Below are 57,671 nucleotides of genomic sequence, written 5' to 3'. Positions count from 1 at the left end.
TATTGTTATAGATATTGGAGGAGGTTCAACAGAGTTTATTATAGGTGATTCAGATGGAATTAAATTTAATAAAAGTGAAAATGTAGGAGCTCTTAGAATGACAGAGAAATTTTTGAAACACGATATTATTGAAAATGAAGAGTTTGAAGCTATGAGTTCATTTATATATAATGAAATTAGTGAGACTTTAAATTACATAAAAGAAAAGGGATTAAAAACTCTTATAGGTATAGGAGGTACAATCACATCATTGTCAGCAATGAATCAAGAATTAGAAATTTACTCTATGGAAAAAATACATAACAGTAAAATATGCAAAAAAGAAATAGAAGAAATTCTACAAAAATTAATAAAGATGACATTAAGTGATAAAAAGAACTTAAAAGGGCTACAAGAAAAACGTGCGGATATTATAACTGCTGGTGTAAAAATATTGAATATAATAATGGAAAAATTAGAAATAGAAGAAATAACCGTAAGTGAATACGATAATTTGGAAGGCCTAATATGTCAAAAGTCAAAAAAAATGTATTAATATTTTTTGATATTTGGAACCGATTATGACAAAAAAAATTACTCCTCTTTGTTACAATTCTTAATATAAACAAAAGAGGAGGTTTTTTTATGCAAAGAAGTGTAGCAGTTGTAAAGAACAAAACTGTAAAACCAAATGTCATAAAATTAATAAGCGGATATATTGATTTTACTACGGCGGCATTCGCTGTAATGGGATTTTTACTTAGTAGGTCTATTATAGTAGACTCTGTAGCTCCTTTAGGAATTGCCTTTTTTATATGTGCATCAAAGATTGATAAGTATAAGATACCTGTATTTATATCAACATTAATAGGAATATTGTTATCATTCAATGATTTTGGAAATGTAGCAAAATATGCTGTGTGCCTTACAATATTTATGGCATTAAATAAGAAACTAAAACTATTAGATTCAATTGCCAAAATGGCGTTTATAGGTGCAATAGTATTACTTCCAATTTCCATGGGACAAGCTTTCTTTTCAGATAGGTGTGTATATAATTTGCTTGTTGCAGGTGTAGAAGCAATAATAATGTTTATATCTATATATGTATTTTCTTATGGTATAGGTTTAATGGCCAATGTCAACAATAGGATGTCTGTACGGACAGAAGAAGCCATATCAATAAGTTTACTGCTAACCTTTAGTATAATGGGGATAGGAGATATATCTTTGTTTGGAATATCGATAAGGACCATTTTGTCAACTGTATTGATATTACTGACCTCAATAGTAGGTGGAGCTACTATGGGAGCATCTAGTGGTGTAATTATTGGTGTGGCATCTATTTTAAATAATATGACATCAGCTATTTATATGGGTATATATTCTTTTTCAGGATTAATAAGTGGTGCATTTAATAAGATAAACAAATATTTCTGTATATTAGGATATATTCTAAGTTGGACAATAATATACCTATATACTTCTGGTATTACTTCAAACATGATGCAACTAAGAGATATATTGTTAGGGTGTTTGATAGTGCTTGTGTTGCCAGAAAGATTATTCAATAAGATTGAAAAATTAATAAAAAGTAATGTAGCTTCAAATGAAATTGTATACGATTATATTATGAGAAGCAAAAACTTAACGAATAGTCGATTAAATAGTATATATAAAACTTATGATGACCTTGCAGATACATTTGATAAGATAAGAGAAAAGGATAAAGTGTTAGACCAAAGAGACATAGCGAATGTAATAGATATGATTCATAATGATGAATGTAAAAGTTGTAGTATGAGAAGAATGTGTTGGGAATCAAGATTTAATCATACATACACTATGATATATAATATTCTTGAAAAAATTGAAGAGAAAGGAGAATTAAGTGTAAACGATATACCTAAAAATTTTAGAAAGGAATGTATGAAGCCAGAATCAATAGTGAAAATATCAAATCACTATTACAAAATGTTTGTATTAGATTATGATTGGAGTGTGAAGTTTTCAGAAAGTAGAAAATTAATAGCAAACCAGATAAGAAGTATTTCAAAATCAATTAAATCGCTGTCTCAGGACTTAGAGGGCGATATAATGTTGGATATAGAGAAAGAAAAAAATATATATGAACAATTAGAGAGATATGATATAACTGTTGATAAAGTAAGTTACTTAACAAAGAGTAACAGCGAATTTGAAATATCAATAGAAAAGAAGACTTGTAACGATGGTTGCATGTGTGAAAATAAAATTGTAGATATAATTTCAGACCTAGTAGGAGAGAATATGTCTGTTAGAAAAATAGGATGTCACTGTTTAGGAGGTAAATGTAAAGCAACATTTGTTAAGTCTCAAAAATATAAGGCTGTTACAGAAGTTTCAGCAATGTCTAGGGATGGACATATCCTTTGTGGAGATAATTACACATATATGGAGATAAATGATGGCAAATATATGATGGCTATAAGCGATGGTATGGGAAAGGGTAAAAAAGCTTATGAAGAGTCTTCTGCTACTATTGATATACTAGAAAAAATGATAGATGCAAAGATTAAAGATGAAATAGTCATAGATACTATAAATAATATGTTGTTATTAAAGTCTTCAGAAGAAATGTTTTCAACTCTCGATTTAGGTATTTTAGATTTAAAACGAGGTTGTTTAGAAACTATAAAGATGGGAGCATGTTCTACCTATATAAAAAGAGAGGATGGAGAAGTTGATTTAATATCATCATCATCTTTACCTGTTGGTATATTATCAGATGTAAAGATTGATAGAAAAAATGTAAAAGTTAAGGAAGGGGACTATGTTATAATGGTTTCTGATGGAATTGTAGATGCAGGAAGAAATAACAATTTAGGCGATAATTGGTTAATATATTTCTTAAAAAATATAGAAACTACTAATCCAAAGGAAATTTCAAATTTAATATTAGATAGAGCATTGGAGTTACAAGCGTTACAAATCGAAGATGACATGACTGTTCTAGTTACAAAAATATGTACAAAATAAAATTTATAAATTTCTGTGTATAATATGTGGATAACTTGTGTATAATATGTTAATAGACTTTTGAAAAAAGTAAAGTTATTAACAAAAAAAACGTATAAATCAACAAAATTTGTTGATAAGTATGGCATAAATGTTAATAAAATGTAAAAAAAGAAAAAATGAAAGCTATTATCAAAAGAGATTCATGTTGAAATAACTAAATTTCTAAGCAAGTAAAGCCTGTGAATATGTTGATTATTATGTGGATAACTATTAATTCGATATTTATTTATATAGTATGAATAATTGAATAATATATCTAAAAAAAGCCATCCTATTATTAAGTAAACTTATTGAAAGGATGGCTTTTTATGAATAGGAAATTGTGCAAAGCAATAATACCTTTATTTATCTCTATTTTTTGCATGTTAATAATAAGTATAAAAGCTGACCAAGGATATCAAAAAAATAATGATAGAGCAATTACTGTCATGAATAATGATACTGAAGATGATGCTGAAAAAAAACAAGAAATAGATTATGAAAAAACATGTTGGAATTTACAGTCTCTATTTAAAAGTGATGACCAATGGAAAAAAGAACTTAAGAGTTTTAATAAAGATACAAAAGAACTTAAAAATTACATAGGTAAAGTTACAAAGTCACCAACGCATTTGTCTTTTGCGTTAGATATCAAAGAGAAACTTGATATAAGATTAAATAAACTTTCTGCCTATGTAAAATTAAAACAAGATACTAATAAAAATTCATATAAATATTTAGATATGAGTGATAGTATGGGTAAATCTTATGGAGACTATATGGGGATTTGCTCAGATTTAGAGTTAGAGATATTAAAATTATCAAATAGAGATTATAAGAAGATTATTTCAAATAAAAATATAAATAGAAAATATGGTGTATATTTAAGAGATATAAGAAGAAATAAAGTACATTATTTGGATGATAAATCAGAAGATATTCTAAGTAAAGTGTCTTCAATAAGTAGTCTTCCAAGTCAAGTATATGAATTATTTAGAAATATGGATAGAAAAACTAATTTGACACCAGCTCAATATGCAAGTGAATTGGAATCTCCAGATAGAGAAAATAGAAAAAAAGCTTATCAAGATGAACTCATTACTTATAATGATAATATAAATACAATTGCGGGCTTGATTACTGGCCAAGTTAAAAAGAATATATTTTATTCTCAGGAAAGAGGTTATGAGTCGTCTTTAGAAATGTATTTAGAATCTGATAATGTAGATGAAAAAGTATACAATAATTTAATAAGAACTGTAAACAGTAATATGGATAGTTTACACAAATATATAGACTTAAGAAAAAAAGTCTTAAAGTTGGATAAGGTTCACTCATATGATATGTCTGTACCTATAGTTAAAGCTGTTGATAGTAATATCAACTATGAAAAAGCACAAAGTATAGTATATTCAGCATTATCACCTTTGGGAAAAGAATACAATGATGTGGTATACAAAGCGTTTAATGAAAAATGGATAGATGTTTATTCACATGAAAATAAAGTAAGTGGTGGATATTGCTTATCTGTCTATGAAAATCATCCATATATACTTTTAAATTATAATAATTCATTAGGCTCAGTTTCAACTTTATCACATGAATTAGGTCATGCTGTATATGAATATTTAAGTTCTAAGAATCAAAATTATTTTAATTCAAATCCATCTATATTTACTCATGAAGTTGCGTCTACTACTAATGAGGCATTACTTTATGAGATGCTTATAAGAGAATCTAAAAGTAATGGAGAGAAAGCCTATTATATAACACAATATCTAGACTTAATAAAGGATACTCTTTATACACAAACTATGTATGCTGAATTTGAAAAAACTATACATGAATTAGTAGAAAAAGGAAAAAGTGTAAATGCATTAGTGTTAAACGATGCTTGGGGACAACTTCTTAAGAAGTATTATGGGCAAAACTATGAATTAGACCAATTATCTAAGGTCGGATGGGCAAGAATCCCACATTTTTATAATAGTTTTTATGTCTATAAATATGCTACAGGTTGTAGTGCAGGAGTGAGTTTCGCCCAAGATATACTAAAAAATGGCTCAGATAATTATATAAATTTTCTTAAAAAAGGAAGCTCAGATTATCCAATAGACTTATTAAAAGGAAGTGGGATAAATTTAACTAATACAAAACCTATAGAAAATACAATAAAAAAATTTGACAGCTTAGTAGCAGAACTTGAAAAGCTATTATAAAAGATTTATTATAATCCACATGGAAAATATATCGAATTAATGTTAAAATATACTAAAAGTTTAAAGTCCTATTATATAATAGGACTTTTTATCTATTAATTAGTGGGAGATGATTCTATGCAAGTTAAAGTTAAAAAAGCTGTAATACCAGCAGCAGGTTTAGGTACTAGATTTTTGCCAGCGACAAAGGCACAACCAAAAGAAATGTTACCAATAGTTGATAAACCAACTCTACAATACATAATAGAAGAGGCTGTAGCTTCAGGAATAGAGGAAATACTAATAATAACAGGCAGAAATAAAAAATCTATTGAAGACCACTTTGATAAATCTGTAGAATTAGAACTTGATTTAGAAAAAAAAGGTAAAAAAGAGTTGTTAGAAATAGTACAAAACATATCTAACATGATTAATATACATTATATAAGACAGAAAGAACCAAAAGGACTGGGAGATGCGATTTATTGTGCTAGACACTTTATAGGTGATGAGCCTTTTGCTGTAATGCTAGGAGATGACATTGTAGACAATGATGTGCCTTGTTTAAAACAATTAACAGACGCATATGAAGAGTATAGAACTACAATATTAGGTGTGCAAAAAGTGAATCCAGAAGATACTAATAAATATGGTATAATAGAAGCTAAAAATATAGAGGGCAGGGTTTATAAAGTAAAAGATATGGTAGAAAAACCAGAATCAGGGAAGGCACCTTCAAATATAGCTATTTTAGGTAGGTATATAATAACTCCCGAAATATTTGATATCCTTAAGGATTTACCTCCAGGCAAAGGTGGAGAAGTACAACTTACAGATGCTTTAAAAGTATTATCTAAAAAGGAAGCCATGTATGCATATAACTTTGAGGGTAAGAGATATGATGTTGGTGATAAATTAGGATTTTTAGAAGCGACTGTCGATTTTGCTCTAAAGAAAGAAGACCTTAAGGAAGATTTTATTAAGTATCTAAGACATGTTTGTAATGAATTTGATAAAGATGTCAATGTGTTATACAATAATACAAATGAAGAAATAGATTCAGATAAGATTTGCGAAATTAAGGAGCTCGAAATTCAAAAATAATTAGGAAAGGTGATGTAGTGTGGCAAAATCAGGTCAAAAAAAGATTAATAGAATAATAGCTGTTGGGATTGTGGGTGTTCTTGTATTAACAAGTATAACAGCTGTTTTAAGTATGATTGCAGCTATGTTATAGAAATAAATAACTACTGTGGTATACATAAATATAAAAACCATATATAACTTGATGTAGTCAAAAATTTACAGAATTCTAGTTATATATGGTTTTTAGAATTTATAAAGATAAAAAATAATTTTTATAACAGTTGCATATTTTAAGGGAAAATATTATTATAAGATATAAATATAGTGATAAATTTATAGAAGCGTGCTAAGATTGGACTTGAGATATAATAAATATAATGGACAATAATGTTTTAAATTTTATTTATTGACCATAATGTATAAATAGTGATATTATTAGACTTAACTGTTTGAATAAAACTTTTCTTTTTCATGCCTTCAATTTCCAAAAAAAGTATATATATAAATGAATATATAGATGAGGAGGATTTTTTTGATTTTAGATGATAAAGTATTAGAAGGATTGGGTAGTAAAACATTAGTTGAACTACGAGAAATAGCAAAAGAATTAAAAATAAAATCAATTACTACATATAAGAAAAATGAGCTAATTGAGATTATAAATTCTAAGAGCAAGAATGAAGTAAAAACAAATGAGATAAAAGCAAATGAAGAAATTAAAGATAAAGATAAAAATGAAAATATAAAAGAAGACATGAAAAATAGAAAAGAAAATATAGAGAACGAAAGCATAGAAAAAGAAGTTGAATATAAGAGCCCTGCCAAATCATATAACAAAAAAGAAATAGATAATCAGAATATTTCCCAAAGCCAAGATAACAGAAACCAAAAAAATGATTATAATAAGACATCAAGTACAAATGATTACAATAAGGCATCAAATACATGTAATAGAATGGTCAGAAATAATAATAAAAACTATTATATGCCTAAACAAGTAGATGAATCTAAGATAGTAGATGAATTTAACACATCAAAGGAAGATGAAGTAGTCGGTGTACTTGAGATTTTACCAGATGGATTTGGTTTTTTAAGAGGCTCAAATTATTTATCTACTGAAGGAGATGTATATGTTTCACCATCTCAAATAAGAAGATTTAATATGAAAACAGGAGATAAGATTAAGGGTATAACTAGACATCCAAAAAGTGGAGAAAAGTTTAGAGCACTTTTATATGTTCAAAAGATAAATGATGAGAACCCTGATACAGCTATACAAAGAAATGCATTTGAGACATTGACACCAATCTTTCCAGAAGAACGACTTACACTGGAGACAAATAGAAATGAGATAGCCACAAGAATTATAGATTTAATTTCTCCTATAGGTAAAGGACAAAGAGGATTGATAGTTGCACCTCCAAAAGCTGGGAAAACAATTCTTTTAAAAAGTGTCGCAAACAGTATAGCTAAAAACCATCCAAATGTTGAACTTATAGTCCTTCTTATAGATGAAAGACCAGAGGAAGTTACTGATATGAAGGAGTCTATTGAAGGAGATGTTATATATTCTACTTTTGACCAAGTATCAAGTCATCATGTTAAGGTTGCAGAAATGGTATTAAATAGAGCTCAAAGACTAGTTGAACACGGTAAAGATGTAGTAATCTTACTAGACAGTATAACTAGACTTGCAAGAGCATATAACCTTACAATATCTCCTACAGGTAGAACTTTATCTGGAGGTATTGACCCTGGTGCACTTCATGGACCTAAAAAATTCTTTGGAGCTGCTAGAAATATAAGACAAGGTGGTTCTTTGACAATACTAGGAACAGCACTAGTTGAAACTGGCTCTAGAATGGATGATGTAATTTTCGAGGAATTTAAAGGTACAGGAAATATGGAATTACATTTAGATAGAAAATTAGCTGAAAAAAGGATATTCCCTGCAATTGATATTTATAAGTCTGGGACAAGAAGAGATGACTTATTGCTTGATGATGAAGAAAAAACAGCTCTTTGGAGATTAAGAAGAGAAATGAGTAATAATTCAGTGATGGAAATTACAGATAAAGTCATTGAACTTATAAAAAGAACTAAAGACAATAAAGAATTTGTAAAATCGATAAAGAGTTTGTAAAATCAAGGAATAATTGTAAAAATAGATTATATAAAGTAATAGAAAAATCACTTGAATGGCATAATAAGTTGTGCTATAATAATGTAGTTGATAATGTAAAAAGAAAGTTAATATAATTAATTTTTTTAAATAAAGAGAAGAGGTGACTATAATGCAAAAGGAAATACAACCAAAATACAATCCAGTTGAAGTGCGTTGTGCTTGTGGGAACACATTTGTTGCTGGTTCAACTAAGGACGAAATAAAAGTTGAAATATGTTCAGAGTGCCATCCATTCTATACAGGAAAACAAAAGAACATAGAAAAAGGTGGAAGAATCGACAAATTCAAAAAAAGATTCAAAATGGACTAATTTTTATAAAAATGGAGTTGGAGGAAGCCAACTCCTATTTTATTACAAAAAAAGATTCATATTCTACTTTAAATTGTCTTTTTGTATTATAATAATAAATATGTTAAATCAAGTATTTAAAATGCAATTGAATGAGGTGAGTGGATGGGAAAACAATCTGTAGGTGGTCAAGCTGTTATTGAAGGCGTAATGATGCAATCAAAAGATAAAAGAGCTGTAGCTGTTAGAAAAAGTGACGGAGAAATAGCCTTAAAAGAAGATAGAATAAAAAGTTGGGTAAGAGATAAGAATATAGATAAGATACCTTTTATTAGAGGTTCTTTTGTTATGATAGATACAATGATTCAAGGAATAAAGAGTTTGAACTTTTCTTCAGAGTTCTTTATGGAAGAAGCTGAAGAGGACAAATTTGATTTATTTATGAAGAAGATTTTTAAAGACAAGGCAAATGATATACTTATAGTCTTTTCCTTGGTTATAGCGATGATACTTTCTGCTGGTTTATTTATTTTTATACCTACACTAGTAGGAGGGGCTTTTTCTAAGGTAATACCTAGTGATTTTATGCTCAATTTAATAGAAGGTATTATAAGGATAGTTATATTATTTGCATATATAGTATTAATTTCTAGAAGTAAGGATATAGAAAGAGTATTTCAATATCATGGTGCAGAGCATAAATCTATATATTGTTATGAAAATAATTTGGAACTTACAGTAGAAAATGCTAGAAAATTTAAAAGGCTTCATCCTAGATGTGGTACAAATTTTTTATTTATAGTTATGGCTGTATCAATAATATTGTTTGCATTTTTTGGTTGGCCAAATCCAATACTTAGGATATTTATGAGAATCATATGTGTTCCTATAGTAGCAGGATTATCTTATGAAGTAATTAGAATTCTTGGAAGATATGACAATAGATTCACTAAGATTATTGCATATCCAGGTATGATGTTGCAATACTTTACAACTAAAGAGCCTGATGATGAGCAGTTAGAAGTAGCTTTAGAAGCATTAAAGGCAGTAGTAGATTAAAGAAAAGGGTATTTATTATGACGATAAAAGATATAATTATTAAATATTCAGAGGAATTTAAAGATATAAGTGATACTCCAAGACTAGATACAGAATTGTTATTACAAAAAGCATTAGGTGATGTTGATAGATTGTATATTCACTTAAATCTAAATAAGGAATTAGCTGAAGAACAGAAAACAAAATTTATAGGTTTTGCAGAAGAAAGAATAAATGGAAGACCAATAGCATATATAGTTGAAAAGAGAGAGTTTATGGGGCTAGATTTCTTTGTTAAGGAAGGAGTATTAATCCCAAGACCAGATACAGAAACTTTAGTAGAAGAAATAATTGAAATATGTAAAGATGGAAAAAATGTAAGCATACTAGATATAGGTACTGGTTCAGGTGCTATTACAGTCAGTTTAGCAAAATACATTGAAAATTCCAATGTGACATCTTTTGATATATCAGAAATAGCTCTAGAAATAGGAAAGAAAAATGCTATTATAAATGAAGTTGATGAAAAAATAGAGTACATCAAATCAGATTTATTTACAGCATTAAATGATAGTAATATAAAATTTGATATTATAGTTTCAAATCCACCATATATAAAAAAGCAAGATATAGAAACATTACACACACAAGTTAAGGATTATGAGCCATATAATGCGCTTGAGGGTGGAGAAGATGGATTGGATTTTTATAGAAAAATAACAGAACAAGGAAAGAAATATTTAAATGAATGTGGAATATTAGCATATGAAGTTGGTCATAATCAAGCTGAAGATGTAATTAATATTATGAAAAGTAATGGATATAAACAAATATATACAAAGAAGGATATACAAGGCATTGATAGAGTTGTTATAGGCTACAATATATGATATAATCAACAATTGATATGTTACATTTAATCGAGGTGAAAGTATGTTAAAAAAATTAGAGGTATTGGAAGATACATATAAAGACTTAAGTGAAAAAATAGGTGATCCTGATGTAATAAATGATCAAAAAGTTTGGCAAAAGTATATAAAAGAACATGCTGACTTAGAGCCTATTGTCATGAAATACAGAGAGTATAAAAGTGTTTTAGATAGTATAAAGGAATCAAAAGAAATTTTACAAGAAGAGTCAGACGAAGAGTTAAGAGAATTAGCAAAAATGGAGTTATCTGAAATGGAAGAAAAAGTAACTCCAATAGAAGAAGAAATAAAAATACTACTATTACCTAAAGACCCTAACGATGATAAGAACGTTATAGTTGAAATTAGAGGTGGAGCTGGAGGAGATGAAGCAGCTCTATTTGCAGGTGATTTATTTAGAATGTATTCGAGATATGCTGAGAGAAGAAGATGGAAAATAGAATTATTAAGTGCTAGTGATACTGGAGTGGGTGGATATAAAGAAGTATCTTTTATGATAAAAGGTAAAGGAGCTTACTCAAGATTAAAGTATGAATCTGGAGTTCATAGAGTTCAAAGGATACCATCAACTGAATCTGGTGGAAGAATACACACATCAACTTCTACTGTTGCAGTATTACCAGAAGTTGAAGATGTAGAAGTTGACATAAATCCAAATGACTTAAGAATAGACGTTTTCCGTTCTTCAGGTAATGGAGGGCAAAGTGTCAATACTACTGACTCTGCTGTTAGGGTAACACACATACCTACAGGTGAAGTAGTATCTTGCCAAGATGGAAAATCACAATTAAAAAATAAAGAGCAAGCTTTAAAAATATTAAAAGCTAGACTTTACGATAAAGCATTGGCAGAACAACACAAAGATATAGCAGCAGAAAGAAAAAGCCAAGTCGGAACTGGTGACAGATCAGAAAGAATAAGAACATATAATTTCCCTCAAGGTAGAATAAGTGACCATAGAATAAATTTAACTTTATATAAGCTAGATGCATTCTTAGATGGGGATATAGATGAAATGATAGACGCTTTAATTACTGTTGACCAAACAGAAAAAATGACTGCAATATAAGGAATGTTTTAAAAGAGCTGTTTCTTTCTAGAAATTATTTTCTATTTTGAAACAGCTATTTTGCATTTTAGGTCATGTTATCATATTCTACTGTATATAATTGTTATATACAAGTACAGGAGGGTTATATGATACTAAAAGTAACGATGATTGGACTTTTGGCAGGTGTTATAGGGACAGGATTAGGGGGAGTCATATCAGCTATCTTCAAAAGAGAAGTTGATAAATACCTAAATTTCTTTATGGGATTATCTGGCGGAATAATGTTGGCTGTAGTAGTATTTGATTTGATGAAAGAATCTATGGATAAAATGGGAGTAATCAATACAGTTATATTTACATTTGTTGGAGCTCTCATAACTATGTACATAAAAACAAGATTGGATGTATCTGGAAGCATGGCATCTGGATATCTTATATTCATAAGTATATTACTACATAATTTACCAGAAGGATTAGCTATTGGTTCTTCTTTTATGTCAACTGAAAGTTTAGGTATCACTCTTGCTATAGTAATAGGTCTACATAATATACCAGAAGGGTTAGCTATGGCATTGGGTCTGGTATGTAATAAAATGAGGATGAGTAAAGTTATTTTATTTACAATAATAGCTGGATTACCTATGGGTCTAGGAAGTTTTTTAGGTGTTTATTTTGGAGGAGTGTTTACTTCTCTTATAGGTGTATTTCTTGCTACAGCAGGAGGTACAATGATGTATGTTGTATTGGAAGAAATTTTTCCACATTCAAAAAGTGTGTATTGTATAGTTGGTTTTTTGTTAGGTACAATAATTGTAAACTATATCTAAAATTAAAATGAAAGCAGGCATACGAAAGATGAAGACTATTATAAGTAATATTGATATAAATAATATTGATTATGAGGAAATAAAAATACAAGCAAAACTTCTTAGAGAAGGTAAAACGGTTATTTTTCCAACTGAGACAGTGTATGGATTAGGTGCAAATGCATTAGATGAAAGTGCAGTAAAGAAGATTTATGAAGCTAAAGGAAGACCTAGTGATAATCCGCTTATAGTCCATATTTATGAAAAAGAAGAAGTTTGTGATTTAGCTAAAGATATAAGTAATAAAGCTAAGCTTGTTATGGAAAAGCTTTGGCCAGGGCCTATAACCATAATACTAAATAAAAAAGATATAATTCCATATAGAACTAGTGGAGGGCTTGATACAGTTGCAATAAGAATGCCTTCTCATATTATTGCCAGGGCAATAATAAAAGAAGCAGGTGTACCTATTGCAGCTCCTTCTGCAAATATATCAGGGAGACCATCTCCAACAAAAGCGAAACATGTATATGAAGAAATGAATGGAAGAGTTGATGGAATAGTTTTAGGAGGAGATAGTAACTTTGGATTGGAATCGACTGTATTAGACCTTACAAGTGAGATTCCTATGATATTAAGACCTGGAAGTATAACTAAAGAAGTTTTAGAAGAACTTCTTGGCGAAGTAAGGCTTGACCCATCATTAAGTAAAAAAGAAGATAATCAAAAAGCCAAGGCTCCAGGAATGAAATACAAGCATTATTCACCAAATGCAGATGTATATATTATATCTGGAAAAAGAGAAAATGTAGCAACAAAGATTAATGATATGATAAAATCTAATAAAGAAAAAGGTCTAAAAACAGGTGTAATGTGTATTAGTAGAAATAAAGAGTTTTATAATGGAGAAGTAATAGATTTGGGAAGTACTCTTGAGGAAGTAGCAAGTAATTTGTTTGATGCTCTAATAGAAATGGATAAAAAAGGTATAGATGTCATATATTCAGAGGAATTTCCTAAGAGTGGTGTTGGACAAGCAATTATGAATAGATTACTTAAGTCAGCAGGATATAAAGTAATAAAAGCTTAAAAGGGAGTTGTGAAATATGAATATACTTATTGTATGCACAGGAAATACTTGTAGAAGTCCCATGGCTGAAGTTATATTAAAGAAAGTTATTGAAGAGTCTGGAAAAAATATTGAAGAATATTGTATATCTTCAGCAGGTATATCTACAGTGAATGGTATGGATGCTTCTAAAAACTCTATAGAAGCTTTAAAAGAACTTGGAATAGATTTATCAAAGCATAAAAGTAGAGTAATCACTAAAGATTTAATAGATAAATCAGATATTATACTAACAATGACTAAATCTCATAAAGAAATTTTAGTCCAAGCAGTTCCAAAATGCAAAGAAAAAGTGTATACTTTTAAAGGGTTCGCAAATCAGGATGAGTCAGATATATCTGACCCATTTGGTGGAAGTTTGGATACTTATAGAGATACTATGAAAGAAATAATATATTCTGTCAACAAAATAGTAAAAAATATATAAAATGGAGGATAAAGAAATGAAAATAGGATTAGGCTGTGACCATGGAGGATATAATTTAAAAAAAGAGATAATAAACTATTTAGAAAGAAAAGGTATTGAATGTGTAGATTATGGAACTAATAATGCTACAGATTCTGTTGATTATCCTGCTTATGGAGAAATAGTTGCAAATGCAGTTATAGATAAAGAGGTAGATTATGGAATATTATGCTGTGGTACAGGGATAGGTATATCTCTAGCTGCCAATAAAGTTCCTGGAATAAGATGTGCAGTTGTGTCAGATGTATTTTCTGCAAAAATGTCAAAAGCACATAATGATGCAAATATGTTGTCATTAGGTGAAAGAGTTTTAGGTAAAGGTTTAGCACTTGAAATAGTTGAGGCTTGGATTAGCACAGATTTTGAAGGTGATAGACATGCTAGAAGAGTAAATATGATTAAAGCAATAGAAGAAAAACACAATAAATAATAAAAATTACAGTTTTATCAGGAGGAATTATCAAAATGAGTAAAGTGGTAGAGACAAACCATCCATTAATACAACATAAATTAACTTTAATGAGAGATAAAAATACTGGTTCTAAGGATTTCAGAGAACTTTTAACTGAAATTGCAATGTTAATGGGATACGAAATAACAAAAGATATACCATTAAAAGATATAGAAATAGAGACGCCTATTCAAAAAACATCATCTAAAGTTGTTGCAGGTAAAAAATTAGCTATAATTCCAATTTTAAGAGCAGGGCTTGGAATGGTAGATGGATTAGTAAGTTTAATGCCAGCAGCAAAAGTTGGTCATGTAGGATTATATAGAGACCCAGAAACATTAAAACCAGTTGAATATTATTGTAAACTTCCTCAAGACATAGGAGAAAGAGATATAATAGTAGTTGACCCTATGCTTGCTACAGGAGGTTCTGCTGTTGCAGCAATAGATTTACTTAAATCTAAAGGAGCTAAAAGTATAAAATTAGCTAATTTAGTAGCTGCTCCAGAAGGAATACAAGAAGTACAAAAATATCATGATGATGTTGATATATATGTTGCATCAATTGATGAAAAATTAAATGAACATGGATATATAATTCCTGGTCTTGGTGATGCTGGAGACAGATTATTTGGAACTAAATAAAAATTAATAACTATAAATATTTATTGGGAACTTTCTTATATAGTAAAAATTATTTAATATAAGGAAGTTCCTTTTTATATGTATTTTCTCAGAATAAGAATTCTTGAATTGATAAATTTCTCGAATTGAGAATAAAAAGCTTTTACCAATTAAAAAAGAATGGCTATTTTACACGAGTTTATAACTTATTAATAACTTAAAATATGGCATGTTAGTTGCTTACGATTAAATTGATATGTATTAATTGAGTTTAAATTAAAATATTAATGATATTATTGGGAGTGATAATACATGACAAATTGTATAGTAGTAAGAGGAGCTGGAGATTTAGCAACAGCAGTTATATATAAATTACACAATAGTGGTTTTAAAGTGGTTGCATTAGAAATAGAAGAGCCTTTAGCTATACGAAGACAGGTTTCTTTTTGTGAGGCTGTCTATGAAAAAGAAGTTACTATTGAAGGTGTAGAGTGTAAACTTTGTAAAAACGAAGACGAAATCGAAAAAACGTTATCTCAAGATAAAGTAGCACTTATTGTAGACCCAAAAGGGGAAAAATTATCTAAGATAAATCCAGTTGTTTTGATTGACGGAATATTAGCCAAAAAAAATTTGGGTACAACTAAAGATATGGCTCCACTTACAATAGCTTTAGGGCCTGGATTTTGTGCAGGAGAAGATGTTGATGTGGTCATAGAGACAATGAGAGGTCATAATCTAGGAAGAATAATAACTAGTGGTAGAGCTGAAAAAAATACAGGAATACCAGGTGCAATAAAAGGGATTTCCAAAGAAAGAGTAATGCACTCAGAACATAGTGGAATAATGGAAAATGTATGTAAGATAGGCGATATAGTTGAAAAGGGTGATTTACTTTGTTATATTAATGATTATGGAAAAAAATATGAAATTAGAGCAACAATATCTGGAGTTCTTAGAGGATTACTAAAAGATGGAGCGAAAGTAAATAAAAATTTAAAAATATTAGACATAGACCCTAGAAAAGAGGAAGTCAAGAATGCTTTTACGATATCAGATAAAGCTAGATGTATAGCTGGAGGAGTTTTAGAAGCCATATTAAAAAATGGAATCTATCCAATAAATTAATTTATAATAAATAAGACTATTAATATTTCATTAAGGTGATATAATAAATTTAATAGATTAAGGAGAGCATATAACGGGTATTTAAAATTTAAATGGTAAAAATGCTCTTTTTTTATTGGACATTCAATTGACATGTGTATATAATATAAAAATAAGTATTTATTTAGGAAGAAATCTAATAAATATATATGAGACCAGTACATAAACAAAGAGGAGAAAAGTAAATTATGAGACCATCATGGGATGAATACTTTATGGAAATTGCAGAAGTGGTAAAAAAGCGTTCAACTTGTATTAGGAGACAAGTCGGAGCTGTTATTGTAAGAGATAAACAAATTCTAACAACTGGATATAATGGTTCTCCAAGAAATCTTGAACATTGTGAAAATATTGGGTGTAAAAGACAGGAACTAAATATTCCTTCAGGAGAAAGACATGAACTGTGTAGGGCATTGCATGCTGAGCAAAATGCTATAATACAAGCTGCTCATAATGGTATTAGTGTGGCTGGAGCAACTTTATATGTTACTACAAGACCTTGTGTTTTGTGTGCAAAAATGTGCATAAATGCAGGGATATTGAAAATTGTTTATGAAGGTGATTATCCAGATGATATGTCTACAGAATTGTTAAAAGAAGCAGGAATAGAACTTATAAAATTCTAGTAGATAAATTTTTTAGTGAATAATTTTAGGGTGACAATAAATGATAAAATTTGACACTGAAATACATGCTCATGAAATGATTAAAAGAAAGTGTTTGAAAAATAATCAGATTAGTAGTAAGATATATTTTATAATTAAATAAATTTATTATATAGATTAATTACATGTTATTTATTTTGTAATAATGAGGGATACTATTTATGAGTAAAAAAAATACACATATGGAAATTGCAAAGCTGTTTAGTTTAATAAGTCAAATAGGATTGATGATTGTAATATCAATATTAGGATGTACTTTCTTAGGAAAATTTTTAGATAGTAAATTAAATACAAGTCCAGTTCTAACAATAATATTTTTACTGTTAGGGGTTGGAGGTGCTTTTAGTGGTGTTTATAAAACTCTAATAGTATATACACGAAGGAAGTGATATATTGGATATAAAATTACTTAACCAAGTAAGGTCAGTAACAAAGGGTATAGTAATATTTGATGTAATTTTAATTGTGCTAATGTTGATAACATCAACATTAAGTAAGCCAGTATTTTTAGGACTTATATTTGGCTCTATAATAGCTATGTTAAATTTTAGATTATTAGCAATATCACTAGAAAAAACAGTGTCATTGCCAGCTGGAAAAGCACAAGCTTATGCATCAGCACAATATACCATTAGGCTATTTATAATGGCAGTTGTTCTATTTGCTTCAGCTAAGGTTCCACATTTAAATATAATCGGAACAGCACTAGGATTATTGAGTACAAAGTTTGTCATATTATCAAAAAACTTTATAAATAAATTAAAGAGGAAGGAGGCGTAAGTATGAGTCAAGCGCATTATTATCTCATAGGAAACTTTAAAATTAGTGAAACAATACTAGTGAGTTGGGGAATAATGGCCTTTTTAGCGATAGCATCTTATTTTTTAACTAGAAATTTGAAAAAAGTTCCAACTAGTAAAGTTCAAATATTTTTGGAATTTGCAATAGGTGGTCTTGCTAAAATGGTTACAAATGTTATGGGTAAAAACACAGTAAAAAGAATGCCATATATGATACCATACATAGGAAGTTTGTTTTTATTTTTCGCGTGCTCAAATTTAAGCCCATTACTTGGATTAAGATCACCAACAACCGACCTAGATACAACTGCTGCATGGGCAATGATTACATTTTTTATGATTTATTTTGCAGGAGTTAAATTTAAAGGAGTATCATACTTTAAAGAATTGGCTCAACCACTTGCCATAATGTTACCAATTAATATTATAGGTGAGTTAGCTAGACCAATATCATTAAGTTTCCGTCCATTTGGAAATATTTTAGGTGGAACAATTATAATGGGTCTATTTTATCAACTTTTAGGTTTTATATCTAGTCTAATACCAGGATTATCAATACCGATTGGACAGATATTAATACCAGTTCCATTACACTTGTACTTCGATTTATTTGCAGGATTGTTACAAGCATATATATTCATAATGCTAACAATGGTGTTTATATCAAGTGCAGGGGAATTAGATTAAGAAATCAACTTATATTAAGATAAAAAATAAAAAACAATTTAAATTTTTAAATTTTAAGGAGGAAATAATTATGGAAACAGCAATAGTAGCGGCAGCATCAGCAATAGGAGCAGGAATAGCAGTTGCAACAGGTATAGGTGCAGGAATTGGTCAAGGTGTAGCAGCAGGTAAGGCAGCAGAAGCAGTAGGAAATCAACCAGAAGCTAAAGGTGATATAACTTCAACTTTATTACTAGGTGTTGCTATAGCAGAGTCTTCAGCAATATATGGCTTGGTTGTATCAATAATACTTCTATTCGTAAATCCATTCTTCAAATACTTAGGAATGTAGATTTAGTCCTTAAATATTTTGAGATAGGTTTTATAGATAAATCATCTCAAACTTATAATCATGAGATGAATTTTATCATCTCGTGATTATAAGTAGTTATGATTTATGGAAAGGAGGATAATTATGGAAAAAGCACTAGTAGGTATAACATGGGAATTTGTATTCCAAATTGTTAATACTTTTATAATATTTTTACTTCTAAGAAAGCTTTTATTTAAGCCAGTTTTAAATATAATCCAATCAAGAGAAAATGATATTAAAAATGACTTAGCAGAAGGCGAAAAAGCAAAAACTGAAGGATTGGCGCTAAAAAAAGAATATGAGTCAAAAATCAATTTTGCTAAAGATGAAGGTCAAGAAATCATAAAACAAGCAACTATAAGAGCAGAGAAAAAATCAGATGACATAATAAGTACTGCAAAACAAGATGCTCTTGATATAAAAGATAAAGCAAGCAAAGATATAGAACAAGAAAAACAAAAGGTTATGAATGAAATTAAAAGTGATATATCAAATATAGCACTACTTGCGGCATCTAAAGTTATTGAAAAAGATTTAGATAAATCTAAACATGAAGAATTGATAGAAAACTTTATAAAAGAGGTAGGGGAGGCTAAATGATAAACGTAGTAGCAAATAGATATGCCGAAGCCCTATTTCAATTAGGAGAAGAAGAAAATTCAACTGATATATTATTTAAAGAATTAGAAAAAGTAGTAGATATGATGACTAAAGTTAGCAAAGATTTCTACAAAGTTTTAAAATCACCATTAGTTTCAAAATCAGAAAAGAAAAACTTGGTAGAAATCATTTTTGATAAGGAAGTAAGTTCTAACATAAAAAACTTCTTAAAAGTTTTAGTAGATAAAGACAGAATAGCGTTTTTGGAAGACATAGAGTTAGCTTATAAAGACTTATTAAATAAGAAAAATAATATAACTGATGGTGTTGCAATAAGTGCGATTCCAATGAGTGAAACAGATATTAAAGAACTTGAAGTTAAACTTTCAAACAAATACAACAAAAATGTTACTATAGAAAATGTAGTTGACAAGACTATACTAGGGGGAGTTCTAGTTAGAATTGGAAATGAGCAAATAGATGGCACTGTAAAAACTCGTCTAGATAAGATGAAAGAAAAGCTATCTGAAGTAATATCTTAAGAATGGCGGTGAACCCATGAACTTAAAACCTGAAGAAATAAGTTCTATAATTAAACAGCAAATAAAGAATTATGAGAATAAAGTTGAATTGACAGATACAGGTAGTGTTTTAACAGTTGGGGATGGTATAGCTAGTGTATATGGATTAGAGAAAGCTATGTCTGGTGAGTTACTAGAGTTCCCAGGTGAAGTATATGGTATGGCACTTAACTTAGAAGAAGAAGTAGTTGGAGCTGTTATACTTGGAGATGACAGTGGAATAAAAGAAGGCGATATAGTTAAGAGAACTGGAAGAATAGTTGAAGTTCCAGTTGGAGAAGCTTTAATAGGTAGAGTTGTAAACTCTCTAGGTCAGCCAATAGATGGAAAAGGACCTATAGCTTGTACAAAAACTAGACCAGTTGAATCTGAAGCACCTGGTATAATAGATAGAAGATCTGTTTATGAGCCATTACAAACAGGTATAAAATCAATAGATTCAATGATACCAATTGGTAGAGGTCAGAGAGAGTTAATAATAGGTGACAGACAAACTGGTAAAACATCTATAGTTGTTGACACTATATTAAATCAAAAAGGAAAAGATGTTATCTGTATATATGTAGCAATTGGGCAAAAACGTTCTACTATAGCTCAATTAGTTAGTTCATTAGAAAAAGGTGGAGCTTTAGACTATACAATAATAGTTTCAGCAACAGCATCTGAATCAGCACCACTTCAATATATAGCACCATACGCTGGAGCAGCTATGGGTGAAGAATTTATGTACAATGGAAAACATGTGCTTATAGTATATGATGATTTAAGTAAACAAGCCGTTGCATATAGAGAAATGTCATTATTACTTAGAAGACCACCAGGACGTGAGGCATATCCTGGAGATGTATTCTACTTACATTCAAGATTACTTGAAAGAGCAGCTAAGTTATCTGATGAATTAGGGGGAGGCTCAATGACTGCCTTACCTATAATAGAAACTCAAGCTGGAGACGTTTCTGCATATATACCAACAAATGTTATATCTATAACAGATGGTCAAATATACTTACAACCAGAATTATTCTATTCAGGTGTAAGACCAGCAGTTGACCCTGGTATATCAGTATCAAGGGTTGGTGGTTCTGCGCAAATTAAGGCAATGAAAAAAGTTGCAGGTACATTAAAACTTGCATATTCACAATATAGAGAGCTTGCAGCATTCTCACAATTTGGTTCTGACTTAGATGAAGATACTAAAAAGAGACTTGCTCAAGGTGAAAGAATCGTTGAGATATTAAAACAAGGTGAGCATCAACCAATAAAAGTTGAAAATCAAGTTATGATAATATATGCTGTTATAAATAATCATTTGGAAGATATTCCAATAGATAATATAGCTAGATTTGAATCAGAATTGTATGCATTTGTAGATAATAATTATCCAGAAATATCAAGAAAAATATTAGATGGAGAAGACTTCACTCATGATTTAACAGATGCAATAAATGAATTTAAAGAAAAGTTTGTTGTTGAAGTATAATCCTTTTTAAAAAAGGAGGTAAATTAATTGGCAGGAGCTGGAATTAAAGCGATTAAAACACGTATGGGGAGTGTTGAAAGTACAAAACAAATAACTAAAGCAATGGAACTTGTTGCATCTTCTAAGCTTAGAAAAGCAAAAGAAAAAGCTGAAGATTCAAGGGAATACTTTAATACTTTGTACGATACAGTAAAGGATATTGCCCAAACAACACGTGGAGTTAGAAATGAATTTTTAAAAGTAAGAGAAGTAAAAAATAAATGCTATATAGTAGTGGCTGGAGATAGAGGTCTTGCAGGTGGATACAATTCCAATGTATTAAAGGAATCTGTATCTCACATGGAAGGAAAAAAAGAAACAGTTATCACAGTAGGAAAGAAGGCTCACGAGTTTTTTTCTAAGAGAAATTACAATATAGCAAAAGATATAAATAGTGTTGAAGCTTGTGGATATGAAGAAGCGATAGAAATTTCACAAACTGTTATTGACCTGTATAAAAAAGGTGAAGTAGATGAAGTTTATATAGCTTATACAAAATTTAAATCAGCTTTATTACAAGAAGTTGAAGTTTTAAAATTGCTTCCATTGGTGTTTGAAAAAGATACAGATGACCAAGCCATTGTAATAAAAGAAGAAAAACAAAATAAATCGAAAGTACAATATATACCATCAGCAGAAGCAGTCTTAAGTTATATTGTGCCTCAGTTTGTATCAGGTACAATATATGGTGGGATTTTAGAATCTTTTGCATCAGAGCAAGGAGCTAGAAGAACTGCGATGGAATCAGCCACAGATAATGCGAATGAAATGCTATCTAATTTAGAGTTAAGTTATAACAGAGCAAGACAGTCAGCTGTAACTCAAGAAATAACAGAGATAGTTGGTGGAGTTGAAGCTCTAAAATAGGGAGGTTAGGAAATGGCAAATGTAGGTGAAATAGTACAGATTGTAGGAGCTGTACTAGATGTTAAGTTTGATAATGAACAAAGCCTACCTAACTTATTAAATGCGTTAGTAATAAAGTTAGGAGATAAAGAAATAGTTGCAGAAGTTGCTCAACATATAGGTGATGATACAGTAAGATGTATCTCTATGAGTGCAACAGATGGACTTGTAAGAGGTATGGAAGTTGTAGATACAGGAGGACCAATAAGTGTTCCTGTTGGAGATGAAACTCTAGGTAGAATATTCAATGTTCTTGGAAAACCAGTTGATGGAAAGCCAGCTCCAAAGTCTGCGCCTAAGTTACCTATACATAGACCAGCACCAGCATATGACGAACTAGAAACTACAGCTGAAATACTAGAAACAGGTATTAAGGTAGTTGACTTGCTAGCACCATATCTAAAAGGTGGAAAAATAGGTCTATTTGGAGGAGCAGGAGTAGGAAAAACAGTTTTAATACAAGAACTTATAAACAATATTGCCAAGCAACATGGTGGTATTTCTGTATTCTCAGGTGTAGGAGAAAGAACAAGAGAAGGTAATGACCTTTATGGAGAAATGAGTGAGTCTGGAGTTATAAACAAGACAGCTCTAGTATTTGGTCAGATGAACGAGCCACCTGGAGCAAGAATGAGAGTTGCTTTAACTGGACTTACAATGGCAGAACATTTTAGAGATGAGCAAGGACAAGACGTCTTACTTTTCGTTGATAATATATTCCGTTTCACACAAGCTGGTTCAGAAGTTTCAGCACTTCTAGGACGTATGCCATCAGCCGTTGGTTACCAACCAACATTAGCTACTGAAATGGGTGCACTTCAAGAGAGAATAACATCAACTAAGAAAGGTTCAATAACATCTGTTCAAGCAGTATATGTACCAGCAGATGACTTAACTGACCCAGCACCAGCTACAACATTCTCTCACTTAGATGCAAAAACAGTTTTATCTAGACAAATATCATCACTTGGTATATACCCAGCGGTTGACCCTCTTGAATCTACATCAAGAATTCTTGACCCTAGTATAGTAGGAAAAGAACATTATGAAATAGCCAGAGGAGTTCAATCAATACTTCAAAGATATAAAGAACTACAAGATATAATTGCCATACTTGGTATGGATGAATTATCTGATGAAGATAAGTTAATAGTTGCACGTGCTAGAAAAATACAAAGATTCTTATCTCAATCATTTACAGTTGCAGAGCAATTTACAGGAAACCCAGGTCAATATGTTCCTGTTAAAGAAACTGTAAGAGGATTCAAAGAGATACTTGAAGGTAAACATGATGACTTACCAGAGTCAGCATTCCTGTTTGTAGGTACAATAGAAGATGCTGTTAAAAAAGCGAAGGGAAGTATGTAGTCATGGCTAGTGAATTTTCATTGAAAGTTGTAACTCCAAATGATACGTTTTATGATGGAGAAGTTGAAATGATAGTAGTTAGAACTACAAAGGGAGACAAAGGGGTATTGAAAGGTCATATACCGTTTGTTTCAGGCATACCTGTAGGAACTTTGAAGATAAAAAAAGATGGAAATTTTAAAGAAGCAAAAATATCAGAAGGATTTGTTAATGTAGACCAAAATAAAACTGTCATATTGACAGAATCTGCTGAATGGATTTAATAATTTAATATAAAACATGAAAAGTCATTTTTACTAAAATTATTTTTGGTCAAAATGACTTTTTTTATAATTTTGGTGTTAATAAAATAACAAAAAATAAAGTATAAAATATAGTGGAAGTGTAGTGATAGTAAATTCACAAAGTGTTTAAATTTACTGCAAAATTATGTTGCAATTAATAAGATAAAGAAGGTTTAGATAGATTATATAGAAGTGAAAAAATATTCATATAAGAAATCTATATAAAATTTTTATAAAATTTAAAAAATTTGCTTAGTTGTGTAGTATAATAAATAATATAATAGATTTACATAGATTATTTATTATAAATAATTTTAAAAGTTACAATTCTATTATAATGATTATTAAATTGGGATAAGTAACATAAACTAAACAATAATAGGTATTATCAATAGTAAATTTATAAATTCATTATTAAATGAAAAGAGCTATTATAAATTTTCTGGAGGAAAAATGGATATATTTGATATTGGAGTAGACATAGTTGAAATTGACAGAATAAAAAAAGCTGTAGAAAAAAATAATCGGTTTTTAAAGAAAATATTTACAGATAAAGAAATTGAATATTTTAATTCTAAAAATTTTAAGGCAGAAAGTATAGCTGGTAATTTTGCGGCTAAGGAAGCTATAAGTAAATCTATGGGTACAGGAATCAGAATGTTTAACTTTAAAGATATAGAGGTTCTCAGAAATGAAATGGGAAAACCAATAGTAAAAACTTATAATAATCTGGCAAAAATGTGCATAGATTATAATGTTTTAGAAATAAAAGTTTCAATATCACATTCAAAAGATTATGCTATAGCAAATGCGATAACTATAATTAAGGACTAAGGAGTGATTACATTATGATGGATAAAACAGCAAAAGAAATAATGACAACAGATGTAATAGTAGCAAAACAAGATGATAGTATAGCAGATGTAGCTAATATGCTAATTGCGGAGAAAATAGGAGGATTGCCAGTTGTAGATTCAGAAAATAAAGTTGTTGGAATAATTTCTGAAACAGACATTCTTAAAAAAGAAAAGTATATAGAAGCACCTCTATATATAAATTTATTACAAGGGCTGATTTTTTTAGATGATTTAAAAAAGGTAGAAAAAGACATAAAGCAAGTAGCAGCTTATAAAGTCGGAGAACTGATGTCTAAGGACATAATAAAAGTTCATGAAGATGATAAGTTTGACGATGTGGCTAATATAATGATTAAAAAATCAATAAACAGAGTTCCTGTAGTAGATGATGACAATAAACTTAAAGGTATAATTTGTAGATATGATATAATAAAAGCTTTATATAATGAATAGACTAAAGTAGGAGGTGTGATGTGAGAAAAAAGTGGACTATAGTATGTATTATGTTCTTGGCACTGGTTATAATTGTAATAGGATGCCAAAAACGACAGTCCACAAAAGAAGAAGTATACAAAGATTTTCAAAAGCAGATTTCTGATATGAATTCTTACAGTTGTAAAGCTGAAGTAGAAGTAGTTGGAAATAAGAGCCCACACAATTATGTTTTAATTCATACTTATAAAAAAACTGATAACTATAAATTAGAAGTAATTTCCCCAAAACACTTAAAGGGGAAAAGTATAGAGTATCAAGGTGATAAAATATTAGTTAAAAATCCAAATATCAGTGATATAGTGGAATTGCCTAATACAGGAAAAAATAATCAATATCTTTTTATAGGAGACTTTATAAAAAATTATCTTCAAAACGAAGAGATGAAAATAAAGTTATCCAAAGGAAACTTGGTTTTAGAGACTTTTATTCCTGGGGATAATAAATATTTTAATAAGCAAGTATTATATGTAAATACTGACACAAAGAACCCTGAAAAGATGGAAGTATTAGATAATGAAGGAGTGCCAAGATTTACAGTAAAATACAGAGATTTTGAATACAGAAACTAAGGGGGACTAAAGAAATGCAAAAAATAACAGTGCCTACATGGGCAGAGATAAATCTAGATAACTTAAGATTTAACTTAAAAAATATTAAAAATTTATTAGAAGAAGATATTAAAGTTTGTGGAGTAATAAAAGCTGATGCATATGGACATGGTGCAGTAGAAGTTGCAAAATTATTACAAAAGGAAAAAGTAGATTATTTAGCAGTAGCAAGAACTGCTGAAGGAATTGAGCTTAGACAAAATGGTATAACACTTCCTATTTTGAACTTAGGATATACTCCAGATGAAGCTTTTGAAGATTCTATAAAAAATAAAATAACTATGACAGTTTATTCTTTAGAAACAGCACAAAAGATAAACGAAATTGCAAAATCTTTAGGAGAAAAAGCCTGTGTTCACATTAAAATAGACTCAGGAATGACTAGAATAGGTTTCCAACCTAATGAAGAGTCAGTACAGGATATAGTAAAATTAAATAAATTAGAATATATAAATTTAGAAGGTATGTTTACTCATTTTGCTACAGCTGATGAAGTAAGTAAAGAGTACACTTATAAACAAGCTAATAATTATAAATTTATGTCTGATAAGTTAGATGAAGCTGGTGTAGAAATAGCTATAAAGCATGTATCAAATAGTGCAGCTATTATGGATTGCCCTGATTTAAGATTAAGTATGGTAAGAGCAGGAATAATATTATATGGTCATTATCCATCTGATGATGTATTTAAAGAAAGACTAGAACTAAAACCAGCCATGAAATTAAAATCAAAAATCGGACATATAAAACAAGTTGAACCAGGTGTAGGAATAAGTTATGGACTAAAATATACAACTACTAGTATGGAAACAATAGCTACAATTCCAATAGGATATGCGGATGGATTCACTAGAATTCAAAAGAATCCAAAAGTTCTTATTAAAGGAGAAGTATTTGATGTAGTTGGTAGAATTTGTATGGATCAAATAATGGTTAGAATTGACAAAGATATAGACATAAAAGTTGGAGATGAGGTTATACTATTTGGAGAAGGTGAAGTTACAGCTGAACGTATAGCCAAAGACTTAGGAACTATAAACTATGAAGTGTTATGCATGATATCAAGAAGAGTTGACCGTGTTTATATGGAAAATAATGAGCTTGTACAAATAAACAGTTATTTGCTAAAATAAAACCATGATATTATAATCTGGGAGGCGATTTTGTGTACGATAAGAGTAAAGAAAAAATAGAAGTTACTTTACCAGACTCTCTGATTTCTGAAGTTGATAGTATTGTTCAGATGGAGAACAGTAACAGAGAAGATTTTGCAAAAGCTGCTTTTCAGTTCTATATAACTCAGAAAAAGAGAATTCATATTAAAGAATCTATGAAAACGGGTTATAGAGAAATGGGTCAAATTAATCTGTCATTAGCTGAACTAGGCATGACAGTTGACGAAGTATCTTCTGATGATAAAAATGAAGGGAAGATTGCCCAAGGTGAGTACTAATTGTGAAATAAAGCGTGGTGATTTATATTACGCTGATTTAAGTCCAGTTGTTGGTTCAGAACAGGGAGGAGTTAGGCCTGTTCTGATAATACAAAATGATGTAGGTAATAAATATAGTCCTACAGTTATAGTATCAGCTATAACATCTCAGATTAATAAAGCCAAATTACCTACTCATGTAGAGATAAGTTCCAATGAATATGGGCTTAATAAAGACTCAGTGATTCTTTTAGAACAAATCAGAACTATTGATAAAAAGAGACTGAGGGAAAAAATTGGTTGTCTAGATGAAAATATGATGATAAAAGTAGATGATGGGCTTCAAATAAGTTTAGGATTGTTTACTTTTTAAAGAGGGGTTTGTCTTTTGTTAGACAATCCCTTTTTTCTTTAAAAATATTTCATAGAGTTTAATTTTAGTGGCCTAAGCTAATAAAATCAAAAATAACGCAAAAAAATAGCATAAAAGTGATATAATAAGATGGAATTGATATAAAATTACAAACTCAAGGGAGGTAATTACATGAGAGACCATAAAGGATTAAATGAGATTGCGCGTATCATAAGAAGAGATATAGTCTCTATGATACATAGAGCCAAATCTGGACATCCAGGAGGGTCATTATCAGTAGTTGAAATACTTACTGCGTTATACTTTGATGAAATGAATGTGGATTCTTCAAAACCTAAAATGGAGGATAGAGATAGATTTGTATTATCAAAAGGACATGCTGCACCAGCATTATATGCAATATTGGCTGAAAAAGGTTATTTTGATAAGGAAGAATTAAATGGACTGAGGAAAATAGGAAGAATGTTACAAGGACATCCAGATATGAAAGGAACACCTGGCGTGGAGATATCCACAGGTTCTTTAGGGCAAGGTTTTTCGGCTGCATGTGGGATGGCTATGGCATCAAAATTAGATAATGCACCATGGAATGTATACACTTTACTTGGTGATGGAGAAGTTCAAGAAGGTATAGTTTGGGAAGCTGCTATGAGTGCTGCACATTATAAGCTTGATAATTTAATTGCTTTTTTAGACAATAATGGACTTCAGATAGATGGAAACATAGAAAGTGTAATGAACCTAGGTTCAATCGTTGATAAATTTAAGGCTTTTGGATGGAATGTAATTGAAATAGATGGTCATGATTTTGACCAAATATTTGCTGCTCTTGATATAGCTAAATCAACAGTTAAAAAGCCTACAATGATAATTGCAAAGACTATAAAAGGTAAAGGAATATCTTTTATGGAAAATCAAGCAGGATGGCATGGGACAGCTCCAAATGATGCAGAACTAGAACAAGCCTTACTTGAATTAGGAGGTGCTGACAATGAATAAAATGGCAACAAGAGAAGCATATGGTAAAGCTTTAGTAAAATTAGGTCAAATAAATGACAATGTTGTAGTGTTAGATGCAGATTTATCAAAGTCTACAAAGACACATGATTTTTATGAAGCATTTCCAGATAGATTTTTTAATATGGGTATAGCCGAACAAAATCTAATAGGTGCTGCTTGCGGATTATCAACTGCTGGAAAAATACCTTTTGCTAGTACTTTTGCTATGTTCGCTACAGGGAGAGCCTTTGAGATTATAAGAAATTCAGTTTGTTATCCAAAGTTAAATGTAAAAATTTGTGCTACTCATGCAGGACTTACTGTTGGAGAAGATGGAGCATCTCATGAAAGTGTAGAGGATATTGCAATAATGAGAGCTATACCAAATATGACAGTTCTTGTTCCAGCTGATGGAGTAGAGACAGAAAAGATGATTTTTGAAATAGCTAAATACAATGGACCTGTTTATGTTAGATTAGGAAGAAGTTCAGTTCCAGTTTTATTTGATGAGGATTATCATTTTGAAATAGGAAAAGGTATAGTACTAAGAGATGGCAATGATGTCACAATTATAGCTTGTGGGATTATGGTGAATGATGCTATACTGGCACAAGAAAAATTGCAAGAAGAAGGCATTAGTGCCAGAGTCATAAATATGTCCACAATAAAACCTATAGATAAGGATTTAATATTAAAAGCAGCAAAAGAAACTAATGCTATTGTAACTGTAGAAGAACATAGTATAATTGGAGGTTTAGGTTCTGCTGTGAGTGAGACAGTTGGAGAATCTTATCCAACTATTGTAAAAAAAGTTGGGATTAAAGATTCATTTGGAGAATCTGGTGCTCCAAATGAATTGTTAAAAAAATATGAATTAACTTGTGATGATATAGTAAAAGCTGTAAAAGAAGCTATTCTTGCAAAAAGAATGTAAGAAATATAAATTATGCATGTTTGTTAATAATATAATATGTGTATAAGAGAGATATAAAGCATTATATGAATTTATATCTCTCTTTTTTATACACTATATCAATTTATCAAAAACCTAACCAAATATTCAAATTTTTACAAAAATAGAGAAAATATTCAAATATATATTGACTATTCAGAAAAATATGACTAATATATAGTTTATAGGGAAATTAATTTTATACATATAATAACTACTTAAACAAAAATAATTTAAAGAATTGTATGAAGGGAGGTATACTGTATAAAAAGTATATTATAAGTTTTAAGTTATTATACAAAAAGTTTTAAAACAGTTATCATGGATTTTATGTTAAAGGAAATTGTAAGTAGTTTATAGAAGTAATTAAGCAGATGAAAAAATTTCACGTGGGGAGGTAACTGAGATATGTCAGAAAAAGTAAATGTTAAAACAGTCATCAGTTTCGCAGGAGCTTATGTAGCAACAGTAATCGGTTCTGGATTTGCAACAGGACAAGAAATAATGCAATTCTTCACTTTTTATGGGTTTGCAGGTATTATTGGTGGGATAATTTCAATGGTATTATTCTCATGGATGGGTGCTTCAGTAATGTCAAAAGGTAAAGAACTTCAACTTAAAGAACCTATCAAAATTTATCGTGTTTATTGTGGTAAGTATTTAGGAATATTCTTTGAGTGGTTTGGACCTTTATTCTTATTTGGTGTTTTCGTAGTAATGATTTCAGGAGCGGGAGCAACTTTAACTGAATACTATGGATTAAATCCATTTGTAGGTAGAATAGGTATGGCAGTAGTAGCATTATTAACTGTTTCATTAGGTCTTGATAAATTATCAAAGATACTAGGTGGAATAGGACCTGTAATAATAATATTTACACTTTTAGTTGGAGCTATAAGTTTAAGCAGTAATATAGGTAATTTATCTCAAGCAGGAGAGATTCTTAAAACTGTAGAGGTATCTAGACCAGTTCCAAACGCATATCTATCTGGTGTAATATACACTACTTATAATACAATCGTTGTCATGGCGTTCTTAACAGGATTAGGAGCAAGTGCTGCTAATAAAAAAGAAGCTGTTTGCGGTGGTATACTAGGTGGGGTAGCACTTATGGCAGCAGCTATAATGATGAACTTAGCAATGCTTTCTGATGTAGGAAACTTATATTCAAAAGCAATACCTTCATTATTCTTAGCTGATAAGATTTCACCAGTAGTTGGAGTTTTATTCTCAGTAGTTCTTATATTAGGAATATATACAACAGCTGTACCTTTATTATGGTCAGTAACTAATAGATTTGTAGATGATAATCATCCTAAATTTAAATTAATAACAGTAATAACAGCTATATTAGGTCTTATAGGTGGATTCTTACCATTTGATAAGCTGGTTGGTATCTTATATCCATATACCGGATATATGGGCGTCATAATACTGGTTTGTGTTCTTTATAGACAGATTACAAAAACATCTGGCTATCAAGAAGGAGTTAATGGTAAATAAATAATTTAGAACTGTAAAATAGAGAGTTATATAAAAACAATTAAATTGTTTTTATATAACTCTTTTTTATTTTATAATTTATTTGTCATAAAATCCTTTTTTTATTATTTCATATTTAAGGGTAACTATAATAAACACTTTATTATTGATAATTTAAAGTCTAAGACAAAATTATAAATCATATATTTAAATAGATGGAAGGAGTGATAAAATTGGATGTAAAGTTTAATATTAAAGGTATAATTTATGGAGTTATAGCTCTTATATTTGTGATAGGAGGGTTTATATTCATACCAAGTATGTTTATAGAAAAAACTAAGCCAATAGATTATACAGTATTGCAAAGGAATTCAATACCAGAAAAGATACTAGATGTTATGGACAAATACACAAATGAAGAAAGAGCATTAGCAGCTAAAATTGATAATAAAATATACATCATAGTAACTAGGGGAAATAATAAATATGGTATTGAGATGGATAACATAGAAAGTGTAAGTGAAGAAGGAAAAGAAGTTTTGAGAGTTAAGATAAAGTATAAGGATAAGGAGGATTCTCTTCCATACATAGTGGTTGAAACAAATATAAGTGAACTTCCAGATAGAATAGAGTTAAATTCTACTAAATAAAAGCATATTTTGTGATTAAATAACTATTTATTTGTATAGTAAAATAAAGTCATGGTTTTTATTAATGTAAATAAATCATGTCGAGGCTTTATTGATGTAAAAGCCATGACTTAAAATATTCATTGAATAATATAAAAATTAAATATTAAACAGAGTGTTATATTAATAGTATTGAGAGTGTTAATTATTTGGTGTAAGAATTCTGGTTTCAGTAACTATATAGTTTAATTGTGCATCATGAGTTTCTTTTGGAATAGAATCAAATACCTGAAAGTCAAATGCTATTCCTATAGTTATTGCGTCTTTTCTTAAGTTCTCTAAAAATCTATCATAAAATCCTCCACCATATCCTAATCTATAGCAATGTATGTCATATGCAACAGCTGGAACAATTACAACATCTAAAGATTTAATATCAATTGTAGGTGATTTTTCGTTAGGTTCCCTTATTCCATATGCACCAATTTTTAGTCCATTATCTAAATCTGTTATTTGAGTAGGAATTAATGTATGATTTTCTTTTATTGTAATAGGGCTTGAGACTATTTTCTTTAGAGATAAAAGCTTTTTGATTAAATTATCTGTGTTAACTTCATTATTAAAATCTAGATAAAGCATTATATTAGTTGCGTTTTTTATATCCTCCATTTGAAGTAATTTTTCTGTTATCAAATTTGAATTATTTAGTACAAACTCAGCACTTTTATTTTTTCTATGTTCAATAACTTTTTTTCTAAATTCTTTTTTCATAAAATATTCCTCCTTTAATATGTTATAATGTGAACAGAATTTGTATTCTAATATAAATTTTAGTATAGTTTATTGTAATAAGGCAATATATTTGGGTAAATGTAATAAAAATAACAGCTAGTCATATAATATATAATAGTTTATGTAAAAGGAGATGTATCTTGTGATTTCAAAAAAGAAAGCTATTTTTTTAGGGGTGATTTTAGTAATTATAACAGCTATGGCCACATCAGCGTTTCAACTTACATTAGGGAACAAAGTTGTAGTATCAAAAGAACTCTATGAAGGCTATAAAAAATATGATAAGTTGTTAGGATTAGAATCTATTATAAAACAAGATTTTTATAAAAAAGTCTCTGATAAAGATTTAGTGGATGGAGCATCAAAGGGGTTATTTCTAGGAACAAATGACAAATATTCTGGTTATTACACTAAAGATGAAATGGAAAAGCTAATAGAAGATAGTGAGGGCTCTTATGTTGGTGTAGGAATGTATATAGGAGCATCAAAAGATGGAGGACTAGTAGTAGTTCCTATGAAAGATTCTCCAGCAGAAAAAGCAGGAGTAAAAGCAGGAGATAAATTAATAAAAGTCAACGGAAAATCTGTATCATATAAAAATTCGGATGAAGCTGTGAGTATGATGAAAGGTAAAAAAGGTAAAAAAGTAGAGCTAGTAGTATTGAGAGAAGATAAACAACTAAGCTTTGAGTTGAAAACAGAACAGATAGTTGAGAAAAGTATAGAAAGTAAAGTAATTGATAATGATTTAGGATATATAGAAATTACCCAATTTATATCAAGTACATATACTGATTTTGACAAAGCTTTAAAAGAATTGAAAGAAAAAAATATTAAGGGATTAGTAATAGACCTTAGAAACAATCCTGGAGGTATGTTGGATATATGTAAAGAAGTTGCTGATGAATTAATTGGTGAAGGAACTATAGTATATACTAAAGACAATAAAGGAAATACAGAATACTTAAAATCTGATAAAGAAAAATTGGGACTTCCAATAGTAGTTTTAACCAATGGAGAAAGTGCCTCTGCTGCTGAGATATTAACAGCTGCAATTGTTGATAATAAAGAAGGTATTTCTGTAGGGACTACGACTTATGGTAAAGGGCTGGTACAGTCAGTTGTAAGGTTGAAAGATGGAACAGGATATAAATTAACTACTGCTCAATACTTTACACCTAATGGAGATTATATCAATGAAAAAGGGATAAAACCTACAATTGAAGAAAAAGATGAGAAAAAACAATTGGATGTAGCAACTGAATGGCTTAGAGAGCAGATTAATAAATAGAATTTAAAGTTTGTAGATGTAATAGAAAATAAAAAAATTGTTATAAGTAAAAATATAGAGTGGATAAAACTAACTTTTGGTATTGTTTCAACATTTTACTATATAGTTTTATTGTTAAAAGTTTTAACTTAGCTTTTAAAATATGGGTAATTAAACATTTTAAAATACATGTAAAAATATTACTGGAAATTTAGCAGTCCAGTAATATTTTTTTGATTTAAGGAATATTAATATTAATAATTCTATTTTCTAATACTATACCTACTCTTATTTAAAAGTACTATCATTTCAGCACTATAGAAACTTATTTGTTTTATACTGATTATATGAATATTTAGGGTATTTTCTATTTTGAGCTACATTAATATTTTGTAAAAACACAAACATGTAAATTAAATTTTTTATCTAATGTATGTCTATACTATAAGAAGCTGTAAAAACTTTTCCTTTACCTAATTTGTTTATAAATTTCTTATCTGTGTAAATTTTATTAGAATGTATACTATCAGCAAGACCGTACCATGGTTCTATACATAAAAATGGAGCAGTAGAATTAGTTTCGCTATAATAAGGAGTCCAAATGCCAACTAGAGGAAAATTCTTCATAGATATAGTTAGGCATTCACTATCTTTATCATTATATATAGATACTTCGTCTATGTTAGTGTATATTAAAGCATCATTTTTAAATAATTCTGGATTTAATTGTAACCTTTTTAAGTCTCCAATAAATTTTGTATCATCAGTAAAGGACCCATTTAAATTAATTTTTTCCACATTATTTCTTCCTTTAAACTCAAGATAGTACTTAGAAAAGTCATCTTGTTCATAAAAAGGAAGATTAAATGCAGGATGTCCTCCTATAGAAAAGAATATATCTTTAGAGTCAGTATTTTTTACAATCCATTCTATATTTATGCTATCATCATTTAATGTATAATTTATAAGTAGCTCAAAATAGTAGGGATATTTTTTTAGAGTAGATTCATTGGATGTTAAACTATAAGATATGAATGCATCTCCTTTATTTGCAATTTCAAAATCCATATCTCTAGCAAATCCATGTTGAGTCATATTATATAAATTTTCTTCTATTATGGTTTCATTATCAAGAAGTTTACCAACTATAGGGAATAATATAGGTGATTGTCTACCCCAATGTTTTTTATTACCATCCCAAAGAATATTTCTGTTATGTTTTTTAGAAAATATCCTAGTAAGTTCAGCACCAGAGCTACTTGATTCAATAATTAAGTTTTCATTTTGTAATATATTCATTTAAAATCTCCTTTATTATACTTTATTAGTATATTATACTATAAAGTATAACAAGTATTAAATCGTATTTGATATTATATTTGAAAGGTAGATTTTAGTATATTTTGAAAATTTTGTTTTGAAAATTTGGGATTATTTAAGAAATTTTGTATTATAAATAGAAGGAAATAGATAAATTGTATAGAATTAAATATATTAAGATAAGTTAATAATGTTAAATGGGAAGTGAGTTTATGGAAAAACCAAATACAAAAGTTGTTAACTTTCAAGAGTATAAAGACAGAAAAAAACAAAGAGAAGTAAACCGAGACGAACTTTTAAAGCTTATTAAAAAAATTGTGACTTCAAAATAGGGAGTTGTTAAACTCCCTATTTTAATGGGTTCCCAAAGAATTAAGACATTCTAAGTCCATCTATATAATCTTTAAATTGTGAAAAATCTGATTCACTACTTAACTCTACAGTTTCTGTACCTTCCGTATAAAAATTCTTAAGATAGATAGTATAATTATTATCAACACAATTATGATAAATACATCTATATCCATCTTCATATAAATTTTTTAATTTAGAAAAATCATCCACAATATCAACTCCTTAAAGTTCTTTTAATTATATTTTTACAAAAAGTATGTGATTGTATGCAAATTAGAAATGTAAAATAAAGGAAATTAAGATAAAATGTAGAATAATCTTTATATGTATGTAAAAATAAAAAGAAAAAGTTGAAATTTTTAGAAAATAAGAGTATTTTTTATCTAAAAAGATAATTAAAAAAAAATAATATTGGGAGGATAGAAAATGAGTTTATTAGAAAGTATATCAAGGAATATATATTCTCTAGATAAGTCTTCTATTGAAAAAGCAAAACAGAGGTTGGACAGGCTTATACATCCAACTGGAAGCTTAGGAAAGATAGAAGATATTTGCATGCAATTAGCAGGGATATTTGGTAATGAAAATTTTGATACAACTAAAAAAGTTATAATTGCTTTTGCTGGAGATCATGGAGTATATGAAGAAGGAGTTGCGCCTGACCCTCAGGACATAACAAAGTTACAATTTCCAAATTTCTCAAAAGGGCTATGTGGCGTTGGAGTAATAAGTAAATTTGTAGGAGCAGATGTTGTAGCTGTAGATGTAGGAATAAATTGTGATGAAAAACTAGATGGAGTATTAGATTATAAGATAAGAAAAGGTACTTCAAATATGGCAAAGGGACCAGCCATGAGCAAACAAGAGGCTATAAGATGCTTAGAAATAGGAATTGAAATAGCAGAGCAATGTATAGAAAGAGATTATAAAGTAATTGGTATTGGAGAGATGGGTATAGCAAATACTACTCCAAGTACTGCAATAATATCTGTAATTTCAGGATGTGACCCATCAGAAGTGACAGGTATAGGTGCAGGTCTTAAAAAAGAAAGATTAAAACATAAAGCTGATGTAATTAGAAAAGCTATTGAAATTAACAATCCAAATCCAACTGATGGTGTAGATATTTTATCTAAAGTAGGTGGATTTGAAATAGGTTCAATGGCAGGTGTTATATTAGGATGTAGTGCTAATAGAATTCCAGTTGTTATAGATGGATTTATTTCTTATGCTGCTGCTTTAATTGCTTATAAAATAAATCCAAAAACTAGAGAATATATGATAGCATCACATTTATCAGCAGAATCAGGAACTAAAAGAGCATTAGATATATTGAAATTAGACCCTATACTAAATATGGATATGAGATTAGGTGAAGGAAGTGGAGCTGCTTTGGCATTTAATATAGTGGAAGCTTCAAATTATACTTACAAAAATATGGCGACTTTTGATGAGATAGATATGGGTCGATAAAAAATTTAATATATTTAGGAGTGTTTTGATGAGTCAAATTATTCTGGTAACAGGAGGAGCTAGGTCAGGAAAGAGTAATTTTGCAGAAAAATTATGTTTAGATAGGAATAATAACACAGCTTACATAGCGACATCTATTCCATTTGATGATGAGATGAAAGATAGAGTAAGGAAGCATCAAGAGAGTAGACCTAAAAGTTGGAAGACATATGAAATATATGAAGACATATATTCTATAATTAAAAATATATATGAAGAACATGAAACTGTTATACTAGACTGTGTAACACTATTAGTAAATAATTTAATGTTTTCACATAATTTAAACATAGAAGAATCTACTCAAGAAGAAATAAATAAATTGGAAGAGTACATAAAAGAACAAATTAGTAAACTTATTAAAGAAATAGAAAAAACAAATCTATATTTTGTATTTGTGACAAATGAATTAGGTATGGGAATTGTTCCTGGAAATAAACTTAGTAGAATATATACTGATATTGTAGGTCGTATAAATCAATATATAGCATCAAAAAGCAATGAAGTTTATTTTGTAGTTAGTGGCATACCTATGAAAATAAAGGAGTAGTATGTGACTATGAAAAGATTTATTTTGATACTACAGTTTTTGACAAGAATACCTATAAAATTAGATGTAGGGTTTGATGATGAATTTTACAAATCTATAGTATATTTTCCGCTTGTAGGTCTTGTTATTGGTATATTAACTTACTTAATAGGATGGGTTTCTATACTTTTGTTTCAGCCATTTATATGTGCGATTATAATAACACTTGCTGGTGTTTTGATTACTGGAGGGCTTCATATAGATGGATTAGGGGATACATTTGATGCAATATACAGTTATAGAGATAAAGAGAAAATGCTTGAAATAATGAAAGATTCTCGATTAGGTACAAATTCGCTTTTAGCAATTATGTTTGTACTTTTATTAAAGATTGGATTTGTATATAGTATTATAAGTAATAATTCACTATGGGTTATAATATTCATGCCAATGATTGCAAGGTTAGGAGTAATGTTATTGACATATAAAACAGTAACACCAAGAGCAAAAGGAATGGGGAATTTATTTATAGGAAAATTGACTACAAGTATGTTAATAACAGCTATAATATACACATTATTGATAGTTAGTATTATTGCTAAATTAATATTTTTAGTGCCTAATATAGTATTGATTAAAGTATTATGTTCAGCTATAGTAGTTTTTATATTTATAATATTGTTTAAAAATCATATTTACAAAAAAATTGATGGAGTAACAGGAGATATATTGGGTTGTGGAATAGAACTTTCAGAACTTGTATATTTGATTTATATATATTTGTTAATTTTTATGTTTATTTAAAACTAAAAAGTGGTGATAATGTGATAAGATTAATATTAATAAGACATGCTTTGACAACTGATAATGAAAAAGGAAGATTATCAGGTCATATAAATAGTTATATTAGTGAAGAAGGTAAATTACAAATAAATAAAATTACAAAATATATGAGTAGTGAAAGTATAGATAAGATTTACACAACTCCATCTTCACGTACTAAAGATACAATAGAGAAAATATCAAAGCTGAAATCAATAGAAATAGAAGAAAGAGAAAATCTAAGAGAAATTAGCTTTGGAGACTTTGAAGGAATAACTTTTGAAGAGATAAAAGTTAAATATCCAAAAGAATTTGAAAAAATGATAGAAGAAGGTAGCAATTATAGATACCCAAATGGGGAAAGCTTGATAGATTCATATGAAAGAATAGCAAAAGAGATTGACAATATAATTTTAGAAAATGATGATTATTTAAATAGAAAAACAATACTTATATGTTCTCATGCAGGTACAATAAGAAATATAATAACATATTTGATTTCTGGTGGTTATAAATATCATTGGAACTTTAAAATTGATAATGCATCTATTACAATTTTGGAAGTTGATAATGGATTTACTGTAATAAATAAAATGAATTTTACTGAATTTATATAATTCAATATAAATTAAATATTAAATATTAAACGATATGTGCTTATAAAATTACTAACAAAAATAGAATACTAGATTAAAATTAGGTTCTCAATGAGATGTAAAAAGGGAAAAAGGTTAGATGCCTTTGCAGCCCCCGCTACTGTGAAACCAACGAAACTATAAATACCACTGTCAATTTGATGGGAAGGTTATGGAAGTAGGATGAAGTTAAGCCAGGATACCTGCCTAATTTAATTTAAAACATGAGGTCTTCGGGGTGAAAGATTTTTAATTAATATATATAAAAGTCCTAGCTTTAGAAGCACTAGGACTTTTTTTAGTTTATTTATAGGTAAAATTTAACTTTAAGGAGGGGAGAAAGTGGGTAAAAAAGTAATGCTACAGGGAACTGCATCAAATGTAGGTAAGAGTATTTTATCAGCAGGATTGTGTAGAATATTTAAACAAGATGGTTATACTGTTGCTCCTTTTAAGTCACAAAATATGGCTTTAAATTCTTTTATAACTAAAGAAGGATTAGAAATGGGAAGAGCACAAGTATTTCAAGCAGAAGCTGCAAAAATAGAGCCGATAGCAGATATGAATCCAGTTTTATTAAAACCTTCTGGAAATCATAAAAGTCAAGTGATTGTAAGAGGAAAAGTTGTAGGAGAGATGCCTTCATCTGAATATCATGATTATAAGCTAGAATTGGTAGATGTATTAAAAGAAACCTTTAATAATTTAAGTTCAATGTATGACATTGTGGTTATGGAAGGTGCAGGGAGTACTGCGGAGATAAATTTAAAAGATAGAGATATATCCAATATGGGTATGGCAAAAATAGCAGATGCACCAGTAATAATAGTTGGGGATATTGATAGAGGAGGAGTATTTGCATCATTAGCAGGTACAATGCTTTTATTAGATGATGATGAGAGAAAAAGAGTCAAAGGAGTAATAATCAATAAATTTAGAGGAAAAAAGGAACTCCTACAAGATGGTTTAAAGATGCTTGAAGATATTATAAAAGTACCTGTTTTAGGTGTGGTTCCTTATATGGATATAAAAATAGAAGATGAAGATAGTGTAACAACTAGATTTAAGAAAAAAATGGATAAAAATGATATACATATAGAAATAATTAGAACTCCACATATGTCAAATTTTACAGATTTTAATATATTTGAAACACAAGAAGATGTAAGCCTTAGATATGTAGACTATGGAGAAGCTATAGGAAATCCAGATATATTGATAATACCTGGAACTAAAAGTACTATAGATGATTTAAAGTACATAAGAGAAAGTGGTCTTGAGTCACAAATTAAAAACTTACATAGTCAGGGTAAATTGATATTTGGAATATGTGGTGGGTATCAAATGTTAGGTAAAAAATTAAAAGACCCTTATCATGTTGAAAGTGAAATTGAAGAATTAGATGGAATTGGTCTTTTAGATACAGAAACAATATTTGAAGAGGAAAAGACTACAACTCAAGTAGAAGCTACCATTATTGAATGTGCTGGTGAATATATGAACGACCTTAAAGGTAAGAAAGTAAAAGGTTATGAAATACATATGGGAATTACAAATCGTAGTAATAAAGTAAGTAGTTTAGATTTGATAACAAAAAAACTAGATAAAGAAGTCAATTATACTGAAGGAAGTGTAAATAAAGAAGGTAATGTAATTGGTACTTATCTTCATGGAATATTTGATGAAATAGATTTTACAAGAGCAATTTTAAATAATATAAGGAAGAAAAAGGGATTAAAAGTATTAGAAAGTACTGTAAGTTCTTTTGATGAGTTTAAAGATAAAGAGTATGATAAATTGGCAGATTTCTTAAGAGAACATTTAGACATAGAGAAGATATATGAAATTATGAAATAAGAATGACTTTATATTTATACTTTAGGTAGGAGGTGTATTATGAAAAAGATTTTGATTGCAGGTACTAGCAGTGGAGTTGGGAAAACTACAATATCATTAGGAATAATGCAGGCTTTAGTTAAGAGAAATATGAAAGTACAGCCGTATAAAGTAGGGCCAGACTATATAGACCCTTCATATCACACATTTATAACTGGAAGACATTCTAGAAATCTGGATTCTTATATGTTAGATGATGAAAAGATAAAGTATATAGTAAATAAATCTTCAAAGGATGCAGATATTTCAGTAGTAGAAGGAGTTATGGGATTATATGATGGTTTTGGGATAGATTTAGATAACTGCACAAGTTCACATACTTCTAAGGTATTAAAAGCTCCAGTTATACTAGTTATAAATGGAAAATCTATGGCAGCATCTAGTGCAGCTATGGTACTAGGATATAGGGAACTAGATAAAGATGTGGATATAAAAGGTGTTATAGTAAATAATGTAAAAACTAAGAGCCATTATCAAATAATTAAGAGCTCTATAGAGAAATATTGTAATATCGAAGTGTTGGGATATTTTCCTCCAAATAATAAATTTTCATTGGAATCTAGACATCTAGGTCTAATTCCTAGTGTGGAGATGAAATCTTTAAGAGAAAAGTTTTATACTTTAGCTGATGAGATTGAAAACTACATAGATATTGATAGAATAATCGAAATCTCAGAAAGTGATGAATTTGAGAGTAGTTTTGATTTTCAAAATTTAATAGAAAATAATAAGATAAAAGAACAGATTAAGGATAAATCAATAGCCATAGCATATGATAAGGCATTCAATTTTTATTATAGGGAAAACATAGAACTTTTAGAGGAACTTGGATTAGAAGTAAACTATTTTAGTCCTCTTGAAGATACATCAGTACCAAATTCAGATTATATTTATATTGGAGGAGGTTTTCCAGAGATATTTGGGAAAGAACTAGAAGCAAATGAATCAATGAGAGCCTCTATATTAGAAGCACATAATAATAATATTCCTATTTATGCAGAATGTGGTGGATTAATGTACTTAGGTGAGAAGTTACTTAATCAAGAAGAACAAGAATTTAATATGGTTGGTATATTTAATGGAACTAGTAAGATGACAGCTTCTCTAAAGAGGTTTGGATATTGCCTTGGTGTAGCTAAAGAAAATACAATTTTATCTAAAGCAGGAGAAATTATTAAAGGGCATGAGTTTCATCATTCAATATTTGAAAGTGATGAAAAATGTGCATATTCAATGAAAAAAGAAAGAGATGGAAATTTAATAGAAGAATGGGATGGAGGTTATAGCAAAGGAAATACACTGGCAACATACCTTCACACACATTTTTATAATAATTTAAACTGCATAGAAAATTTTTTGGAAAAGGGAAATGAGTAAATGAATATTTTATCTATTTATATAGGGTATATAACAGATTTAATTGTAGGAGACCCATATTCTTTTCCTCATCCAGTAAGATTTATTGGAAAACTTATAAATTTTATCCAAGGAATAATAAGAAAGGTCTCTAAAAATGGAAAGCAGTTAAAAATTGGTGGATTTATATTATGGTTTGTAACTGTTGGAATAACCTACTTAGTAACCTATGTTATAGTGAAGCTATGTAGTTTTAATGTATTATTAAGTATCATAGTAAATGGGTTCATAATTTATACGACGTTAGCAACAAAGTGTTTAAAAGATGAAGCTATAAAAATTTATAATGTATTAAAGACTGGAGACATAGAGAAATCCAGAATGCAGCTATCTTATATAGTGGGTAGAGATACAACTAATTTAAGTGAACCTGAAATAATAAGAGCAACTGTAGAAACTGTGGCAGAAAATACTGTAGATGGTATAATTGCACCTATGCTTTATGCATTTATTGGAGGAGCACCACTTGCTATGGCGTATAAAGCTATAAACACCCTTGACTCAACTGTTGGATATAAGAATGAAAAATACAAAGATATTGGCTTTGCTTCTGCTAAAATTGATGATATAGCTAATTATATACCAGCAAGAATATCTGTTATTCTTATGACTATAGGGAGTTTTTTTCTTGGTTATAACTATAAGAGTTGTTTTAAAATTTCTATTAGAGATAGAAAAAATCATAAAAGTCCAAATTGTGCTTTTTCAGAAGGTGCAATATCAGGAGCCTTAGGAATTCAACTAGGAGGAACCAATGTTTATTCTGGGCAAAAAGTATATAAGCCAACAATAGGAGATAAAATTAGAGTGATAGATAGAGAAGATATAATTAAAACAAATAAAATTATGTATGCCTCTTCATTGACTTCTATATTAGCATTTACGCTGATATCTGTGGCATGTAGGATGATTTTTATTAACTTAATTATATAACTTAATTGTGTACTAATTTAAGGGGGATGTAGATGAAGGATTTGGGGCATGGTGCTAATGTAGACGAAATGGCAAAATTGTATGGGAAAGACCCAAAAGAAATAATAGATTTTAGTTCAAATATAAATCCAAAGGTTTTGCCAAATTTAGAAAAATATATTTTAAGAGGGTTAGATGAATGTAGGAATTATCCAGATATAAATTATACAAACTTGAGAAAAAATATCTCAAAATATATAAATATAAATCCAAACTTTATAATACCTGGAAATGGAGCAACAGAGATAATTTATTTGCTTATGAAGAGTATTAAAAAAAGATTGGCTATAATAAACCCCACTTTTTCAGAGTATAGAAGAAGTGCCAAATTAAATAATATAGATATTATAGATTTAGAATTAGATTCAAATAATAATTTTAAACTTGATATAGATACAGTAAAAAATAAAATTGAAAAATTTGATAGTTTATTTATATGTAATCCTAATAATCCTAGTGGGAATGTTCAAGATTTAAAGGAACTTGTTTGTTTACTAAATGAAAACAATAAGATGCTAATAATTGATGAAACTTTTATGGAATTTGTTGAAAATGAAAATGAATATAGTTTAGTTAAATATATAGAGTCAAATAAAAATATATTTATAATTAAGGCTGTGACTAAATTTTTTGGAATGCCTGGTTTAAGATTAGGATATGGTCTTACAAGTAATAGCAAGATTATGGATAAAATTTATGAGTATAAAGAACCCTGGACTATAAATTCTTTTGCTGATATGCTATCCAATTTTATTTTTGAAGATAAAGATTATATTAGAAATAGTAAAGAGTTCTACATAAAAGAAAGAAAATACATGTTACAAGAGTTAAAAGATATAAGAAACATAAAAGTTTATGATACAGATGCTAATTTTATCCTAATAAAACTTTATAAGAAGATAGCTGATGAGTTAAAAAAAGATTTGTTTAAGCGTGGAAATATATTGGTTAGAGATGCGTCTAACTTTATAGGATTGGATGACAGTTTTATAAGGATAGCTATAAAATCTCATGAAGATAATAAAATTCTTATAGAAAATATAAAAAATTTATTAGGAGATTAAAATGAAATCTTATGGAATATGCCCAGCATCATGTGGAGAGTTTGTTCAAGGGATAATAGATGATGAAGAATATCTATGTTCATATGCTATAAATATGTATTCTAAGGTATGTATTGAAGAGAAATTAAAAGATATAAATTTAGGTGGATATAAATCAAGAATAGCTATAGAAAAGGTATTTGAAAAATTTAATTTGCCTAAAAAAGATACCAAAAACATTTCTTTAAATATAAACAGTAAAATACCTGTTGGAAAAGGAATGGCAAGTTCGACAGCTGATATAGGAGCTACTATAAAAGCAACATTATCGTTGATAGATAAAGATTTAAACAGTGAAGAAATATCGAAATTGGCAGCAGAAATAGAACCAACAGACTCTATATTTATAAATAAAAATAGTATATTTAATCCTCTAAATGGCACTGTTATAAAATACTTAGGAAATATAACTAATGCAAAAGTTATAATTCTTGAACCTAATAAAGTATTAGATACGATGAAAATTAGAATGAGGAAAGATTATAGTAAGTTAAAAATCGAAAATAAGGAAACTATAAAAAAGTCATTTGCTCTTTTAGAAGAAGGTCTGAAGAAAGATGATTTATCCTTAGTTGGAGAGGCTTGTACATTAAGTAGTTTAGCAAATGAAAATATAGAAAAAAAAGAATACTTAAATGAAATAATAAAAATATCCAAGCTATATGGAGCCTATGGAGTAAATATTGCCCATAGTGGTACAGTAATAGGTATTTTAATTGATAAGCTTATGAATGATAAGAAATTAATAGATGTATTATATGAGTCTAATATAAATTCTGTTTATAATAAAATCTATACCTTGGATATAATAGATGGTGGAATTAAGGGGGAAGTAGAATGGAATACATAAAGAATCCTATGAAAATAGAAGAGAGAAGTTTTGAATTAATACAAGGAATAATAGATGAAATCAGACCAGATTATAAATTTAAAGATGAGATTGAAGAAAAAATAATAAAAAGAGCTATACATACTACTGCTGATTTTGATTACTTGGATATATTAAAAATATCAGAAAAGGCAGTTGATAGTATAATAAATGCACTAAAAAATAATGCAAGTATTTATACAGATACAAATATGGCTCTTAGTGGAATAAATAAAAAGAAGCTGGAAGCATTGGGATGCAAATATAAATGTTTGGTAGCAGATGATGAAACTGCAAAAGTGGCTAAAGAAAAAGGTATTACCCGTTCCATGGCAGCTGTAGAAATTGCAGCAAAAGAAGAAGGAAGAAAGATATTTGTACTTGGGAATGCACCAACAGCTTTATATAAAGTCATGGAAATGAAATCAGAAGGAAAATTGGATGTAGATGCAGTTATAGGAGTTCCAGTAGGTTTTGTAGGAGCACAAGAGTCAAAAGATGAAGTTGAAAAGACAGATATACCATATATAATTTCTAAAGGTAGAAAAGGTGGTAGTAATTTAGCAGCAGCAATAGTAAATGCTATCTTATATGCCATGTAGGTATCTATATGGAAGAATATGTATATATAGATGGGAAAAAGTATCGTAGAGGATATACTACAGGTTCTTGTGCTACAGGTGCATCTAAGGCTGCTGTATATATGATGATTACAAAAAATAAAATTGATACTATAAACATAGATACTCCTAAGGGAATACCGCTATCATTAAATGTTGATAATGTAAATATTTCTGATGACTTTGTAGAATGTTCTGTAAAAAAAGATGGTGGAGATGATATAGATGCAACACATACTATGGATATCTATGCAAGAGCTGAAATTATATCTAAAACTGATGATAGCAATAATTATCTTACCTTAGAAAATATTGATAACATAAATATTAGTGAAGAGTGTCAAAGTGAACTCTATAAATTTATTAGGGTCTATGGTGGAACTGGTATTGGAGTAGTAACTAAAAAAGGATTAAGTGTAGGTGTTGGTAAACCTGCTATAAATCCAACTCCAATAAGGATGATAAATCAAGAAATAATAAAGCTTATAGAAAGTGATTATGAATCTATGTTTGGGTATGATAAAGTTTTAAAAATAACAATCTTTGCTCCACAAGGAGAAGAAATCGCAAAAAAAACATTTAATCCAAGGTTAGGAATAGTTGGAGGAATATCTATAATAGGTACAACTGGGATAGTTGAGCCTATGAGCGATGAGGGATGGAAAAAATCTTTATCTATAGAGCTCCAAATGAAAAAAGAACAAGGTTTAGACAAAATAATATTAGTTCCAGGAAATCATGGAGAACAATTTATAAGAGAGAAACTGAACTTAGATATTAAGTATGTAGTAAGAACCAGTAATTTTATAGGTTATATGATTAAAGAGGCTCAAAGAATAGGATATAAAAAAATATTGATGGCTGGGCATATAGGTAAATTTATAAAAGTATCAGCTGGAATTTTTAATACTCATAGTAAAGTAGCTGATGCTAGAAGTGAGATATTAGTGGCAAATCTAGCTTTAATGGGAGCTACACATGAATTTTTACATAAAATAAATCAGTGTTTAACGGCTGAAGAAGCTGTAGAGTTAATAAATAATAGCGAATATAAACAGGTTTATAATATATTGAGTAATAAATGTAGAGATAGAGTAAAGCAGTATTTAAATGAAGATGTAGATGATATTGATGTAGAAGTAATAATTTTTTCAATGGATAAGTCTTTGTTAGGAAAATCAGATAATACAGATGCTTTAGTGGAGGTTTTTATATGATAAATATAATAGGTTTAGGGCCTGGTAACTTAGACTATATAACAAAAAAAGGTGAAAATTTAATTTCTACTTCAGATGTATTAATTGGTGGCAGAAGGAATTTAGAATCTGTAAAAAACTTTGAAGGAGAAAAAATAATATTAGATTCTAATTTAAGAGAAATTGTAGAGTATATAAATAACAATAGTGAAAAGCAAATATCAATAATAGCTTCAGGTGACCCATTGATATATGGTATAGGTAAATATTTATCTAAAAATATTGATAATAAGATGTTAAATATGGTTTCTGGAATTAGTTCTTTACAATATATATTTTCAAGGATATATGTTGATATGAATGATTTATATATTACCAGTAGTCATGGTAAAATACCAGATTTCGATTATATACTATCACATAAAAAAGTATGTATGGTTACAGATTCTAAGATAGGGCCAAAGCAAATAAGTAAAGAAATAATAGATAGAAATTTAAATAAAATTATTGTTGTAGGTGAGAATTTATCATACAACAATGAAAAAATAACAATAGCAAAGCCAGAAGAAATAATAAGAATGGACAATTTCGGAATGAATGTTGTGGTGATTTTAGATGAAGAATAGTGAATTTATAACAGGTAAGGTTCCAATTACTAAAGAAGAAGTTAGAGCAATATCAATAAGCAAACTAAATTTAGTAAATGCTAAGAATTTCATAGATATAGGTGCTGGTACAGGAAGTGTAAGCATTGAAGCTGCATATAACTATCCCAATTTAAATGTTATATCTATAGAGAAAAATGATGATGCTGTAGAGCTTATAGAAAAAAATATAAAAAAGTTCAATTTAAAAAATATAGAAGTAATAAAAGGCTATGCACCGATAAACATAAACTTAAATACTAAAGTTGATTCTATTTTTCTTGGGGGTACTGGAAATAACTTAGAAGAAATAATAGCATGGTCTAAAAAAACTTTAATTACAAGAGGAAGACTTGTAGCTAATTTTATAATCATAGAAACATTTAACCAAACTCTAAAGTTACTTAGAAAATATGGGTTTAAAGAAATAGATGTATGTGTTTTAAATGTTTCTAAACTAGAGAAACTGGGAAAAGGTGAATATTTTAAACCACTAAATCCTATATATATAATATCTTGTGAAAAAGGGGAAAATGATGATGAATAAAGTACATTTTGTAGGAGCAGGACCTGGAGACAAAGAACTAATAACTTTGAAAGGGTATAAACTATTAAGTAATGCAGATGTAGTAATATATGCAGGGTCACTTGTCAATCCTGAGCTTTTAGAATATTGTAAAGAAGATTGTCAAATACATAATAGTGCACATATGGATTTACAAGAAATAATAGATGTTATGAGAGATGGTATAGAAAATAACAAGTCTGTTGTGAGATTACAAACAGGAGATTTTTCTATATATGGTTCAATTAGAGAACAAGTGGAAGATTTAAATAAATTGAATATAGACTATGATTGTACACCAGGAGTGAGTTCTTTTTTAGGAGCAGCTTCATCTCTAGGAGTGGAATATACAGTTCCTGAAATTTCTCAAAGTGTCATTATAACGAGAATGGAAGGAAGGACTCCAGTTCCTGAAAAGGAATCAATACAATCTTATGCTAAGCATCAGACATCTATGGTAATATTTTTATCTGTTCAAGAGATTGAGAAGGTTGTATCTAAATTATTAGAAGGCGGTTATCCAAAGGACACACCTATAGCAGTTATATATAAAGCTACGTGGGCGGATGAAAAAATAGTTAAAGGAACTTTAAATGATATAGCTGTAAAAGTTAAAGAAAATAACATAAATAAAACGGCTTTAATAATGGTAGGTAGATTTTTAGGAGAAGAATATAATAATTCAAAGTTATATGATAAGGATTTTAAACATGAGTATAGAGGGTAATATCGCTATAATTTGTATTACTGAAAACGGAAAAAATTTAGCTAGAAAGATAGAATCTTTAGTAGACAATTGTATTGTATATCAAATAAAAAATAAAAAAGGTACTTTATCTATTAGTCAGGAAGATTCTGTGCAAATAATACAAAAAAAACTAAGTGATTTTGTAGGAGAGGTATTTAATAAATTTGAGTACATAATATTTATAATGGCGACAGGGATAGTTGTACGGAGTATAGCACCATATATAAGAAGTAAGTTTAGTGACCCTGCAATTCTAGTGATAGACGAGAAAGGACAAAATGTAATAAGTTTATTGAGTGGACATGTTGGAGGAGCAAATAGTTTAACACATTATATAAGTAGTCTTATCAATGCGAATCCAGTAATAACAACAGCTACTGATGTAAACCAAAAAGCTTCTTTAGATATGATAGCAAAAAAATTAAATGCTTATATTGATAACTTTAGAGAAAATGTAAAAGAAGTAAATTCTATGTTAGTAAATGGCAAATGTGTTGGTTTGTATGTTGAGGAAGGCTATCAAGTTGACACTAGAGGATTTAAGCTTATAAAAAGTAGTAAAGAATTAAAAGATAGTTGTTTAAATAAAGATATAGAAAGAATAGTTATAGTAAGCAACAAGATAAATTTTACTAAAGATATTGAAAGTTTAGAGATAGATAATTTAGAGATGGATAATAACTTTACGCATAATTATTACAGAGAAAAAATAATAAAAGTGATTCCAAAAGATATAGTTATAGGGATTGGGTGTAGAAAATACACAGATAGTAAGTTGATGTTTGATTCTTTACTAGAATTTTTTGAGGAACAAAATATAGATATTAAAGCTGTGAAAATAATTGGAAGTATAGAACTAAAAAAAGATGAAAATGCAATCATTGATTTAGCAAAAAAACTAAAAGTGCCATTTAAGACATTTTCAAGGGATGAAATATCCAAGGTTGATGATATGTTTGATAAATCTGATTTTGTGAAAAAAAATGTAGGTGTATATTCAGTAGCAGAACCTGTAGCATATCTTTTAAGTAAAGGGAACTTAATAGTTGAAAAACATAAATGTAAAGGAATAACTTTTTCAGTAGGGAGAATAAAAATATGATATATGTTGTAGGAATTGGACCAGGCAGTAAAGATACAATGACTTTGGAGGCGATAAAAGCAATAGAGGACTCTGAGGCTATTGTTGGATATAAGACTTATATAAATTTAATAGAAGAATTTATAAGTGATAAAGAAGTAATTCAAAATGGTATGAGACAAGAAGTTGATAGATGTAAACAAGCAGTAGAGGAAGCAAAAAAAGGGAAAAAAGTAGCAGTTATAAGTAGTGGAGATGCTGGTATATACGGAATGGCAGGACTTATTTTAGAATTAATATCTAAGGAAAGTGAAGATATAAAAGTTAAAGTAATTCCAGGTGTTACTGCTAGTATTGGTGCAGCGGCTATACTTGGAGCGCCTATTATGCATGATTTCTGCCATATAAGTTTAAGTGATTTAATGACTCCATGGGAAGTAATTGAAAAAAGATTAAAGTTAGCTGCAGAAGCTGATTTTGTAATATGTCTATATAATCCAAGAAGTAAGGGAAGAAGTGAACATCTAAGTAAAGCATTTAAAATAATGGGAGAGTTTAAAGATGGAAATACACCTGTTGGAGTCGTCAAAGATGTAGGTAGAGAAAAAGAAACTAAGTTTATATGTACTTTTGAGAATATAGATTTTGAAAAAGTTGATATGACTACTATGGTTATAATCGGAAATAAATCTACTTATATTGATGGTGAACTGATGATAACTCCAAGAGGTTATACAGTATGATTTTGATTTTAGGAGGAACTTCAGATAGTTTAGCTATATGTGATAGGATAAATGAATTGGAAAATCAGCCCTATGTACTTTCAGTAACTACAGAATATGGAAAAGAACTTGCACAAAAACATGCAAATAATATAGTTTTAGGTAAGCTTGGAAAAGAAGAAATGCTAAGGTTTATAAAGGATAATCATATAGTTAGGATAATAGATGCTACTCATCCTTATGCAGTCGAAGTATCTAAAAATGCTATTACTTGTGCAAAGTTATCAAACATAGAATATATAAGATTTGAAAGAAAATCTTTAATAGAAGAAATAAATTATGACAATAAGTTTATAGTAAATACAATTGAAGAAGCTTGTAAAATTGCAAATAAAATAGGAAAAAATATATTTATAGGAACAGGAAGTAAAAATTTAAACAGATTTGTAGAAGAAATAAGTAATAAAAATTTAGTGGTTAGAGTTCTTCCAACAAGTGAAGTTATCTTAAGTTGTGAAAAATTAGGTTTAAATGCAGACAATATAATAGCAATGAAGGGTCCGTTTAGCCAGTGTATAAACGAAGAAACATATAAACATTATGATGTAGATTTAGTTATAACAAAAGAAAGTGGGGTAGCAGGAGGTTTTTTAGAAAAAGTAAATGCATGTAAAAATCTCAATATACCAGTAGTAATTATTAAACGAGAATCGATTAACTATGAAAATGTAATTAATGACATAAATAAAATTAAAGACGTAATTGTGTGATTTTTAGGAGGAGAAGATATGAAGAAAGCCTTATTAGTAGTAAGTTTTGGGACAAGCTATCATGAAACAAGAGAAAAGACAATAGATGCATGTGAAAATAAAATAAAAAATTCATTAAAAAATTATGATTTTTTTAGAGCTTATACATCAAACATGATAATAAACAAAATAAAGAAAAGAGATGGCATAGAAATAGACAACCCTATACAAGCTTTAGATAAAATATATGAGCAAGGGTATGAAGAAGTAATAATTCAAACGCTTCATATTATATGTGGAGAAGAATTTAATAAGCTAAAAGAACAAGTAGAAAGCTATTCTTCTAAATTTAAAAAACTTGTATTAGGTAGACCTTTACTTACTCACATAGAGGACTATCAAGAATCAGTAGAGGCAATTAAACATCAAATTCCTCATATGGAAAGTGATGAAGCAGTAGTATTTATGGGACATGGAACAGTTCATGAGTCTCATTCAGCATACCCAGCCTTAGAATATATGCTTAGAGATAATGGAGTAAATGCTTATGTTGGTACAGTTGAAGGTTATCCAGAAATAGAACATGTAATGAGAAGATTAAAAGAAGGAAATATAAAAACTATAAATTTAATGCCATTTATGTTAGTTGCAGGTGACCATGCTATAAATGATATGGCAGGAGATGAAGAGGATTCTTGGAAGACAATACTTGAAGATAATGGATTTAATGTGAAAATTCATTTAAAAGGGCTAGGAGAAAATCCTTATATACAAGATAAATTTGTTCGTCATGCTCTTAAATGTGCAGAAACTGCTAAGTTTTATGGTATAGGAACAGGACCAGGAGATAGCTCTTTACTTACAATAAAAGCAGTTAATACTCTAAAAAAACTAGATATTTTATACACTCCAGAGTCAAAAAGGGGTGGAGAAAGTTTGGCATTATCAATAGTTAATGAATATTTACCAGAATCATTAGAGATAAAATCTAGACATTTCCCAATGAGTTTTGACGGAAATGAAAAAGAACTAGCTTGGGACAATGTAGCAGAGGAAATTATCTTAGATGTTAATAATGGAAAAAATGTAGGATTTGTAACACTGGGTGACCCTATGCTTTATAGTACATATGTGTATATAATGAACAGAATAGTAGATGAGATAGAAGTAGAAACTATACCAGGAATTTCTTCATTTTCGAATATAGCATCTAATCAAAATTTTCCATTGGTTATGGATAGAGAAGCATTAGTAGTAGTTCCTTGTACTATGGAAGATGATAAGATAGAGAATGCTCTACAAAATTATAATTCCATAGTGTTAATGAAAGTGTATAAGAATTTTAAAGAAATAATAAAAAAATTAGAAAAATATAATCTGATAGAACATGCTATTTTAGTTAGTAATTCGTCTCAAGATAGTGAAACTGTATTTAAGGATTTAAGAGAAGCACACCTTGAAGATAAGATATCTTATTTTTCTACAATACTAGTAAATAAAGATAACAAAATAAAATAGACGAATGTAATACTTAAAGGAGATTTAATATGAATATTGTGGTTGGAACTAGGGGTAGTAATCTAGCACTTATACAAACTGAATGGGTAATAAATGAGCTAAAAAAGAAATATCCTCATATTAATTTTGAAATCAAAATTATAAAAACAAAAGGAGATATAATTCAAAATGTTTCCTTAGATAAGATAGGCGATAAAGGATTATTTGTAAAAGAAATAGAGCAACAATTATTGGATGGACAGATAGATATAGCCGTACATAGTATGAAAGATATGCCATCTTATTTAGCAGATGGACTAAAATTTGCTCATACACCTAAAAGAGAAGACCCAAGAGATGTGTTAATACTTAGAGATGAATATAAAAGCTTAGATGATTTACCTCATGGAGCAGTAATCGGAACAGGGAGTAAAAGAAGAAAGTTTCAATTATTAAAGCAAAGACCTGATTTAAACATAGTTCAAGTTAGAGGGAATGTAGAGACTAGAATACGAAAAATCAAAGATGAAAATCTACATGGAATAGTATTAGCTGCATCAGGAATAATAAGAGCTAATTTACAAGATAAAATAAGTTCTTATTTACCTGTTGATGTTGTTATTCCAGCACCTGCTCAAGGGGCTTTAGCTATAGAGATAAGAAGTAATGATAGTGATGTTGAGGAAATAGTGAACTCGCTAAAAGATAATGATACAGAAATCCAAATATTAGCTGAAAGAGGATTTTTAGATGGTGTGAATGGAAGTTGTCATATCCCAATGGCGGCTTATTGTGAAATAAATCAAGATAAAATACATCTTACTGGTTTATATGGTGATTCAGATGGAAATAAAATAGTAATTAAGTCCATAGAAGGAGATATTTCTTCTCCTAGAGAGTTAGGTTTAAAGTTAGCTAAACTTGTATTGAAGGAGTATGAAAATTATGAAGGGTAAGGTTTACTTAGTAGGTGCAGGACCAGGTGATTATAAACTCATGACTATAAAAGGTTTAGAGTGTATAAGAAAATCAGATGTAATAGTATATGATAGATTAGCAAATAGTAGTTACTTAAGAGAAGCTAAACCAGATTGTGAATTTATATATGTAGGAAAGGCATCAAGCAATCATATTTTACCACAAGAGGATATAAATAGAGTTATATCAGAAAAAGCTAAAGAAGGAAAACTTGTGACTCGTTTGAAAGGTGGAGACCCTTATGTATTTGGTAGAGGTGGAGAGGAAGCAGAGACTCTAGTGGATGAAGGTATAGAGTTTGAAGTAGTTCCAGGGATAACTTCTGCAATAGGAGGCTTATGCTATGCGGGTATTCCTATAACACACAGAGACCATGCTTCATCATTTCATGTAATAACAGGTCATTTGAAAGGTGATGATAGTGGAGAATTAAATTGGAATGCTCTTGCAAACAATAAAGGTACTCTTGTGTTTTTGATGGGGATTTCTAACTTGAAGAAAATAAGTGAAAACTTGATGAAAGAGGGAAAAAGCAAAGATACACCAGTTGCTCTTATAAGTTGGGCAACTAGGTATAATCAAAGGGTTGTTACATCTACACTTGAAAATGTATATGAAGTTGCTATCAAAGAAGAAGTAAAACCACCAACTCTTATAGTAGTTGGAAGTGTTGTAGGACTTAGAGAAAAACTGAATTTCTTTGAAGGTAAACCTTTATTTGGAAAAAGTATAGCTGTAACTAGGTCTAGAAATCAAAATAGTGTATTAGTTGAAAAGATAATGGATTTAGGTGGGAATCCAATAGAGATACCTACTATTAAGATAGAAAAAATACAAGATAATACTAAATTGGAAAATGAAATAAAAAATATAAGTGAATATAAATATCTAGTTCTAACCAGTAAAAATGCAGTAGAAATATTTTTTGAGAAGATTTATGAAATGAATTTTGATTCAAGAATATTGTCTAATCTAAAGATATGTGCTATAGGCTCAGCTACATCAAGTGAATTGAAAAAAAGAGGAATTATAGCAGATATAGTACCAAAAAAATTTGTAGCAGAATCATTATATGAAGAGCTAGCACCAATTTTAAATGACAATGATAAGATACTCATACCTAGAGCAGAAAATGCTAGAGACTATTTAGTTGATAAACTTAAAGATATTTGTGAAGTAACAGAAATACATACATATAGAACAGTGATAGATGAAGATAAAAGAAATGAGATATTAGATATTTTAAATTCTAATGAGATAGATTATATAACATTTACAAGTTCATCAACAGTAAATAATCTTATTGAGATTATAGGAAAAGAAAATATTAAAATCTTAGATAAAATAAAAGTATTGTCTATAGGGCCTATAACTACAGAGACAATAAATAATTTAGGAATAAATTTATATAAAGAGGCTACAACATCTACAATAAATGGATTAGTAGATTTAATTATAGAAAATTAATTTTGGAGGATTGAGATGTTAAGAAGACCAAGAAGACTAAGAGCAAGTAAAGCAATAAGAAATTTGGTGAGAGAAACTAAAGTAAATGTGGAAGATTTAATATACCCTCTATTTGTAGTAGAAGGTGAGAATGTAAAAGAAGAAATTAAATCTTTACCAGATGTTTATCACTTATCAATAGACATGTTGGAAGAAGAAATAAAAGAAATAAGAGATTTGGGAATTGAACATATAATGTTATTTGGTGTACCAGATGAAAAAGACGAATGTGCATCACAAGCGTTTAATGAGAATGGAATAGTACAAAAAGCGATTAGAAAGATAAAGGAAATAGATTCAAATATAAATGTAATAACAGATGTCTGTATGTGTCAGTACACAAGTCATGGGCATTGTGGAATTTTAACAGATACTGGTTATGTTGATAATGATAAATCATTAGAATATTTAGCTAAGATATCTGTAAGTCATGCTAAAGCAGGAGCAGATATGGTTGCTCCATCTGACATGATGGATGGAAGAATACACGCAATAAGAGAAGCTTTAGATGAAAATGGTCTGGAAAATATCGGTATAATGGCTTACAGTGTTAAATACGCTTCAAATTTTTATGGGCCTTTTAGAGAAGCAGCTCATTCAGCACCATCATTTGGAGATAGAAAGACATACCAGATGGACCCTGCAAATAGCAATGAAGCTATGATAGAAACGGAACTTGATATATTAGAAGGTGCAGATATACTTATGGTTAAACCTGCATTATCATATTTAGATGTCATAAGAAGAGTTAAAGATAATTTTGATTTGCCTTTAGCTGCTTATAATGTAAGTGGAGAATACTCTATGCTTAAGTTAGCTGTTAAAGAAGGATTATTAAATGAAGATGTAATTCTTGAAGCAATCACATCTATAAAGAGAGCAGGAGCAGATATAATAATAACTTACTTTGCTAAAGATATTGCTAAATTATTAAGAAAATAAGCTATTAAAATATAAAGTATTATGAAAAGTATAGAAATTGTAATTTGTTATTTTAAACTATTTTATCTACAAGTCTAGTACTCTATAGTCCTAGTAAATGAAAATATGAGTGACCTTACAATTTCTATATTTGTTTATGTATTTAATAAAAATTTTGGAGGGTAAAAATGCTATATCCTATTAACTTAAAATTAGATGACTTAGATGTAGTCATAATAGGAGGAGGAGAGGTTGCATATAGAAAATGCAAAAACTTTCTAGATTTTAATAAGAGTGTTACTGTAGTTTCTAAACATATTTTAAATAAGTTTTATGATTTAGAAGGGAACATAAATATAATAAAAGACAATTATAAAGAAGAATATATAGAAAGTAGTTCTGTGATAATTGCTGCTACAGATAATAGGGCGTTGAATTTAGAAATAGGATTATATTGCAGAGAAAATAAAAAACTAGTAAATGTTGTTGATAATGTAAAAATATCAAATTTCACCATTCCATCCTATGTAAAAAGAGGTGATTTACTTATAAGTGTATCCACAGGGGGAAAAAGTCCATCTTTGTCTTCAAAAATAAAAAAGGAGCTTGAAGAAAAATATACTGAGGATTATGAGGAATATTTGAATGTGTTAGGTGAGATTAGAAAAGAAGTTATAAAAAAATATCAAGATAAGAATAAAAGAAAAAGTATACTTAATATGTTGATAGCACTTGATTTAGATGAATTAAAAAAGTTTAATGTATAAAGTTTTTTGAAAAAAATATTAAAAAGCTGTTGACGAATTATTTTTAAGGTGATATAGTATTACTTGTCCTTAAGAAAAGGGCAAACATGAAAAATGAACTTTGAAAATTAAACAGTAGGTTAATTTATAAAACAAGAAACAAACCATAAAGCCAGATATTTTG

The 57,671-nt window shown here is 29.1% G+C and carries 62 protein-coding genes and 1 riboswitch (1 of these 63 running past the window's edge); of the genes, 59 read left to right on the top strand and 3 right to left on the bottom strand.

What is annotated here, in order from left to right:
* From KGF46_RS15095 to KGF46_RS14920, 36 genes are all read left to right on the top strand, one after another.
* Positions 1-535, top strand: partial view of a Ppx/GppA phosphatase family protein gene (locus KGF46_RS15095; protein WP_227829094.1) — the 3' portion only. 386 nt of this gene lie to the left of the window's left edge; the window shows 535 of its 921 coding nt (coding positions 387-921); its start codon lies beyond the left edge, outside the window; its stop codon occupies positions 533-535.
* Positions 536-624: 89 nt separating this feature from the next.
* Positions 625-2,997 (top strand): stage II sporulation protein E, encoded by a 2,373-nt coding sequence (gene spoIIE / locus KGF46_RS15090; RefSeq protein ID WP_227829093.1) that lies wholly within the window; start codon positions 625-627, stop codon positions 2,995-2,997.
* 350 nt (positions 2,998-3,347) lie between these two features.
* A complete protein-coding gene (pepF, locus tag KGF46_RS15085; protein WP_227829092.1) occupies positions 3,348-5,237 on the top strand; it encodes an oligoendopeptidase F in 1,890 nt (629 codons plus the stop codon).
* Between the two features lie 117 nt (positions 5,238-5,354).
* Positions 5,355-6,320: a UTP--glucose-1-phosphate uridylyltransferase GalU gene (gene galU, locus KGF46_RS15080; protein WP_227839024.1), complete on the top strand. Its 966-nt coding sequence runs from the start codon at positions 5,355-5,357 to the stop codon at positions 6,318-6,320.
* A gap of 499 nt (positions 6,321-6,819) precedes the next feature.
* On the top strand, positions 6,820-8,445 hold the full coding sequence (gene rho, locus KGF46_RS15075) for a transcription termination factor Rho (RefSeq protein ID WP_227842869.1): 1,626 nt from the start codon (positions 6,820-6,822) through the stop codon (positions 8,443-8,445).
* A gap of 151 nt (positions 8,446-8,596) precedes the next feature.
* Positions 8,597-8,797, top strand: a complete 201-nt coding sequence (gene rpmE / locus KGF46_RS15070; protein WP_003421397.1) for a 50S ribosomal protein L31 — start codon at positions 8,597-8,599, stop codon at positions 8,795-8,797.
* 144 nt (positions 8,798-8,941) lie between these two features.
* A complete protein-coding gene (locus KGF46_RS15065; RefSeq protein WP_227829089.1) occupies positions 8,942-9,835 on the top strand; it encodes a DUF1385 domain-containing protein in 894 nt (297 codons plus the stop codon).
* A 17-nt stretch (positions 9,836-9,852) separates the two neighbouring features.
* A complete protein-coding gene (prmC, locus tag KGF46_RS15060; RefSeq protein WP_227829088.1) occupies positions 9,853-10,704 on the top strand; it encodes a peptide chain release factor N(5)-glutamine methyltransferase in 852 nt (283 codons plus the stop codon).
* A gap of 43 nt (positions 10,705-10,747) precedes the next feature.
* Positions 10,748-11,812: a peptide chain release factor 1 gene (prfA, locus tag KGF46_RS15055; RefSeq protein ID WP_227829087.1), complete on the top strand. Its 1,065-nt coding sequence runs from the start codon at positions 10,748-10,750 to the stop codon at positions 11,810-11,812.
* 128 nt (positions 11,813-11,940) lie between these two features.
* Entirely contained in the window at positions 11,941-12,621 is a 681-nt protein-coding gene (locus KGF46_RS15050; RefSeq protein WP_227829086.1) for a ZIP family metal transporter, read from the top strand.
* A 28-nt stretch (positions 12,622-12,649) separates the two neighbouring features.
* Positions 12,650-13,690, top strand: coding sequence for an L-threonylcarbamoyladenylate synthase (locus tag KGF46_RS15045; RefSeq protein WP_227854799.1), 1,041 nt, complete (start codon positions 12,650-12,652; stop codon positions 13,688-13,690).
* A gap of 16 nt (positions 13,691-13,706) precedes the next feature.
* Complete coding sequence (locus KGF46_RS15040; RefSeq protein WP_227829084.1) at positions 13,707-14,156, top strand: low molecular weight protein arginine phosphatase; 450 nt, start codon at positions 13,707-13,709, stop codon at positions 14,154-14,156.
* A 16-nt stretch (positions 14,157-14,172) separates the two neighbouring features.
* Entirely contained in the window at positions 14,173-14,625 is a 453-nt protein-coding gene (rpiB, locus tag KGF46_RS15035; protein ID WP_227829083.1) for a ribose 5-phosphate isomerase B, read from the top strand.
* Positions 14,626-14,660: 35 nt separating this feature from the next.
* Positions 14,661-15,290 (top strand): uracil phosphoribosyltransferase, encoded by a 630-nt coding sequence (gene upp / locus KGF46_RS15030; protein WP_227829082.1) that lies wholly within the window; start codon positions 14,661-14,663, stop codon positions 15,288-15,290.
* Between the two features lie 291 nt (positions 15,291-15,581).
* Entirely contained in the window at positions 15,582-16,397 is an 816-nt protein-coding gene (gene yqeB / locus KGF46_RS15025; protein WP_227829081.1) for a selenium-dependent molybdenum cofactor biosynthesis protein YqeB, read from the top strand.
* A gap of 227 nt (positions 16,398-16,624) precedes the next feature.
* Positions 16,625-17,062 (top strand): deoxycytidylate deaminase, encoded by a 438-nt coding sequence (locus KGF46_RS15020; RefSeq protein ID WP_227829080.1) that lies wholly within the window; start codon positions 16,625-16,627, stop codon positions 17,060-17,062.
* A gap of 200 nt (positions 17,063-17,262) precedes the next feature.
* Positions 17,263-17,490, top strand: coding sequence for an AtpZ/AtpI family protein (locus KGF46_RS15015; protein WP_227436243.1), 228 nt, complete (start codon positions 17,263-17,265; stop codon positions 17,488-17,490).
* A 4-nt stretch (positions 17,491-17,494) separates the two neighbouring features.
* Positions 17,495-17,881: an ATP synthase subunit I gene (locus KGF46_RS15010; protein WP_227436241.1), complete on the top strand. Its 387-nt coding sequence runs from the start codon at positions 17,495-17,497 to the stop codon at positions 17,879-17,881.
* Between the two features lie 2 nt (positions 17,882-17,883).
* Positions 17,884-18,588: a F0F1 ATP synthase subunit A gene (locus tag KGF46_RS15005; protein ID WP_227436239.1), complete on the top strand. Its 705-nt coding sequence runs from the start codon at positions 17,884-17,886 to the stop codon at positions 18,586-18,588.
* Positions 18,589-18,658: 70 nt separating this feature from the next.
* Complete coding sequence (gene atpE / locus KGF46_RS15000) at positions 18,659-18,919, top strand: ATP synthase F0 subunit C (RefSeq protein ID WP_021386434.1); 261 nt, start codon at positions 18,659-18,661, stop codon at positions 18,917-18,919.
* Between the two features lie 123 nt (positions 18,920-19,042).
* Positions 19,043-19,540 (top strand): F0F1 ATP synthase subunit B, encoded by a 498-nt coding sequence (gene atpF / locus KGF46_RS14995; protein ID WP_227829079.1) that lies wholly within the window; start codon positions 19,043-19,045, stop codon positions 19,538-19,540.
* A complete protein-coding gene (locus tag KGF46_RS14990) occupies positions 19,537-20,082 on the top strand; it encodes a F0F1 ATP synthase subunit delta (RefSeq protein ID WP_227829078.1) in 546 nt (181 codons plus the stop codon). Before atpF ends, KGF46_RS14990 begins: the two co-directional genes overlap by 4 nt.
* Positions 20,083-20,098: 16 nt before the next feature.
* The gene (gene atpA / locus KGF46_RS14985; protein WP_227829077.1) at positions 20,099-21,601 is read left to right on the top strand and encodes a F0F1 ATP synthase subunit alpha; all 1,503 of its coding nucleotides are present in this window, start codon (positions 20,099-20,101) and stop codon (positions 21,599-21,601) included.
* 27 nt (positions 21,602-21,628) lie between these two features.
* On the top strand, positions 21,629-22,507 hold the full coding sequence (gene atpG / locus KGF46_RS14980) for an ATP synthase F1 subunit gamma (RefSeq protein WP_227829076.1): 879 nt from the start codon (positions 21,629-21,631) through the stop codon (positions 22,505-22,507).
* Between the two features lie 12 nt (positions 22,508-22,519).
* The gene (atpD, locus tag KGF46_RS14975) at positions 22,520-23,914 is read left to right on the top strand and encodes a F0F1 ATP synthase subunit beta (RefSeq protein WP_227829075.1); all 1,395 of its coding nucleotides are present in this window, start codon (positions 22,520-22,522) and stop codon (positions 23,912-23,914) included.
* A gap of 2 nt (positions 23,915-23,916) precedes the next feature.
* Complete coding sequence (gene atpC / locus KGF46_RS14970) at positions 23,917-24,177, top strand: ATP synthase F1 subunit epsilon (RefSeq protein WP_227436229.1); 261 nt, start codon at positions 23,917-23,919, stop codon at positions 24,175-24,177.
* A gap of 474 nt (positions 24,178-24,651) precedes the next feature.
* A complete protein-coding gene (gene acpS, locus KGF46_RS14965; protein ID WP_227829074.1) occupies positions 24,652-25,032 on the top strand; it encodes a holo-ACP synthase in 381 nt (126 codons plus the stop codon).
* A gap of 14 nt (positions 25,033-25,046) precedes the next feature.
* Positions 25,047-25,508, top strand: a complete 462-nt coding sequence (locus tag KGF46_RS14960) for a CBS domain-containing protein (RefSeq protein WP_227829073.1) — start codon at positions 25,047-25,049, stop codon at positions 25,506-25,508.
* A 20-nt stretch (positions 25,509-25,528) separates the two neighbouring features.
* Positions 25,529-26,119 (top strand): germination lipoprotein GerS, encoded by a 591-nt coding sequence (gene gerS / locus KGF46_RS14955; RefSeq protein ID WP_227829072.1) that lies wholly within the window; start codon positions 25,529-25,531, stop codon positions 26,117-26,119.
* Between the two features lie 14 nt (positions 26,120-26,133).
* Positions 26,134-27,291, top strand: coding sequence for an alanine racemase (alr, locus tag KGF46_RS14950; protein ID WP_227829071.1), 1,158 nt, complete (start codon positions 26,134-26,136; stop codon positions 27,289-27,291).
* Between the two features lie 32 nt (positions 27,292-27,323).
* Entirely contained in the window at positions 27,324-27,611 is a 288-nt protein-coding gene (locus KGF46_RS14945; RefSeq protein WP_227436214.1) for an antitoxin, read from the top strand.
* Positions 27,580-27,963: a type II toxin-antitoxin system PemK/MazF family toxin gene (locus KGF46_RS14940; protein ID WP_003421356.1), complete on the top strand. Its 384-nt coding sequence runs from the start codon at positions 27,580-27,582 to the stop codon at positions 27,961-27,963. Before KGF46_RS14945 ends, KGF46_RS14940 begins: the two co-directional genes overlap by 32 nt.
* 171 nt (positions 27,964-28,134) lie before the next feature.
* Entirely contained in the window at positions 28,135-28,962 is an 828-nt protein-coding gene (locus KGF46_RS14935; RefSeq protein ID WP_227829070.1) for a transketolase, read from the top strand.
* On the top strand, positions 28,955-29,896 hold the full coding sequence (locus KGF46_RS14930) for a transketolase family protein (protein ID WP_227829069.1): 942 nt from the start codon (positions 28,955-28,957) through the stop codon (positions 29,894-29,896). The genes KGF46_RS14935 and KGF46_RS14930 overlap by 8 nt, the downstream gene beginning before the upstream one ends.
* A 426-nt stretch (positions 29,897-30,322) precedes the next feature.
* Positions 30,323-31,417 carry a hypothetical protein gene (locus KGF46_RS14925; protein WP_227829068.1) on the top strand — a complete coding sequence of 365 codons (1,095 nt, stop codon included), beginning with the start codon at positions 30,323-30,325 and terminating at the stop codon, positions 31,415-31,417.
* Between the two features lie 212 nt (positions 31,418-31,629).
* Positions 31,630-32,046 carry a hypothetical protein gene (locus tag KGF46_RS14920; RefSeq protein WP_255611832.1) on the top strand — a complete coding sequence of 139 codons (417 nt, stop codon included), beginning with the start codon at positions 31,630-31,632 and terminating at the stop codon, positions 32,044-32,046.
* Between the two features lie 180 nt (positions 32,047-32,226).
* Here KGF46_RS14920 and KGF46_RS14915 read toward each other — a convergent pair whose 3' ends face one another.
* Positions 32,227-32,796, bottom strand: coding sequence for a 5-formyltetrahydrofolate cyclo-ligase (locus tag KGF46_RS14915; protein ID WP_227829066.1), 570 nt, complete (start codon positions 32,794-32,796; stop codon positions 32,227-32,229).
* Positions 32,797-32,950: 154 nt separating this feature from the next.
* Here KGF46_RS14915 and KGF46_RS14910 point away from each other — a divergent pair, with 154 nt between their 5' ends.
* A complete protein-coding gene (locus KGF46_RS14910; RefSeq protein WP_227829065.1) occupies positions 32,951-34,108 on the top strand; it encodes a S41 family peptidase in 1,158 nt (385 codons plus the stop codon).
* Between the two features lie 405 nt (positions 34,109-34,513).
* On the opposite strand, the gene KGF46_RS14905 is transcribed toward KGF46_RS14910, so the two are convergent.
* The gene (locus KGF46_RS14905; RefSeq protein ID WP_227829064.1) at positions 34,514-35,386 is read right to left on the bottom strand and encodes an aldose 1-epimerase family protein; all 873 of its coding nucleotides are present in this window, start codon (positions 35,384-35,386) and stop codon (positions 34,514-34,516) included.
* A 393-nt stretch (positions 35,387-35,779) separates the two neighbouring features.
* A complete protein-coding gene (locus KGF46_RS14900; protein ID WP_227436177.1) occupies positions 35,780-35,971 on the bottom strand; it encodes a hypothetical protein in 192 nt (63 codons plus the stop codon).
* A 216-nt stretch (positions 35,972-36,187) separates the two neighbouring features.
* Between KGF46_RS14900 and cobT the strand changes: the two genes are divergently transcribed.
* The 22 genes from cobT to KGF46_RS14790 all read left to right on the top strand — a co-directional run bounded on the left by cobT (position 36,188) and on the right by KGF46_RS14790 (position 57,508).
* Positions 36,188-37,234: a nicotinate-nucleotide--dimethylbenzimidazole phosphoribosyltransferase gene (cobT, locus tag KGF46_RS14895; RefSeq protein ID WP_227436176.1), complete on the top strand. Its 1,047-nt coding sequence runs from the start codon at positions 36,188-36,190 to the stop codon at positions 37,232-37,234.
* Positions 37,235-37,262: 28 nt separating this feature from the next.
* Entirely contained in the window at positions 37,263-37,823 is a 561-nt protein-coding gene (gene cobU, locus KGF46_RS14890; protein ID WP_227829063.1) for a bifunctional adenosylcobinamide kinase/adenosylcobinamide-phosphate guanylyltransferase, read from the top strand.
* A 9-nt stretch (positions 37,824-37,832) separates the two neighbouring features.
* Positions 37,833-38,606, top strand: a complete 774-nt coding sequence (gene cobS / locus KGF46_RS14885) for an adenosylcobinamide-GDP ribazoletransferase (RefSeq protein ID WP_227829062.1) — start codon at positions 37,833-37,835, stop codon at positions 38,604-38,606.
* A 20-nt stretch (positions 38,607-38,626) separates the two neighbouring features.
* Positions 38,627-39,241 carry a histidine phosphatase family protein gene (locus tag KGF46_RS14880; protein WP_227829061.1) on the top strand — a complete coding sequence of 205 codons (615 nt, stop codon included), beginning with the start codon at positions 38,627-38,629 and terminating at the stop codon, positions 39,239-39,241.
* Between the two features lie 64 nt (positions 39,242-39,305).
* Positions 39,306-39,485, top strand: a riboswitch (cobalamin riboswitch).
* A gap of 116 nt (positions 39,486-39,601) precedes the next feature.
* Positions 39,602-41,116: a cobyric acid synthase gene (locus KGF46_RS14875; protein ID WP_227829060.1), complete on the top strand. Its 1,515-nt coding sequence runs from the start codon at positions 39,602-39,604 to the stop codon at positions 41,114-41,116.
* Positions 41,117-41,155: 39 nt separating this feature from the next.
* Entirely contained in the window at positions 41,156-42,532 is a 1,377-nt protein-coding gene (locus KGF46_RS14870; protein WP_227829059.1) for a cobyrinate a,c-diamide synthase, read from the top strand.
* Positions 42,533-43,504, top strand: coding sequence for an adenosylcobinamide-phosphate synthase CbiB (cbiB, locus tag KGF46_RS14865; RefSeq protein ID WP_227829058.1), 972 nt, complete (start codon positions 42,533-42,535; stop codon positions 43,502-43,504).
* 32 nt (positions 43,505-43,536) lie between these two features.
* Positions 43,537-44,607, top strand: coding sequence for an aminotransferase class I/II-fold pyridoxal phosphate-dependent enzyme (locus KGF46_RS14860; RefSeq protein ID WP_227829057.1), 1,071 nt, complete (start codon positions 43,537-43,539; stop codon positions 44,605-44,607).
* Position 44,608: 1 nt separating this feature from the next.
* Complete coding sequence (locus KGF46_RS14855) at positions 44,609-45,496, top strand: cobalamin biosynthesis protein (protein WP_227829056.1); 888 nt, start codon at positions 44,609-44,611, stop codon at positions 45,494-45,496.
* Positions 45,484-46,116, top strand: a complete 633-nt coding sequence (locus tag KGF46_RS14850) for a cobalt-precorrin-8 methylmutase (RefSeq protein ID WP_227829055.1) — start codon at positions 45,484-45,486, stop codon at positions 46,114-46,116. Before KGF46_RS14855 ends, KGF46_RS14850 begins: the two co-directional genes overlap by 13 nt.
* An 8-nt stretch (positions 46,117-46,124) precedes the next feature.
* Positions 46,125-47,351: a cobalt-precorrin-5B (C(1))-methyltransferase CbiD gene (cbiD, locus tag KGF46_RS14845; RefSeq protein ID WP_227829054.1), complete on the top strand. Its 1,227-nt coding sequence runs from the start codon at positions 46,125-46,127 to the stop codon at positions 47,349-47,351.
* Complete coding sequence (locus tag KGF46_RS14840; RefSeq protein WP_227829053.1) at positions 47,348-47,956, top strand: cobalt-precorrin-7 (C(5))-methyltransferase; 609 nt, start codon at positions 47,348-47,350, stop codon at positions 47,954-47,956. The genes cbiD and KGF46_RS14840 overlap by 4 nt, the downstream gene beginning before the upstream one ends.
* A complete protein-coding gene (locus KGF46_RS14835) occupies positions 47,946-48,521 on the top strand; it encodes a decarboxylating cobalt-precorrin-6B (C(15))-methyltransferase (protein WP_227829052.1) in 576 nt (191 codons plus the stop codon). The genes KGF46_RS14840 and KGF46_RS14835 overlap by 11 nt, the downstream gene beginning before the upstream one ends.
* Entirely contained in the window at positions 48,514-49,266 is a 753-nt protein-coding gene (locus KGF46_RS14830; protein WP_227436149.1) for a cobalt-precorrin-4 methyltransferase, read from the top strand. The genes KGF46_RS14835 and KGF46_RS14830 overlap by 8 nt, the downstream gene beginning before the upstream one ends.
* Complete coding sequence (gene cbiG, locus KGF46_RS14825) at positions 49,250-50,389, top strand: cobalt-precorrin 5A hydrolase (protein ID WP_227862144.1); 1,140 nt, start codon at positions 49,250-49,252, stop codon at positions 50,387-50,389. The genes KGF46_RS14830 and cbiG overlap by 17 nt, the downstream gene beginning before the upstream one ends.
* Positions 50,386-51,111: a precorrin-3B C(17)-methyltransferase gene (gene cobJ / locus KGF46_RS14820; protein WP_227850614.1), complete on the top strand. Its 726-nt coding sequence runs from the start codon at positions 50,386-50,388 to the stop codon at positions 51,109-51,111. Before cbiG ends, cobJ begins: the two co-directional genes overlap by 4 nt.
* Complete coding sequence (gene cobK / locus KGF46_RS14815) at positions 51,108-51,860, top strand: precorrin-6A reductase (protein ID WP_227840575.1); 753 nt, start codon at positions 51,108-51,110, stop codon at positions 51,858-51,860. The genes cobJ and cobK overlap by 4 nt, the downstream gene beginning before the upstream one ends.
* Positions 51,861-51,878: 18 nt before the next feature.
* Positions 51,879-53,357 (top strand): cobalt-factor II C(20)-methyltransferase, encoded by a 1,479-nt coding sequence (locus KGF46_RS14810; protein WP_227850613.1) that lies wholly within the window; start codon positions 51,879-51,881, stop codon positions 53,355-53,357.
* A 29-nt stretch (positions 53,358-53,386) separates the two neighbouring features.
* The gene (gene hemC, locus KGF46_RS14805; RefSeq protein WP_227829047.1) at positions 53,387-54,292 is read left to right on the top strand and encodes a hydroxymethylbilane synthase; all 906 of its coding nucleotides are present in this window, start codon (positions 53,387-53,389) and stop codon (positions 54,290-54,292) included.
* Positions 54,282-55,781, top strand: a complete 1,500-nt coding sequence (cobA, locus tag KGF46_RS14800) for a uroporphyrinogen-III C-methyltransferase (RefSeq protein WP_227829046.1) — start codon at positions 54,282-54,284, stop codon at positions 55,779-55,781. Before hemC ends, cobA begins: the two co-directional genes overlap by 11 nt.
* 15 nt (positions 55,782-55,796) lie before the next feature.
* A complete protein-coding gene (gene hemB / locus KGF46_RS14795) occupies positions 55,797-56,762 on the top strand; it encodes a porphobilinogen synthase (protein ID WP_227850612.1) in 966 nt (321 codons plus the stop codon).
* 167 nt (positions 56,763-56,929) lie between these two features.
* Positions 56,930-57,508: a bifunctional precorrin-2 dehydrogenase/sirohydrochlorin ferrochelatase gene (locus KGF46_RS14790; protein ID WP_227829044.1), complete on the top strand. Its 579-nt coding sequence runs from the start codon at positions 56,930-56,932 to the stop codon at positions 57,506-57,508.
* Positions 57,509-57,671: the final 163 nt, after the last annotated feature.

The organism is Clostridioides sp. ZZV14-6153 (assembly GCF_020657855.1).
In the GTDB taxonomy this organism is placed as follows: Bacteria; Bacillota; Clostridia; order Peptostreptococcales; family Peptostreptococcaceae; genus Clostridioides.
This window is presented reverse-complemented; position numbering and strand designations above follow the sequence as displayed.

Coding starts and splice junctions, on each gene's coding strand:
- atpF (WP_227829079.1), top strand. CDS start 19,043: ATGGAAAAAGCACTAGTAGGTATAACATGGGAATTTGTATTCCAAATT.
- rpmE (WP_003421397.1), top strand. CDS start 8,597: ATGCAAAAGGAAATACAACCAAAATACAATCCAGTTGAAGTGCGTTGT.
- KGF46_RS14935 (WP_227829070.1), top strand. CDS start 28,135: ATGAGAGACCATAAAGGATTAAATGAGATTGCGCGTATCATAAGAAGA.
- KGF46_RS15050 (WP_227829086.1), top strand. CDS start 11,941: ATGATACTAAAAGTAACGATGATTGGACTTTTGGCAGGTGTTATAGGG.
- KGF46_RS15065 (WP_227829089.1), top strand. CDS start 8,942: ATGGGAAAACAATCTGTAGGTGGTCAAGCTGTTATTGAAGGCGTAATG.
- KGF46_RS15020 (WP_227829080.1), top strand. CDS start 16,625: ATGAGACCATCATGGGATGAATACTTTATGGAAATTGCAGAAGTGGTA.
- KGF46_RS14990 (WP_227829078.1), top strand. CDS start 19,537: ATGATAAACGTAGTAGCAAATAGATATGCCGAAGCCCTATTTCAATTA.
- cobK (WP_227840575.1), top strand. CDS start 51,108: ATGATTTTGATTTTAGGAGGAACTTCAGATAGTTTAGCTATATGTGAT.
- cobT (WP_227436176.1), top strand. CDS start 36,188: ATGAGTTTATTAGAAAGTATATCAAGGAATATATATTCTCTAGATAAG.
- KGF46_RS14905 (WP_227829064.1), bottom strand. CDS start 35,386: ATGAATATATTACAAAATGAAAACTTAATTATTGAATCAAGTAGCTCT.
- KGF46_RS14840 (WP_227829053.1), top strand. CDS start 47,348: ATGATAAATATAATAGGTTTAGGGCCTGGTAACTTAGACTATATAACA.
- atpC (WP_227436229.1), top strand. CDS start 23,917: ATGGCTAGTGAATTTTCATTGAAAGTTGTAACTCCAAATGATACGTTT.
- KGF46_RS15045 (WP_227854799.1), top strand. CDS start 12,650: ATGAAGACTATTATAAGTAATATTGATATAAATAATATTGATTATGAG.
- hemC (WP_227829047.1), top strand. CDS start 53,387: ATGAATATTGTGGTTGGAACTAGGGGTAGTAATCTAGCACTTATACAA.
- KGF46_RS14910 (WP_227829065.1), top strand. CDS start 32,951: ATGTATCTTGTGATTTCAAAAAAGAAAGCTATTTTTTTAGGGGTGATT.
- KGF46_RS14925 (WP_227829068.1), top strand. CDS start 30,323: ATGTCAGAAAAAGTAAATGTTAAAACAGTCATCAGTTTCGCAGGAGCT.
- KGF46_RS15005 (WP_227436239.1), top strand. CDS start 17,884: ATGAGTCAAGCGCATTATTATCTCATAGGAAACTTTAAAATTAGTGAA.
- atpE (WP_021386434.1), top strand. CDS start 18,659: ATGGAAACAGCAATAGTAGCGGCAGCATCAGCAATAGGAGCAGGAATA.
- KGF46_RS14960 (WP_227829073.1), top strand. CDS start 25,047: ATGATGGATAAAACAGCAAAAGAAATAATGACAACAGATGTAATAGTA.
- cobS (WP_227829062.1), top strand. CDS start 37,833: ATGAAAAGATTTATTTTGATACTACAGTTTTTGACAAGAATACCTATA.
- KGF46_RS14940 (WP_003421356.1), top strand. CDS start 27,580: ATGAAGGGAAGATTGCCCAAGGTGAGTACTAATTGTGAAATAAAGCGT.
- atpD (WP_227829075.1), top strand. CDS start 22,520: ATGGCAAATGTAGGTGAAATAGTACAGATTGTAGGAGCTGTACTAGAT.
- alr (WP_227829071.1), top strand. CDS start 26,134: ATGCAAAAAATAACAGTGCCTACATGGGCAGAGATAAATCTAGATAAC.
- cbiD (WP_227829054.1), top strand. CDS start 46,125: ATGGAAGAATATGTATATATAGATGGGAAAAAGTATCGTAGAGGATAT.
- KGF46_RS15040 (WP_227829084.1), top strand. CDS start 13,707: ATGAATATACTTATTGTATGCACAGGAAATACTTGTAGAAGTCCCATG.
- cobU (WP_227829063.1), top strand. CDS start 37,263: ATGAGTCAAATTATTCTGGTAACAGGAGGAGCTAGGTCAGGAAAGAGT.
- KGF46_RS15015 (WP_227436243.1), top strand. CDS start 17,263: ATGAGTAAAAAAAATACACATATGGAAATTGCAAAGCTGTTTAGTTTA.
- cbiB (WP_227829058.1), top strand. CDS start 42,533: ATGAATATTTTATCTATTTATATAGGGTATATAACAGATTTAATTGTA.
- rpiB (WP_227829083.1), top strand. CDS start 14,173: ATGAAAATAGGATTAGGCTGTGACCATGGAGGATATAATTTAAAAAAA.
- prmC (WP_227829088.1), top strand. CDS start 9,853: ATGACGATAAAAGATATAATTATTAAATATTCAGAGGAATTTAAAGAT.
- prfA (WP_227829087.1), top strand. CDS start 10,748: ATGTTAAAAAAATTAGAGGTATTGGAAGATACATATAAAGACTTAAGT.
- yqeB (WP_227829081.1), top strand. CDS start 15,582: ATGACAAATTGTATAGTAGTAAGAGGAGCTGGAGATTTAGCAACAGCA.
- hemB (WP_227850612.1), top strand. CDS start 55,797: ATGTTAAGAAGACCAAGAAGACTAAGAGCAAGTAAAGCAATAAGAAAT.
- KGF46_RS14810 (WP_227850613.1), top strand. CDS start 51,879: ATGAAGAAAGCCTTATTAGTAGTAAGTTTTGGGACAAGCTATCATGAA.
- galU (WP_227839024.1), top strand. CDS start 5,355: ATGCAAGTTAAAGTTAAAAAAGCTGTAATACCAGCAGCAGGTTTAGGT.
- cobJ (WP_227850614.1), top strand. CDS start 50,386: ATGATATATGTTGTAGGAATTGGACCAGGCAGTAAAGATACAATGACT.
- cbiG (WP_227862144.1), top strand. CDS start 49,250: ATGAGTATAGAGGGTAATATCGCTATAATTTGTATTACTGAAAACGGA.
- KGF46_RS14855 (WP_227829056.1), top strand. CDS start 44,609: ATGAAATCTTATGGAATATGCCCAGCATCATGTGGAGAGTTTGTTCAA.
- KGF46_RS14930 (WP_227829069.1), top strand. CDS start 28,955: ATGAATAAAATGGCAACAAGAGAAGCATATGGTAAAGCTTTAGTAAAA.
- rho (WP_227842869.1), top strand. CDS start 6,820: ATGAGGAGGATTTTTTTGATTTTAGATGATAAAGTATTAGAAGGATTG.
- upp (WP_227829082.1), top strand. CDS start 14,661: ATGAGTAAAGTGGTAGAGACAAACCATCCATTAATACAACATAAATTA.
- spoIIE (WP_227829093.1), top strand. CDS start 625: ATGCAAAGAAGTGTAGCAGTTGTAAAGAACAAAACTGTAAAACCAAAT.
- KGF46_RS14860 (WP_227829057.1), top strand. CDS start 43,537: ATGAAGGATTTGGGGCATGGTGCTAATGTAGACGAAATGGCAAAATTG.
- KGF46_RS14790 (WP_227829044.1), top strand. CDS start 56,930: ATGCTATATCCTATTAACTTAAAATTAGATGACTTAGATGTAGTCATA.
- pepF (WP_227829092.1), top strand. CDS start 3,348: ATGAATAGGAAATTGTGCAAAGCAATAATACCTTTATTTATCTCTATT.
- KGF46_RS14870 (WP_227829059.1), top strand. CDS start 41,156: ATGAAAAAGATTTTGATTGCAGGTACTAGCAGTGGAGTTGGGAAAACT.
- KGF46_RS14830 (WP_227436149.1), top strand. CDS start 48,514: ATGAATAAAGTACATTTTGTAGGAGCAGGACCTGGAGACAAAGAACTA.
- KGF46_RS14850 (WP_227829055.1), top strand. CDS start 45,484: ATGGAATACATAAAGAATCCTATGAAAATAGAAGAGAGAAGTTTTGAA.
- KGF46_RS14835 (WP_227829052.1), top strand. CDS start 47,946: ATGAAGAATAGTGAATTTATAACAGGTAAGGTTCCAATTACTAAAGAA.
- acpS (WP_227829074.1), top strand. CDS start 24,652: ATGGATATATTTGATATTGGAGTAGACATAGTTGAAATTGACAGAATA.
- KGF46_RS14915 (WP_227829066.1), bottom strand. CDS start 32,796: ATGAAAAAAGAATTTAGAAAAAAAGTTATTGAACATAGAAAAAATAAA.
- atpA (WP_227829077.1), top strand. CDS start 20,099: ATGAACTTAAAACCTGAAGAAATAAGTTCTATAATTAAACAGCAAATA.
- cobA (WP_227829046.1), top strand. CDS start 54,282: ATGAAGGGTAAGGTTTACTTAGTAGGTGCAGGACCAGGTGATTATAAA.